The organism is Lysinibacillus sp. NPDC093210, from assembly GCF_044753985.1.
GTDB lineage: Bacteria > Bacillota > Bacilli > Bacillales_A > Planococcaceae > Lysinibacillus.
This window is the reverse complement of the sequence record NZ_JBIVOE010000003.1, coordinates 401957-458778: the sequence shown is the minus strand read 5'-3', so window position 1 is coordinate 458778 and position 56822 is coordinate 401957. Positions and strand designations below refer to the sequence as shown.

General features: G+C 36.9%; 57 protein-coding genes. 46 read left to right on the top strand and 11 right to left on the bottom strand.

The annotated features are described in order from the left end of the window. Positions 1 to 555: 555 nt before the first annotated feature. The gene (locus ACIP9C_RS11465; protein ID WP_401010658.1) at positions 556 to 1584 is read right to left on the bottom strand and encodes an AbrB family transcriptional regulator; all 1029 of its coding nucleotides are present in this window, start codon (positions 1582 to 1584) and stop codon (positions 556 to 558) included. A 501-nt stretch (positions 1585 to 2085) separates the two neighbouring features. On the opposite strand from ACIP9C_RS11465, the gene ACIP9C_RS11460 reads away from it, so the two are divergent. Continuing rightward, positions 2086 to 2322, top strand: coding sequence for a hypothetical protein (locus ACIP9C_RS11460; protein ID WP_401010656.1), 237 nt, complete (start codon positions 2086 to 2088; stop codon positions 2320 to 2322). Between the two features lie 221 nt (positions 2323 to 2543). Here the strand turns inward: ACIP9C_RS11460 and ACIP9C_RS11455 are convergent, their stop codons facing one another. The 5 genes from ACIP9C_RS11455 to ACIP9C_RS11435 all read right to left on the bottom strand — a co-directional run bounded on the left by ACIP9C_RS11455 (position 2544) and on the right by ACIP9C_RS11435 (position 5120). Beyond that, positions 2544 to 3680 (bottom strand): zinc-dependent alcohol dehydrogenase, encoded by a 1137-nt coding sequence (locus ACIP9C_RS11455; protein ID WP_401010654.1) that lies wholly within the window; start codon positions 3678 to 3680, stop codon positions 2544 to 2546. 22 nt (positions 3681 to 3702) lie between these two features. Then, on the bottom strand, positions 3703 to 4065 hold the full coding sequence (locus ACIP9C_RS11450) for a spore coat protein (protein ID WP_401010652.1): 363 nt from the start codon (positions 4063 to 4065) through the stop codon (positions 3703 to 3705). Between the two features lie 12 nt (positions 4066 to 4077). After that, the gene (locus ACIP9C_RS11445; protein WP_016993944.1) at positions 4078 to 4287 is read right to left on the bottom strand and encodes a hypothetical protein; all 210 of its coding nucleotides are present in this window, start codon (positions 4285 to 4287) and stop codon (positions 4078 to 4080) included. A gap of 451 nt (positions 4288 to 4738) precedes the next feature. Beyond that, positions 4739 to 4930, bottom strand: a complete 192-nt coding sequence (locus tag ACIP9C_RS11440; protein WP_401010649.1) for a hypothetical protein — start codon at positions 4928 to 4930, stop codon at positions 4739 to 4741. Positions 4931 to 4955: 25 nt separating this feature from the next. Continuing rightward, positions 4956 to 5120, bottom strand: coding sequence for a hypothetical protein (locus ACIP9C_RS11435; protein WP_401010647.1), 165 nt, complete (start codon positions 5118 to 5120; stop codon positions 4956 to 4958). Positions 5121 to 5313: 193 nt separating this feature from the next. Here ACIP9C_RS11435 and ACIP9C_RS11430 point away from each other — a divergent pair, with 193 nt between their 5' ends. The 15 genes from ACIP9C_RS11430 to ACIP9C_RS11360 all read left to right on the top strand — a co-directional run bounded on the left by ACIP9C_RS11430 (position 5314) and on the right by ACIP9C_RS11360 (position 16318). After that, on the top strand, positions 5314 to 6018 hold the full coding sequence (locus tag ACIP9C_RS11430; RefSeq protein WP_401010645.1) for a hypothetical protein: 705 nt from the start codon (positions 5314 to 5316) through the stop codon (positions 6016 to 6018). Between the two features lie 244 nt (positions 6019 to 6262). Beyond that, a complete protein-coding gene (locus tag ACIP9C_RS11425; RefSeq protein WP_401010643.1) occupies positions 6263 to 6652 on the top strand; it encodes a VOC family protein in 390 nt (129 codons plus the stop codon). A 169-nt stretch (positions 6653 to 6821) separates the two neighbouring features. Next, positions 6822 to 7460, top strand: a complete 639-nt coding sequence (locus ACIP9C_RS11420; RefSeq protein ID WP_401010641.1) for a DUF2306 domain-containing protein — start codon at positions 6822 to 6824, stop codon at positions 7458 to 7460. A gap of 487 nt (positions 7461 to 7947) precedes the next feature. Then, positions 7948 to 8646 (top strand): hypothetical protein, encoded by a 699-nt coding sequence (locus ACIP9C_RS11415; RefSeq protein WP_401010638.1) that lies wholly within the window; start codon positions 7948 to 7950, stop codon positions 8644 to 8646. A 47-nt stretch (positions 8647 to 8693) separates the two neighbouring features. Further along, positions 8694 to 9587, top strand: coding sequence for a S8 family peptidase (locus tag ACIP9C_RS11410; protein ID WP_401010636.1), 894 nt, complete (start codon positions 8694 to 8696; stop codon positions 9585 to 9587). A gap of 580 nt (positions 9588 to 10167) precedes the next feature. Next, complete coding sequence (locus ACIP9C_RS11405) at positions 10168 to 10821, top strand: SMI1/KNR4 family protein (RefSeq protein WP_401010634.1); 654 nt, start codon at positions 10168 to 10170, stop codon at positions 10819 to 10821. 32 nt (positions 10822 to 10853) lie between these two features. Beyond that, positions 10854 to 11342, top strand: coding sequence for a tetratricopeptide repeat protein (locus ACIP9C_RS11400; protein ID WP_401010632.1), 489 nt, complete (start codon positions 10854 to 10856; stop codon positions 11340 to 11342). 40 nt (positions 11343 to 11382) lie between these two features. After that, positions 11383 to 11592, top strand: a complete 210-nt coding sequence (locus ACIP9C_RS11395) for a hypothetical protein (protein WP_401010630.1) — start codon at positions 11383 to 11385, stop codon at positions 11590 to 11592. A 34-nt stretch (positions 11593 to 11626) separates the two neighbouring features. Further along, positions 11627 to 11965: a cupin domain-containing protein gene (locus tag ACIP9C_RS11390; RefSeq protein ID WP_401010628.1), complete on the top strand. Its 339-nt coding sequence runs from the start codon at positions 11627 to 11629 to the stop codon at positions 11963 to 11965. Positions 11966 to 12081: 116 nt separating this feature from the next. Further along, a complete protein-coding gene (locus ACIP9C_RS11385; protein WP_401010626.1) occupies positions 12082 to 12765 on the top strand; it encodes a VOC family protein in 684 nt (227 codons plus the stop codon). 86 nt (positions 12766 to 12851) lie between these two features. After that, positions 12852 to 13262 (top strand): GNAT family N-acetyltransferase, encoded by a 411-nt coding sequence (locus ACIP9C_RS11380; protein WP_401010624.1) that lies wholly within the window; start codon positions 12852 to 12854, stop codon positions 13260 to 13262. 174 nt (positions 13263 to 13436) lie between these two features. Further along, on the top strand, positions 13437 to 14198 hold the full coding sequence (locus ACIP9C_RS11375) for a formate/nitrite transporter family protein (protein WP_401010622.1): 762 nt from the start codon (positions 13437 to 13439) through the stop codon (positions 14196 to 14198). Between the two features lie 55 nt (positions 14199 to 14253). After that, the gene (locus ACIP9C_RS11370) at positions 14254 to 15264 is read left to right on the top strand and encodes a DUF1835 domain-containing protein (RefSeq protein ID WP_401010620.1); all 1011 of its coding nucleotides are present in this window, start codon (positions 14254 to 14256) and stop codon (positions 15262 to 15264) included. Positions 15265 to 15395: 131 nt separating this feature from the next. Further along, positions 15396 to 15824 carry a hypothetical protein gene (locus ACIP9C_RS11365; protein ID WP_401010618.1) on the top strand — a complete coding sequence of 143 codons (429 nt, stop codon included), beginning with the start codon at positions 15396 to 15398 and terminating at the stop codon, positions 15822 to 15824. A gap of 68 nt (positions 15825 to 15892) precedes the next feature. Further along, complete coding sequence (locus tag ACIP9C_RS11360) at positions 15893 to 16318, top strand: GatB/YqeY domain-containing protein (RefSeq protein WP_401010616.1); 426 nt, start codon at positions 15893 to 15895, stop codon at positions 16316 to 16318. A gap of 104 nt (positions 16319 to 16422) precedes the next feature. On the opposite strand, the gene ACIP9C_RS11355 is transcribed toward ACIP9C_RS11360, so the two are convergent. Both ACIP9C_RS11355 and ACIP9C_RS11350 read right to left on the bottom strand, forming a co-directional pair. Beyond that, positions 16423 to 18120, bottom strand: coding sequence for a methyl-accepting chemotaxis protein (locus ACIP9C_RS11355; protein ID WP_401010614.1), 1698 nt, complete (start codon positions 18118 to 18120; stop codon positions 16423 to 16425). Continuing rightward, on the bottom strand, positions 18104 to 19747 hold the full coding sequence (locus ACIP9C_RS11350) for a pyridoxal phosphate-dependent decarboxylase family protein (protein ID WP_401010612.1): 1644 nt from the start codon (positions 19745 to 19747) through the stop codon (positions 18104 to 18106). Before ACIP9C_RS11350 ends, ACIP9C_RS11355 begins: the two co-directional genes overlap by 17 nt. 497 nt (positions 19748 to 20244) lie before the next feature. On the opposite strand from ACIP9C_RS11350, the gene ACIP9C_RS11345 reads away from it, so the two are divergent. Further along, positions 20245 to 21111, top strand: a complete 867-nt coding sequence (locus tag ACIP9C_RS11345; RefSeq protein ID WP_401010610.1) for a DUF5643 domain-containing protein — start codon at positions 20245 to 20247, stop codon at positions 21109 to 21111. Between the two features lie 100 nt (positions 21112 to 21211). Then, complete coding sequence (chrA, locus tag ACIP9C_RS11340; protein ID WP_401010608.1) at positions 21212 to 22372, top strand: chromate efflux transporter; 1161 nt, start codon at positions 21212 to 21214, stop codon at positions 22370 to 22372. 198 nt (positions 22373 to 22570) lie between these two features. Here the strand turns inward: chrA and ACIP9C_RS11335 are convergent, their stop codons facing one another. After that, positions 22571 to 24253 (bottom strand): sigma-54 interaction domain-containing protein, encoded by a 1683-nt coding sequence (locus tag ACIP9C_RS11335; RefSeq protein ID WP_401010606.1) that lies wholly within the window; start codon positions 24251 to 24253, stop codon positions 22571 to 22573. Positions 24254 to 24545: 292 nt separating this feature from the next. On the opposite strand from ACIP9C_RS11335, the gene hutU reads away from it, so the two are divergent. The 8 genes from hutU (at position 24546) to hutH (ending at position 35407) form a co-directional block, all read left to right on the top strand. Then, positions 24546 to 26261, top strand: coding sequence for a urocanate hydratase (gene hutU / locus ACIP9C_RS11330; protein ID WP_401010604.1), 1716 nt, complete (start codon positions 24546 to 24548; stop codon positions 26259 to 26261). Between the two features lie 78 nt (positions 26262 to 26339). After that, positions 26340 to 27692, top strand: coding sequence for a YjiH family protein (locus ACIP9C_RS11325; RefSeq protein WP_401010601.1), 1353 nt, complete (start codon positions 26340 to 26342; stop codon positions 27690 to 27692). 12 nt (positions 27693 to 27704) lie between these two features. Then, the gene (gene hutI / locus ACIP9C_RS11320) at positions 27705 to 28970 is read left to right on the top strand and encodes an imidazolonepropionase (protein ID WP_401010599.1); all 1266 of its coding nucleotides are present in this window, start codon (positions 27705 to 27707) and stop codon (positions 28968 to 28970) included. A gap of 15 nt (positions 28971 to 28985) precedes the next feature. Next, a complete protein-coding gene (locus ACIP9C_RS11315; protein ID WP_401010597.1) occupies positions 28986 to 30149 on the top strand; it encodes a M20/M25/M40 family metallo-hydrolase in 1164 nt (387 codons plus the stop codon). Between the two features lie 16 nt (positions 30150 to 30165). Next, the gene (locus ACIP9C_RS11310; protein ID WP_401010595.1) at positions 30166 to 31344 is read left to right on the top strand and encodes a M20 metallopeptidase family protein; all 1179 of its coding nucleotides are present in this window, start codon (positions 30166 to 30168) and stop codon (positions 31342 to 31344) included. Between the two features lie 12 nt (positions 31345 to 31356). Beyond that, on the top strand, positions 31357 to 32526 hold the full coding sequence (locus tag ACIP9C_RS11305; RefSeq protein ID WP_401010593.1) for a hypothetical protein: 1170 nt from the start codon (positions 31357 to 31359) through the stop codon (positions 32524 to 32526). 20 nt (positions 32527 to 32546) lie between these two features. Then, complete coding sequence (locus ACIP9C_RS11300; protein ID WP_401010591.1) at positions 32547 to 33863, top strand: Na+/H+ antiporter family protein; 1317 nt, start codon at positions 32547 to 32549, stop codon at positions 33861 to 33863. A 38-nt stretch (positions 33864 to 33901) separates the two neighbouring features. Further along, positions 33902 to 35407: a histidine ammonia-lyase gene (gene hutH / locus ACIP9C_RS11295; protein WP_401010589.1), complete on the top strand. Its 1506-nt coding sequence runs from the start codon at positions 33902 to 33904 to the stop codon at positions 35405 to 35407. A 428-nt stretch (positions 35408 to 35835) separates the two neighbouring features. On the opposite strand, the gene rpoN is transcribed toward hutH, so the two are convergent. Both rpoN and ACIP9C_RS11285 read right to left on the bottom strand, forming a co-directional pair. Continuing rightward, on the bottom strand, positions 35836 to 37101 hold the full coding sequence (rpoN, locus tag ACIP9C_RS11290; protein ID WP_401010587.1) for an RNA polymerase factor sigma-54: 1266 nt from the start codon (positions 37099 to 37101) through the stop codon (positions 35836 to 35838). A gap of 177 nt (positions 37102 to 37278) precedes the next feature. Next, the gene (locus tag ACIP9C_RS11285; RefSeq protein WP_401010585.1) at positions 37279 to 37929 is read right to left on the bottom strand and encodes a hypothetical protein; all 651 of its coding nucleotides are present in this window, start codon (positions 37927 to 37929) and stop codon (positions 37279 to 37281) included. Between the two features lie 481 nt (positions 37930 to 38410). Here ACIP9C_RS11285 and ACIP9C_RS11280 point away from each other — a divergent pair, with 481 nt between their 5' ends. The 20 genes from ACIP9C_RS11280 to ACIP9C_RS11185 all read left to right on the top strand — a co-directional run bounded on the left by ACIP9C_RS11280 (position 38411) and on the right by ACIP9C_RS11185 (position 56663). Next, positions 38411 to 38812 (top strand): YhfM domain-containing protein, encoded by a 402-nt coding sequence (locus tag ACIP9C_RS11280; RefSeq protein WP_401010583.1) that lies wholly within the window; start codon positions 38411 to 38413, stop codon positions 38810 to 38812. A gap of 309 nt (positions 38813 to 39121) precedes the next feature. Further along, complete coding sequence (hemW, locus tag ACIP9C_RS11275) at positions 39122 to 40267, top strand: radical SAM family heme chaperone HemW (RefSeq protein ID WP_401010581.1); 1146 nt, start codon at positions 39122 to 39124, stop codon at positions 40265 to 40267. An 89-nt stretch (positions 40268 to 40356) separates the two neighbouring features. Then, a complete protein-coding gene (gene hrcA / locus ACIP9C_RS11270) occupies positions 40357 to 41385 on the top strand; it encodes a heat-inducible transcriptional repressor HrcA (RefSeq protein ID WP_340823604.1) in 1029 nt (342 codons plus the stop codon). A 17-nt stretch (positions 41386 to 41402) separates the two neighbouring features. Next, positions 41403 to 41969: a nucleotide exchange factor GrpE gene (gene grpE, locus ACIP9C_RS11265; protein WP_401010578.1), complete on the top strand. Its 567-nt coding sequence runs from the start codon at positions 41403 to 41405 to the stop codon at positions 41967 to 41969. Positions 41970 to 42045: 76 nt separating this feature from the next. Next, positions 42046 to 43887: a molecular chaperone DnaK gene (gene dnaK / locus ACIP9C_RS11260; RefSeq protein ID WP_401010576.1), complete on the top strand. Its 1842-nt coding sequence runs from the start codon at positions 42046 to 42048 to the stop codon at positions 43885 to 43887. A 242-nt stretch (positions 43888 to 44129) separates the two neighbouring features. After that, positions 44130 to 45248 (top strand): molecular chaperone DnaJ, encoded by a 1119-nt coding sequence (gene dnaJ, locus ACIP9C_RS11255; protein ID WP_401010573.1) that lies wholly within the window; start codon positions 44130 to 44132, stop codon positions 45246 to 45248. A gap of 21 nt (positions 45249 to 45269) precedes the next feature. Then, on the top strand, positions 45270 to 46211 hold the full coding sequence (gene prmA / locus ACIP9C_RS11250; RefSeq protein WP_401010570.1) for a 50S ribosomal protein L11 methyltransferase: 942 nt from the start codon (positions 45270 to 45272) through the stop codon (positions 46209 to 46211). 78 nt (positions 46212 to 46289) lie between these two features. Further along, positions 46290 to 47027: a 16S rRNA (uracil(1498)-N(3))-methyltransferase gene (locus ACIP9C_RS11245; protein ID WP_401010568.1), complete on the top strand. Its 738-nt coding sequence runs from the start codon at positions 46290 to 46292 to the stop codon at positions 47025 to 47027. Between the two features lie 15 nt (positions 47028 to 47042). Continuing rightward, positions 47043 to 48377 carry a tRNA (N(6)-L-threonylcarbamoyladenosine(37)-C(2))-methylthiotransferase MtaB gene (mtaB, locus tag ACIP9C_RS11240; RefSeq protein WP_340823610.1) on the top strand — a complete coding sequence of 445 codons (1335 nt, stop codon included), beginning with the start codon at positions 47043 to 47045 and terminating at the stop codon, positions 48375 to 48377. Between the two features lie 196 nt (positions 48378 to 48573). Continuing rightward, entirely contained in the window at positions 48574 to 49245 is a 672-nt protein-coding gene (gene deoC, locus ACIP9C_RS11235; RefSeq protein ID WP_401010565.1) for a deoxyribose-phosphate aldolase, read from the top strand. A gap of 208 nt (positions 49246 to 49453) precedes the next feature. After that, positions 49454 to 49681 carry a spore coat associated protein CotJA gene (locus ACIP9C_RS11230; protein ID WP_401010563.1) on the top strand — a complete coding sequence of 76 codons (228 nt, stop codon included), beginning with the start codon at positions 49454 to 49456 and terminating at the stop codon, positions 49679 to 49681. Beyond that, entirely contained in the window at positions 49674 to 49937 is a 264-nt protein-coding gene (locus ACIP9C_RS11225) for a spore coat protein CotJB (protein WP_340823615.1), read from the top strand. Before ACIP9C_RS11230 ends, ACIP9C_RS11225 begins: the two co-directional genes overlap by 8 nt. A gap of 27 nt (positions 49938 to 49964) precedes the next feature. After that, positions 49965 to 50534: a manganese catalase family protein gene (locus tag ACIP9C_RS11220; RefSeq protein ID WP_340823617.1), complete on the top strand. Its 570-nt coding sequence runs from the start codon at positions 49965 to 49967 to the stop codon at positions 50532 to 50534. Between the two features lie 379 nt (positions 50535 to 50913). Then, positions 50914 to 51087: a 30S ribosomal protein S21 gene (gene rpsU / locus ACIP9C_RS11215; RefSeq protein ID WP_004227078.1), complete on the top strand. Its 174-nt coding sequence runs from the start codon at positions 50914 to 50916 to the stop codon at positions 51085 to 51087. Positions 51088 to 51420: 333 nt separating this feature from the next. Continuing rightward, on the top strand, positions 51421 to 52749 hold the full coding sequence (locus ACIP9C_RS11210; protein WP_401010559.1) for an NfeD family protein: 1329 nt from the start codon (positions 51421 to 51423) through the stop codon (positions 52747 to 52749). Between the two features lie 4 nt (positions 52750 to 52753). Next, a complete protein-coding gene (gene floA / locus ACIP9C_RS11205; RefSeq protein ID WP_401010557.1) occupies positions 52754 to 53758 on the top strand; it encodes a flotillin-like protein FloA in 1005 nt (334 codons plus the stop codon). 27 nt (positions 53759 to 53785) lie between these two features. Continuing rightward, positions 53786 to 54286, top strand: coding sequence for a hypothetical protein (locus ACIP9C_RS11200; protein WP_401010555.1), 501 nt, complete (start codon positions 53786 to 53788; stop codon positions 54284 to 54286). Between the two features lie 55 nt (positions 54287 to 54341). Beyond that, on the top strand, positions 54342 to 54602 hold the full coding sequence (locus ACIP9C_RS11195) for a hypothetical protein (RefSeq protein WP_401010553.1): 261 nt from the start codon (positions 54342 to 54344) through the stop codon (positions 54600 to 54602). Then, a complete protein-coding gene (locus tag ACIP9C_RS11190; RefSeq protein WP_401010551.1) occupies positions 54592 to 55704 on the top strand; it encodes a sporulation protein YqfD in 1113 nt (370 codons plus the stop codon). The genes ACIP9C_RS11195 and ACIP9C_RS11190 overlap by 11 nt, the downstream gene beginning before the upstream one ends. Positions 55705 to 55706: 2 nt before the next feature. After that, entirely contained in the window at positions 55707 to 56663 is a 957-nt protein-coding gene (locus ACIP9C_RS11185; RefSeq protein ID WP_401010549.1) for a PhoH family protein, read from the top strand. The last annotated feature ends 159 nt before the right edge of the window (positions 56664 to 56822 follow it).

Below are 56822 nucleotides of genomic sequence, written 5' to 3'. Positions count from 1 at the left end.
ACCGGTTATACAAGAATACGAATAGATACACCTGAATACAGCGTTTCTACAAGAAGCGTTCATGGCTGTACTGAAGATGGATGATTCGAAGTAACGTTGATTTAACAACGTTTATAGAGGTTGTAAACAAGTGATTTAATATCCTTTGGGTGGAGGATGCCACCGATTTGCCACCGTTATTAAATTGTGCCAGCAATTTATAAATCTTTTGCGATGGAATCAAAAATATCGGCAGCATCCCTTGCCATCTTTTTAGTTAAATGGACATAGCGGTCTTCAGTAGTTGCTGATCTGCTATGTCCTAATCTTTTTTGTACAGTTTTAACAGGCGTATCATCTTCGATTAAAGTCTTTCGCTAACGTGATAGTCGTTCAGAAATATGTAGTAGACCAAACTTAGAAAACTGGCTTGAATGGTGAAAAGGGAAATAGAACATGACTCTTTTAGAAGTAGCGTTACTAATAATAAATGCCGAAATATTGCAAGATTTATTCCATCAATTTAAATATAAGCAGCAAAAATAAAAACATAAAGGATTGGTTTTTAACTAGCCCTTATGTTTTCACTTTTTTCACAAACATTTTGACCACTGGCACAAGGAAAATTGAGATTACTAGTATTCGGAAGAGTTGGAAAGCTGTGACGATTGTCACATTGGCATGTACCGAAGCCGCAATAATCCCCATTTGATCAAGTCCCCCAGGAACAATACTTAAAAAGCCTGTCCTAAAGTCGAGACTGTAAAGGCTTTTCATCAAAAATGATAAACCATACGCTGCTGCTATATAAATGCCAGCTGATACAAATGCATAAAAAATATGCCTCTTTGATAAATGTAGATCTTCTTTTTTCAACAATAACCCGATGTGGATTCCAACCATCAATTGAGCAATATGTAGAAGGGATATAGGTATTCTAGGCACTTCTATGCCCACCATATTAATACCCATCAATAAAAATACTGGGCCAAGCATATAACCTGTTGGAATTTTAAGCTTTTGAGCAAGCCACCCTGCTAAGCCACAAACAATTAGTATACCGACTAGACCCCATGTATACATCCCATTGTTCATAGAGCTATTTCCACCAACATCTGTTAACATTAGCGGGACAAAGCCGACGATTAAAAGAACACGGAGGATTTGAAAGAACGTAATGACTACCATATCCATATCGCCTTGCTCCTCAGCAAAGGCCACAACCTGTGCCATACCACCCGGTACACAGCATGTCAATGCCGTTGCAAAATCCAAATCTGTACCTTTGGCTACTAAATAACTGACACCAAAAAATAATAATACAAATATCACATTTAAAACGACAATACTCCCTAAAAATTGCTTAATACCTTGTACTGCCTCTGGTGTAAAGGCAAAGCCAATAGAATAGCCTGCTACGATTAAGCCAAAATTACGGAAGGAAGAGTGCCATCTCAATTGTACGTTGGTTGACAATTGCACAATAAGTACTGCTGTAATCGCCCCTAATAACCAAGACATAGGTATATGTAATAGTTGAAAAACGACAGCACCTATTAGGCCAATGCATAATGTGATAAATATATGCTTACTCAAAACAAACATACTAGCAACCCCTTTTGACTAGATTACTATATTATGACGTTTCTTAACTTTTTTTTCTATTGCAGCGACTTTTGTGATGTAGTCTATTGGTAAAAAAGAATCTGTTATCAATGAAAATGATGTTTATTCCTCCACAATCATTCAAGTAAATACACCAACGCAACAACATGTATTAGAGCAAATTCCATCCACACTAACCTATCCCTGTTAATACAATAGCTCAACCTACGGGAATTATTGCAGAAAAATCTTTAGAGATAGTAGCTACTGCTTTAAAATCCACTAGTACAGGTATGAGTAGCAAATAGTTTTCCGTTGGCTTCTTTAATCATGGTAGGGCAAGTTTCTTCTTTATGATAGTTAAATTTAGGATATACTTAAAACTATTTGAAAATCTAGCTAATTAAATATAAATGGAAATACTTTACCCAAAGAAAGGTATTCGAGGTATTATTAAAACAACTGGGTAAAAATGTATAAAAAACTAAAGGGGCGATTGAATTGAATTTACAAAGTTACCAACTAGTGATAGAGCTCAATGTGGTTCGCTGGGGAGATACTGATTTAGGTCAAAAAGTTATGGAAGTGAGAGATTCCCAAAAAAAATATTCTAACGATATTGCAGAAATACAACAAATAGTTGATATTGGGAGAGTTACTGAAGAGTCACACCGCATACTTATTATCGTAAATATCAAAAGGGATTTAGATAATCCGGGTGATAAAATAATTCTATAAGTTCTGGTGAATTATTTAAAAAGTAAAGACCATTCCGTGATGGGTGGTCTTTAACAATACATTCTAATAGATAAGTTAATAAAGAAAATTACACATTTTTTTGGTGTTACACAAGATAAAATAGAAACCTTGATACAACAAGGATTAAAAATCCTTTAGAAACAACCATATAGAAAAAGGTATTTTCGCAATAGAGAGACAAAAGTACCTAAACACTATATTTAGGGTTTTAAAACCACCTTAATACAGTCTTCCTGTTTTGTATCAAATATTTTATAACCATGTTTTGCTTTTTCTAGAGGGAGGACATGTGTAATGATATCCCCTGCATTCACTTTACCATCAGCGATTAAGTTATAGACATGAGGCATTATATGAACAACTGGAGCTTGTCCAGTACGAATAGCTACATTACGCTGGAAAATATCTCCTAGTGGGAAGGCGTTGTATCGACCACCATATACACCGGTAATTTGGATAGTTCCTCCTTTACGTACAGCTTGACTGGCTGTAACAATGGCTCCCATAGCACCACTTTGAAGTTTTACGCCACTTGCAAGAAATTCGAGAGGCGTCATTTTTCCACTCATCCCGACACAATCAATGACAACGTCTGCACCGCCCTTGGTAATCTCTTTCAGATATTCACCACAATTTTCATGGTCTTCAAAATTAACTATTTCGACGTTATTTGTCTTTTTTGCATGTTTAAGACGATACCCGATGTAGTCAACTGCGATTACTCTTTCAGCTCCTTTCAACCAAGCAAATTTTTGTGCTAATAGACCAACAGGTCCACAGCCTAGAATAACAACAGTATCTCCTTTCTTTACACCGGCATTATCTACACTCCAAAAAGCAGTAGAGGCAGCATCGGCAAGGAGAACTAGACTTTCATCAGGAACTTCTGATTTCTCTGGAATTTTGAAAGGGATAAAATTTCCATATGGAACTCGCATATACTCTGCCTGTCCTCCCGGAAAACCGCCAGTTGTGTCTGAATAACCAAAGTAGGCACCCATTTCGCCATTATCGTTTGCATTGTCACACTGACTTTCCAAATCATGATTGCAATACCAGCATTCCCCGCATGCAATATTAAAAGGAATTACAACTCGGTCACCCTTTTTGACCTTTGTCACACCCTTGCCAACTTCTTCTACAATGCCCATCGGTTCATGGCCAATGACATAGTCCTGTCCAATATTTGGAATCATTCCATGGATTAAATGCAAATCTGATCCGCAAATGGCAGTAGTGGTTAAACGAACAATAATATCATCGGCTTTTTGTATTTTAGGGTCTTTTACTTCTTTAACTTCAACATTTTTTATACCTTGATAAGTGACAGCTTTCATTACAAAAATCCCTCTTTTTCGTTTATTTTTTCGGTGGGGTAGGGAACATTCCTTTTCGATTCATGCTTTTAGGGAATAAATCCAACTTTGCAATACTAATCGCATTTTCGGCAGATTTAATATCCAGTTCTTTTTGACCTTCTAGATCATAAGGTTTTAACCATTCTTTTTTTAACATCAGCTCAGAAATTTCAAAATATAAATCAATCATGACATCCAGCTGAGTTCTCATGATTTTCTGAAGAGCAGGAGAAGCAGTTTCTGTTAAGGCAATTGAAAGATTTCTAATACCCGTCTTTGTTGTTAGTAAAAACTCAAGAGCAATCCCCGAATCAGTTAGTTCAGGGATTCCAATTGAATTTATAGGATCTAAATAGTCTTCCATACAATTGACCTCCTAATATTCTAATTCCGATTTAGAGTAGAGCTTAACCATAGCAGTAAGTGCTGGGGTAGATAATTTTACATTTTTGTCCAATAATGCTCTTAAATCATCATCAAAGACCACCCCTTGACTCAGCTTCGATTTAAGTAAACTAGTTGTCATAAAGTTAATGACTTCATGAAATTCCATTGTTTCATGAAGTGCTAATTTTTTCTCAAACACGTAATTCACACCTCCAAAATTTTCTTTAAAAAGTCTACCCTGTAGCAAGTCTATTTATACAGATTTACTTTAGGCTTAGGAATATATTGTATTTCTAAAACTATATTGATAGATAGGAAAGCTCTTATTAAAGAGTGGTTTGATTGATAACTGTATTAAAAGCAAAAAGAACTCTTAAATAAAATTGAATATCCTTCATAAGTGAAGTATTTAAAAAGTAAAGACCATTCCGAATACGAATAGATACAACTGAATACAGTGTTCTACAAGAAGCGTTCATGGTTGTACTGAAGATGGATAATTCGAAGTAATGTTGATATAACAACGTTTAAGAGGTTGTAAACAATTGATTTTATATCCTTTGGGTGGAGGATGCTACCAATATTAAATAGTGCCAACAATTTATAAATCTCTTGCAATGGAATCAAAAGGAATTATATCGATAACGAGTTTAATTTTGATATTCCTGAAGTAATAAACAAATAACCAGGCACTCATTGTAAAGTGAGTACCTGGTCTTTAATGCATCGTAAGGTCTAAATTTTTTGCGAAGCGATTCAAGTTCATCTTTTTTTTCAAGCTGTATACTTTTTAAAAACATTTTAGGCTGTTCTTTAGCTGCTTTTAGCTTACCTTCTTTCATTATATTCCTATTCGAGCTTTAGAGATTATAACGAAGTTGATTTACTTTTCTTCTCATTAATTATAAGGTCTTCTTCATTTTGTGGGCGAGCGGTTTCAGTATGTCCGTCACGCTCATTAGGTTTTTTAATATTTGATTGTTTTGTTGGCTCGTCTGTTGCAAATTCTGTATCTTTCTTATCCCTTTTCATTTCAACACCTCCTAAAGATATTATTTAACTTATCTCAATAAAATATCCTTGTTTGTTTATTTCAACTTCAAACTTACAACTATCGCGGAGCTGGTTTTTTTATTTGCAATGAAAGAGCCATATCGAAGAGTTAACGATTCTTCACTTTAAAATTCCAATAAATGGTCGATATATAAACAAGAGGTGATGTAATATGAAACTTACGAATGAAGTAAATTCTTCTAATTTCATGAAGTTGTCAAATGGATCAGCAAGTAAGCCTAAATTGGTTCAGCAAAATCTTATAGTACATAAAGATACATTAACAATTGGACAACAAGCTCGTAATTTGTTTAAAGGGCAGCAAGCTAAAACAAGTCTTATCGAAAGTTTATTGAAACAACGTGAGAATATTCAAAAGATGAAAAGTGACCTGAGTGAACGTACGTTAGAAAGTGGCGGCGACTTATCATCTATTAAAGAACAACTAAAAGATTTTGAAAAGCAACTAGCTGATATTGATGCGCAAATAGCTGAACAGCAAACGGATGAGCAAAAGAAAACGACAAACCAAAATGAACAGGATTTGAAAAACGAAAAGCCATCTAACGCAATGGAAAATCTTTTAGAAAAATCTGTTTCACTAGAACAAATGAAAACACTAGAGTTGACAAAGAATTCATTAGGACGTGAGCAAAATCGCCTTTCCAGTGAATTAGAGATGGATGCAGACCGAGGTATTTTTATTGATAGTAAATATGAAAAACTTTCGGATGTAGAGGATCGAATTCAAACTGTTCAAGAACAAGTTGCTGAAGAAATCCAGAATACTGATGATAAAGAACTAAGTGAAGAAAATTCTTTAGCTTCTATGCATGAAAACGAAGAGCTTCAGGAATCAAAAACGGATAATCAATGATGAGCATGAATAAGCTTAATAAAGCTGTGCTGAAGTTGGACGAAGGATGTAACCTCTATAGTCTTAGCGTCAATTTAGAATTAAAATAGCCCAGGTTCTCAAGCAATTTTGAGCCTGGGTTTTTATTATTCAGTTTGTTTCGCAGTTATTTTTTTGAGTTTTAATTTTCAAACAAAAAAGGATAATATAAGTAAATGTAGAAATGGTTATCTTATAGTAAAAAATTGTAGGGAGGCAAGTTATTGTGAACATACCAATAAATAAAACACCGATTAAAAACCAAATTGGCGGTGTATTTGTTCCAGTACGTGATCTAGAAAAAGCAAGAGAATGGTACAGTAAAATACTCGGATTAGAAGGGGGAGAAATATGTTTTGGGCATTTATATACAGCACCAATGAAGGGGACGGCAGGTTTAATGTTAGATACAATGCCTAAGTGGAGAAATGAAACTGGGGATATTTCAACCTATCAAGCTCCTTTTATTCAGTTACTAACAAATGATATCCAAGCTTCTTATCAATTTATGAAAGAAAATGATGTTGAACTTGTGACGGAGATTGAGGACAATTTTTATTTTGTAATTAAAGATCCAGATGGGAATTTATTGATGATTTGTAAGGAAGTATCTTAAACAAGATGTAGTCAACTACAAGCTTACTGGCTGATATTTATAATTAAGGACCTCTTATGCAAATTTTTTTACCACTTATCATGAGAAAATAAATCCTCTATAATTTAATGTTACATTATGGACGGAGGAACGTATTTCGTAAATAAATTAAATTTTAGGGGACTATACAATGAATAAAAAAACTTGGCTTCTTATTAGTTGCTTAGCTATTAGTATAGCTTGTTATTCCATTGTTCAATATTTAATTTTGGATGCCCATCAAGCAGGGTTTGTTAGCTTAAAACTTATGTTTATAGAAACTTTAGATTCGCTTTGGTATACGATGCTGTATATCCATATTATATTTAGTGTACTGGCATTAGTTATTGGTCCATTTACATTATTCTCAAAGTTTAGAGAAAAAAATATAAAGCGGCATCGTATTTTAGGGAAAATCTATATGATTGGCATTTTATTTGGTAGTGTTACAGGTCTTTATTTAGCCATTTATGCTACGGGTGGATTTATATCGCAGTTCGGTTTTAGCGCACTATCTATATTATGGATGATCACTGGGTATCAAGCACTTGTTAAAATTAAAGAACAAAAAATTTATGATCATCAACAATGGATGATACGCAATTATTCATTGACTTTTGCTGCTGTAACATTGAGAATTTGGCTATTAGTCTTTACGGTATTATTCGGATTTGAAAATTTTATGATTAGCTATCCGATTATTTCATGGCTATGTTGGGTGCCGAATCTCATTATTGCACAATGGATTATTGGGCGGTCACTTCAAGAAAGAGGCGTTATAGTTAAATAAGTTAGGATTAAAACCACTTCATTTGGGTGGTTTTTTTATGGTCTTGTAGCAAAAATATAAAGGAAGAAGTTAATAGATAAAATTTTTACGTAATACTAAAATTATTATTAAAAAAATGTCTAAATTTTATAAAAAAATAAAGTCATTTTACTATTGATTGAGAAATGTTCTCAATGATAAATTGTTGTTAAACGCGAGGTAGTTTAGCTATAGCTATTTGATGTTGGTATTAAAAAGTTAAAAGATAGTACTTTACAAATTTGCACCACAAATGAAAATTCAGAATTTACTTTTCATTAATAGGGTGAACTAATAATATCTACAGAAATCGTAAGGCTTTGGATAAACATAGAATACGTCAAAATAGAATTAAGCCTGATAACATGTTATTTGGGAAGTGTTTAACAGACCTTTGGATAATAAATAATGTTCATATCGATTAGGTAAAACTATTTCGACTAAAAATAAAATTTTAGGAGGCATAAATATGAAAATGAAAAAATTAATTGTATTTTTGACTGTATTAGCATTATTTTTGAGTCAAGTACCTTTTTATGCAAAGGCATATTCAAATGGTGAAGATGAAAAAGAATATAAAGAGAGTTTAGAAAATATCATATCTGTTATAGAAGAATATATAGAAATTTCGTCTGATGGAATAACGATTTTAGACGAAGATAATATAGTTCGTAATTTAAATCAAGAAGATATTAATCTATTAAATGAACTTGCTAGAGAACAAGGAAACTATAATATTATAACTAAAGCTTCTTTAATGGAAGATTTAGATGTTCATTTCACTAATATAAATGAAAAGATTGAAAAAGGTGAATTAAAAGTTTTAGACAACGGTGCCATGATTGATTCGACGGATAAAAACTTTTATATTCAGGGAGGATCTACTTACGATGAAACTTATTGGTGGGGCAAGCGAAGATATATGAGTACTTCAGCTGCTAGGCAATGGGTTTATGATTTAAGAGATGCAGCAGCTGTATCAACTGGTCTCGCACTTGCGAGTGTCGTTTTTGGCAAACTTGGTGTAATACCTGCTACTATTAATGGTATTACTGCTTTATGGACTAACCAATTAGCTAATCGAGTAGAATATCATAATGGAAATACAAATAGAGGTATTAGAGCAGATTTATACTGGGTTTTAGTTTTTAATATCGAGCCTCAATAATAGTATTTATTAAATAATAATAAACAGCTATAAAGTAGGTGCTTTTATTGAAAAGATTTCTATCTAAATTAATTTGGATGCTTTTTATATTTGTTGGATTATCATTGACAATCTATACCGTATTTTCATCTAATTATGAAAATAATAGTGAAGGTGATACACCTTGGGAAATAAATTGGTTAGATTATAAAGAGCTTCATAAACTTTCGACAGGTCAATCACAAACAATCGCTATAATTGATAGCGGTATAAACCCACTATACAGTGGAAATCTAAAGTTTAAAAAATCGTTAGTCGATCAAAGGATTGAAGATACCAATGGTCATGGTACGATGATGTACTCAATAATTAAAGGGATTAATGGAGAGATAGAAGGTATAAGCCCTAATGCACAAATAATTGTCATTAAAGTGATGAATAAAGATGATTCGGTTACACCAACAATTATCAAGGATGCAATTGAATTGGCTATCCAAAAAAATGCTTCTATTATTAATTTAAGTATTGCTAGCAATTTTGAAGATAAAGATATTACGGGAACGATAAAATTAGCAGTTAAAAAAGGAATTACAGTAGTAGCTTCCTCTGGAGATTATGGAAATACTGAATTGATGTATCCAGCAATTTTGGATGAAGTTATTTCAGTTGGGGCAATTGATGTTTCTGGAAATGTACTTGATTTAACAAGCGGTTCCCAAAAAACGACGATTAACGCACCCGGTCACGAGATATCCACAATTGACACCAGTGAAATAATAACTAAAACGAGCGGCACATCGCAAGCAACCGCATTAATATCTGGCTATATTGCTCTGTTAAAAGATTATGCATTTTCGAAAAATAAAGAGTTGACCAATGCTAGTATTATTTCATTACTAGAGTCTATTAATAGTCAAGAGTTAACCTATCTACAAGCAATGAAGAAGATAGATTCTTTCTAAGGGAGGCTAGTTAATGTGAGATTAAGACCATATCATTATTTATGTATATTACCAGTCAGTATAAGCTGTATTGCATCATATTTATCTATATCTTCAAATACCAAAACTGTCATTAATTTTCTTGCGGCTTTGTTGGTAATTATTTGTATTCCTTTGAGCTATAAAGATTACAAAGAATGCAAAAAGTTAGACCATGAATCTAAATCTTGATAGGTAAGAAGGATACAGGAAATGATTATCATGGTTCCGTAAGAGGCGGAATGACAAGTGCTTCTAAATCTTGTTTTGATTAATGGGGTGATGATTTTTGGAAATGCGTGATTGGTATAGTATACCAATGATATTAAGTAGTTTTGTCATTTGGATCTTATCGATTTTCATACAAATTGCGCTAAAGCTCAATTTAATTTGGATTATTTTTAATCCAAATAACTTCTTTGCTATCGCGTATTTTAATGGCCAGCTGCACAAATAGTGAGAAGCTGGTCATTTTCTATTGCTGAAAAAATCTTAAAATTTGGAAATTTATACATATTGAAATTACATCTAGTGTATCCTTAAGAAAAGGGGGTTATTGAGCGTGGATTATCGTATGCTGGAGCATCGAATTGCCAATATAGTAGAACGAATGCATGCAATTGGTGGAGACGTATCGCAAGTAAAGATTGAGGCTGCTGCATCGTCACAACAAATTGCACAATGTGAAAACCAATTAGGATGCAAGCTGCCTAAAAGTTTTAAAAAAGTGCTATTAGAGTTTTCATCAGCATTATACTTGCGTTGGGTTTTTCCTGATGATTTTCAATTAGATGGTGAATTAGATGGAATTTTTAGTGGGATGCTTCACTGGGATTTAGGATTATTAAAAGAGATCAATGATAATAAAAATGCATGGATTACGAAAGTTTTTTCAGATCCAGAGAATGACTACGACAAAGTTTGGCATTATACATTAGCCTTTTATGAAGTTGGCAATGGAGACTATATTGCATTTGACCTCGTTGAAAACAGTTTGGATGCATGTGTGATTTATTTAAGTCATGATGATGGTGAAGGGCATGGCTATAAATTAGCAGACAACTTTATTGATTTTTTGGAGACATGGTCAAGAATAGCGTTTGTCGGAGGGGAAGATTGGCAGTGGGTAGCTTTCACAGCAAATGCTCAAAGTGGTCTTTTACCAGAAAGTCAATGTGCAAAGTCGTTCAGAAGTTTATTAAAGTTAACTATTTAATTTGTAATGCACTAGAAAAGGAGCTACTAACATTGTACAAAGAACAACTAGCAAGAGCCATTCAATTACGAACAGAAAATAAGAAGCGAGAATCCAATCAATTACTTTTACAAATGGTAGAGGAATATCCTGATGATGCATTCATTAACTACCAATGTGCTTGGAGCTTTGATGTGTTAGGACAAGAATTACAAGCTGTTCCTTACTATGAAAAGGCCATCAAACAGGGTTTATCTGGAACAGATTTAGAAGGAGCATTTTTGGGACTTGGCAGTACGTATAGAACATTAGGGCACTATGAAAAATCTGAAAAAGTTTTTTTAGAAGGGATACAATTTTTTCCAACTAATAATGCATTAAAAGTGTTTTATGCAATGACTTTATATAATCTAAAAAAACATAACGAAGCAATGGAGCTCTTACTACAATGCCTAGCAGAAACGACAACAGACGCTGAAATACTTAGTTATAAAAACGCGATTAATTTCTATGCAAATCAATTAGATAAAGTATGGAAATAGTTCCTTGATAATTGAATCTACTATAATGGAGGAGCAAAATATGACGAAGTTTTTTATGATGAACATATGTATAAAAACAGATAACTTAGAATGTGGAGAAACGAATGAAGAAAAAGTTTTTGAGAAAAAATCTGAGCTAAAAGAGTATTTGAAAAATGAAGGGTATTATAAGGAATCGAAGTATCAATATATCAAAATGCATGAAGAATCGATTTATATTGCTACAGTCGAAAAAATAAAAGTTAAATGATAGTATGTCACGAAAAATGAAGGAGTAGTTATAGTTGAAAATTAGTAAAGACCATGCAGAACATTATCATTGGGGAAATGCGTGTGATGGTTGGCATTTAGTTAAAAATAATGAATTGAGTGTTATTCATGAACGAATGCCTGCCAATACAGCGGAAGTTTGTCATTATCATCATCAAGCCCAACAATTCTTTTTTGTACTTTCAGGTACGGCAACAATGGAAATAGACGGAAAACGTATTATATTGCAGGCGAATGAAGGAATTGAAGTGCCCGCTCTGCAGTCGCATCAAATGCGTAATGATTCGCAGGAAGATGTAGAATTTTTGGTAATCTCTCAACCGAATAGTAGAGGGGATCGTATACCCGTATAGTGGTAGAAGTTTGCAAGCCGTAATTGGCTTCCAAATTGTTCATTCTTTTGCATGAGGTACATCCAGTATTTATTTAGTACAGTAAATGTATTAAATGCAAAAGGGATGTGTGGAGGATGAAGATATCAAAAATGAAGCTTTACGCGCATGATTTACATAAAATGAAGGCGTTTTACTGTGACATATTAGGATTTGAATTGTTAGAAGAAGCGGAGCATTTTTTTGAAATAGCTGCCGGGGAAAGCGTCATCCAATTCGAAACATTGGATGCTTCTGTAGCAAAGCAATATCATTTTGCGCTCAATATTCCAAGTAATTTGTTTCAGCAAGCGAAAAAATGGGCACAAGCTCGCGTAGACTTATTACGCTTAGATGAACAGGATGAAGTTTATTTTAAAACGTTAGATGCGAATTCATGCTATTTTTATGACCCAGAAGATAATGTAATAGAGTTTATCGCTAGACATGGGATAAATCCAAGTGTTAATACAGATGCATTTTCCATTAAACATGTATTAAATATTGCTGAAATAAATTTAACGACGGATGCGATTCATGCTGTGGCAGATCGATTAAAGGAGTATGGTATCACACCCTTAAAGGGAGAAGAAATTCGTACAGATGCGCTTACATTTATGGGGAATTACGAAGATGGTGTGCATTTATTAATCGGCCCTAGTGAACGAATTTGGTATTTCTCTACTAAAAAAGCAATTGTCAGTCCTATTAATATCATAGTCAATAACTATCTACACCTATACATAAGTGTTAAGGGCGATTTCGCTATATCGCAATTTTAAGAAAGCATCAATTATTTGCCATTATTATATTGAATAAATAAATTGTTCGTTGTATATTTATTCGAAATGAGATGGGGGAAATAGGGATGGTGTATACAATAAGTGAAACGAACCCTACGTTTGAAGAGTTTCAGGCATTACATCAAACTACCGGCTGGAATGCGCAGGGGCTATATTCGTGCGAACAATTATTTCAAGCCATTTGCAATAGCTGGTATAGTGTGTCAATTTATGATAAGCAAATATTAATCGGCTATGGCAGAATTATTTCCGATGGTATTTATCAAACGTTTATTTGCGATGTAATGGTGCATCCTGAGTATCAGCGAAATGGAATTGGTACAACGGTTATGGAAGCTCTATTAGCACAATGCAAAAAGGAAAATATTAAATGGATTCAATTATCTTGTGCTAAGGGCAAACAACCTTTTTATCAAAAACTTGGATTTACAGAACGGGATGTTGATGCTCCAGGAATGATGTTATTTCTTGAGTAACTTGTTGATATTTTCATAAAAAAGGAAGGATAGTTGAAGAATGCTATCCTTCTTTTTTATGATAACAAACAGTGTATAACACAAATGATATTCCAAAAATCTTCACATTAATAATATTGAGGAACTACGAAATACGATATGATAAATATAAGTATTGTTTATTTGGAGGTGAGCATGATGAAAGAAACAATTACTATCGTGTGCACGTCAGCTAACAATAAAATAACGATGATGAAGAAAAGACCCTTTAATTATTTATTGCAAGCGATTGCTGGTGGACTTTTTATTGGTTTTGGTATTTTGTTAATCGTTACAATTGGAGGATTATTTGATCCAGTGGGTGTACCAAGTATGAAAGTAGTACAGGGGTTAGCATTTGGTGTAGCACTTAGTATGGTCATAATGGCTGGTGCGAATTTATTTACTGGTGATAACTTCGTATTATCGGTAAGTACATTAGAGAAAAAATCTTCCCCACTTGAAATGGTTGGTATTTGGTTATTTAGCTACTTTGGTAATTTTTTTGGTTCATTACTTGGTGCACTGTTATTCTTCTATGCAGGGCTTGCTGTTGATGATATAGCTACTTATATCGAGAAAAGTGCAACGTCCAAGATGAATGCAAGCTTTGTCGAGCTGCTATGTCGTGGCATTTTATGTAATCTTCTTGTCTGCTTAGCTGTATGGTGTACTTATAAATTAAAAACAGAAATAGCAAAATTAGCGATGATTTTCTGTTGTATTTTCCCCTTTATTACATCGGGATTTGAGCACAGCATTGCCAATATGACACTTTTTAGCCTTGCGCTCTTTATTCCACACGGTGATCTTGTATCGCTTGGTGGTGCGGTGGCAAATTTAGTTCCTGTCACAATTGGTAATATTATTGGCGGTGCTGTAGTAGGTATTGTCTATTGGGTTAACGCGAGGGAATAAGCACGAAAGATGGGGTCGTAGAAAGGAGCAATGAATGTTGGAGGATGTTAGTCGTTTGAAAGAAGCAATAAAAAAGCTGAGTGAAGAGGAAGCAAAGTCAATGCTTTTCATATCTTTACTAAATGGCAATTCGAGTAAGGACATTCAACAAGGTATACTGCGCATGTCAGAAGATAAGGAAAAAGCAGTTAATGCACAAACGGTACATATCTTATTCGGAGATTCACCGGGTGGAAGTTTAAAAGCTGCATTCCGAGATACGGACTATCAAAAGACAGAGGAAATTATTGTTTTTCCCGATAATTTGTCCATTGGGCCAGTAAAAGGTATACATAAAGCATCGGGGATTGAACCACGACTTGAGTGGTTTCAGAAACGATACAAAATTGAAGATGATGGACTGGAGCATTATAGAAAACGTATGTTAGATGCTTTAGAAAACGTAAACAATATTTTACCACATCAGACTATCGTTATTTGGACATGTCAAAATGCGCACGAACAAACAGGATTACGACTTGTGTTAGCCATGCTTGAGGGCAAATTGAATGCAGTACGTGTAATTGATACGTTTACTGCTTTTCATGAAAAAAATATGTCCTCGCGCTTAGTGGAAGATAACTATCCAAGAACAACTGGTGAATTAAATGGAGAAACGCTTCTTAATTTTTACGAGCAGTTTGGTATGGAACCATTATCTAACGTCGAAAGACAAACTCTAAGTGATGAGGGTAGATATTTATTGTCTGACGATATCCATATCATACGAACATGGGCATATGATCAGCTATTAAACAGCAGTGATGAAAATCGAGATGATGACTTTATTATTGAATGCGCTAATCGTATGTATCATGAAGATGGCAAGGTGGAATATAAGAAGGCTGCACGATTAATTGGAGAAGTGATTGGACATATGCAACAATATACTGGAGACGAATGGATTGAATATCGTCTAAGAAGTTTAATCAAGCAAGGCGTTTTTTCGTATAGAGGTGATTTAAAGGCAATGCGATTTTATGAAGTGAAATTACATGATGAATTCTTGACAAATCAAATTTTTTGAAGTTTTGACTTCATTAAAAAGCATAGATAAAATAATGTAGAAGAGTTAGAATGACTCTCGCAAGTTAGTAGCACTTATCAGTGAATATAAAGATTGCATTAATAGATTAATTAAAAGAAAGGAAGTTAACAATGAATCCTGAAATCAATCAAAATGCGATTCTTCAAGCAATTTTGGAGCTTTCTACACAAGTACAGGGCGTGAAAACAGAGATTCTACAAAAAATTGAGGCGCTAGAAACAAGATTAGATACGGTTGAAACAAAACTAGAGGCGCTAGAAACAAGATTAGATACGGTTGAAACAAAACTAGAGGCAGTTGAAATAAGATTAGATTCAGTTGAAACAAAACTAGGGGCAGTTGAAACAAGATTAGATTCAGTTGAAACAAGACTAGAGAAGAAAATTGAATCAGTTGAGAAAAAATTACTAGAAAAAACCGACGCAGTTGAAAAAGATCTTAGTGAAAAAATAGAAGAAGTGGATGCAAAGATGGAAGTGTTAATACTTGAAATATTAGAAACAAAGGCCGATGTGGTAAAGTTGAAGAAAGCGAAATAAATTGTGTCGGTTGTCACTATGTGCAATAATCATAGACAATTCGTGACCATAACTGAGGAGTGAGCTTAATGTTAAAAACAGAAATATTTGAACAACTAAAAAAAGCAATGAAAGAAAAAGATGTCTTGGCAAAAGGTGTTTTAACACTTGTCAAATCAGCACTAGATTTAGCGGAGAAGGAAAAAGGGGAGCCCTTAACACAAGCAGAGGAGATTGCTATTATTAATCGTGAAGTCAAGCAAACGAATCAAGCTTTAGAAGGCGCGCAAAATGCTAATCGTGCGGATTTAATTGAAAAAGAGGAAGCAAAATTAGTGCTATTAAAATCATTTCTTCCTAAACAATTAACCGAAGCAGAAATTGCTGAAAAATTAGAAGCAGCAGGTGTTACGAAAGGCATGAATATGGGTGACGCAATGAAAATTGCAAAACCATTGTTAAATGGTCAAGCAGAAGGTGCTGTAATTTCTAAAGTTGTAAAAAGTTTAATTTAATATAGGAACAAAAAGGATAGCCACGCTAGCGTTGGCTATCCTTTGTTTATGTTCTACCACAGACTTCTTATGGAAGAATTCAGAATTGTTTCAGTGCCTGGCACTCAAAGATTGAATTTTTGGATGATGTTACGTAGTTGTTGAGCCATTTCAGCTAAATTATTTGAAGAAGCGGTAATTTCTTCGATACTTGCTGATTGTTCTTCGGAGGCAGCTGCGACATTTTGAATGTTTCCAGATGCTTGAACGGCTACAACACCAACCTGCTCAACAGAATTAGCGATATTGCTAACTCCTTCATTCATGTTCGTAATGATGCTGTTAACCTGGTTCATTTCTTGCGTAAGTTCTGTAATGTGTGAATAGATATCGCTAAAGGCTTCACCTGAAGCGTTAAAAGTAGTAGAACTTTCAGCAAGATTATTACTGCTAATCGCCATTGATTTCACTGCTTGAGCAGATTCTTCTTTGATTGTTTCAATACGTGTTCGAATACTATTTGTTGCTGTAAGTGATTGGTCTGCTAATTTACGTACTTCTTCAGCTACAACCGCAAAGCCTTTACCATGTTCACCAGCACGTGCTGCTTCAATAGATGCATTTAATGCAAGTAAATTGGTTTGGTCTGTAATTTCATTTATAAGTGAAACAATATCACCAATCTCATTTGTATAGGTGCTTAAGCGTTTTACAACATCTGCAGTATTATGAATCGCCTCAGATGTAATCGCCATTTTTTCTGTAGCACTTTGAATTGTGGTATTGCCCTTTTCGGCAATAGTGGAAGCGCTAAACGCCTTCGTTGTTACATCATTGACACTATCAACAACATCGGACATCTTCGTCGAAATCATTGTAATATGATTTTCCACCTCTTCAATGGATGAAGTTTGTTTTTCTGAGCCCGCAGCCACTTCCTGCATAGAAGATGTAATTTGTTGAATAGATGCGCTCGTTTGCTCGGAGCTGGCAGTTAATTCTTCTGACATGGCGGCTACTTGCTCTGCATTTTCCGCAATTTGCTGAATGAGCGTACGTAAATCAGCCGTCATATTTTGGATGCCATCTGAAAGTTGGGCGATTTCATTCGTGCCTTTGATTGGCAGTGATTCAACAACTAAATCGCCTTTGGCAACCTTATCAACATAACTTGTCATTTTTTTGATTGGTTTAATAATACTTTTACTAATGAAATAAGCGACAACGATACCAAATAGCACAAAGATAACTGTCATAATAATGCTAACCCAAATAATTTGAGTTTGTAGCTTAGATATAAATGAAGCATCCATATCTAAGCCAAAAAGTATATCAGTATTGTTAAATGGAATAAAAATCGACTTATGAATACCATATTCATCTTCATAAATTTCACTTACTTGAGTACGGCCAGTATCTAAAGCAGCATGCATTTTTGGATCGAAAACATAGTCTGCCTGGTAATTATCACTATTACTTAATGCAACAATATGCTCCTTACCATTGGCACGTGAAAGGATATAGGCATTTTCAATATCAAACTTTTTTGTTGTACCATTCAATTGTTTCAATATTTTTTCATATTGATTTTTAATGCCGTTATCGGCAGCTTTGACATTATTTTTATCGATGTCCTCGAAAATGTTACTAGAAATCACCTCTAACGATGTCTCAAATTGCTTGATAACAAAATTATCGATGATTTTAAAAGAAACTATAAATAACATGAAACTAAATATAATAGAAATAATAACAATTGGAATTGTTAAACTTGCAATATATTTATAGAGTAAAGAGCTCTTAAATTTACTTAATATACTCAACTTGTAAATCCTCCAATACTACAACTTTTTGTTGTAGGAAATGAACCATATCACTAATATGTTCTGTCTCTGTGTATGGTGAAATAGAAAAGAATTTAGCTGCTGCCACAGGAACTTGTTGTTTTGTATCGCTCGCGCTAACAGTGCAGACACGTGTTGTGTCACCGAAAAATACTTCATCGCGACCTTCACCTAAAATCTCAAAGAAAGAAGCATTTAAGCCATTAATGTATTCGATTTGATCTTGTGTGTAGTTTCCAGCTTGCTCAGATGCCCAATCAAAGCCTTTTGGATATAGTCTGTAGGCTGTTACTGGTCCGATATTTGCTTCATTCACTACTTGCAGCATTGGTAAGTTCTCAGCTAATTGTGTACGGAATGCTAAATTTACTCGGACATAGTTAGCTAATATTTGTTGATAACCTTCTTTACCAAAAGCTTGTAATGCAGCATAAATAGCAATTGAACTACCCATTCGAGAACATTCTAAAGTGTAACCAGTATGATATGAGCCATAGCCTCTATTGCCTACATATGGTGTATCAAAATCGTCAATATCTAACAGTTGTAAACTTTTTCCTTCTTTTATTAAGAAAAGGCTTGTTAAATAGGGTGTTTGACCAAGTTTTTGGAAATCGAAGCAAAGACTATCTGCAATTGCAAGGTGTTGCATACGTTGGTGAATTTGTTCTAAGCCTTGTAATACATCATCCTCGAATTGTAGTGAGTTTGCCTTAAAGTCATAATCATTGAAAAATGCGTAAAAACCGCCTAAAGCAGAGTCAGCATGGATATGTATTTGTTTTAGATTGTATTTTTGTTCAAGTGTTGTTGCAACTTCCTTAATTGCCTGCACATCATCAATAGCAAATTGATCTGTGGCACCTGTAGTCGCTACGATGTAAACTGGAATACCACCATTTTCGATTACTTCCGTCATGCGTTTTCTTAAATCTTCTATATCCATAGATTGGTCTTTTCCTGCTTTTACACGTACTAAGTGATTACTTCCAATACCAACTGCTTCAATTGATTTTAATAAGCTATAGTGGGCGTTTTCAGAAGCAAAGCAATATAAATTATTTGGGACACCTTCCTCTTTAGCGTGAGGGAATTGTTTAGCAATGGCAAGACGTAAACCGCTAAAAACAGCTCCTTGTCCACCCCATGTTGTATAACCGAAGCTTTCTGTGAAATCATAGCCAACTAATTTTGACATCATTGCGATAACTTTTACTTCACATTCTGCTGCTGCAGGTCCATATACATCCCACAGATTGTTGCCATTAAGTAAGGCATTTGTAAACTGTCCCAATACACCAGGGATACTAGCCATTGGTAAAACATTTGTGACAAAGTTGCGTGTATGATAAGGATGACCTTGCATTAATTGTGTTAAGTCTTGAACGACCTGATCCAGACCAACGCCTGATGTAGGAACTTGATTTTCTTGCATAAGATCTTTATAGAAAGTAGCAGAACGTTCTTGAATTGGTCCAAGCGTTGTTTTCTTCGGGTCTTTTAATTGATCTAATGAAGTTACAATTTGCTCTATTAGTGATAAAAAGTTTTCCCTTTGTAAGCTGTTGCCATCTTCACTTTGAAATAGTTGTTGAATTTTCTTCATTTTGCATCATCCTTTATTAGTTCATATTTCACCATTATTTAGATAATAATAGTACAATTTACTAAAGTCATAATAACATATTCTTATGGGAAATATATTCATATTTGACCAGGATATTAAATTTCTACTATTTTAAATTATTAGATAATAATTTCATTATATTTAAAGAATGATTTACTAACAGAAGTTTACGTTATTTTTTAACTTTTATTACTAGTTGGTGCAACGAAGGTCCTGTTAAAATAAATTATTAATATTTTATTAATATAATTAAATGTAAAATAGATACTTTTAGCTATGAAAAAATAACATAATAAATTACTGTTTTTCTTATGATACCTTTTGCCTATTTCATATAATCGGAGATTAATTTTAGACTATCTGAGAAACACCCTAATTTTTTGTATTGTGGGTTGTTGGTTATATAATGCATAACTCGTTATTACAATGAATAAAAGGAGATAACGTCTATAGATTTTGAATTGGGAGGTGTTTAATTGCCAGTTGAGCCACATGTACATGAAGTTAATTATCTTGAAAAAAGTGGGAAACGAAAAAGATGGGTGATGATTGTAGTAAGTGTTTTAGTAGTTGCTGGTGTAATGTTGGCAAGTGGTCGGTTCGTCTCCTCTATTTTTAATAAAAATGATAAGTCGGATTTTTCAGCCTATAAAACACTTGTAGGTAAAACAACTAAAAATGAATTTGGACAATTGACCTTAAATGAGGTGATGATTGATGATAATCAATTATTACTAAATGCAACATTTGAGCCAGCAAAAGGGATGAATTTCAACTATCAAGTATTTTTCTTTCCGCAAGTACTAGTAAATGGTCAAGATTATATGGTTCGAAATGGAGGCCAGACCATAGCACAGTCAGCATCAACCTATACAATCTATAGCAGCGTGAAGATGCGTGATTTACCGAAAGATGAAATACTGCAACTTAAAATTCTTTATAACGATTGGAATTGGGAAAAACCAATCGATGAGCCTTGGGCATTTGAAATCGAAGCTTCCCAAAAGCAATTGCAAGAGGATCGAAAAGTAATTGCTGTTAATAAAACTATTGAGCTGAATGACGGCCAAGAAATTAAAGTAGATAAGGTTGTTTCTACACCGATTTCTACTACGGTATATTTTGTAACTAAGGAAACATTGATTGAATCTATTGATTTTAAAATTTTAACTGAGTCAGGAAAAACATGGCGTCATGACTCTTCTTATACATTAAATGAAGCACATACAAAGTGGGGGATTCGCTTTGATGCACGATATTTATCAGATAAAACGTATAAGCTAATTCCTGTTACGACAGGGGGGATTGAACTTGGGCCAGCTATCAAAATTCGTGGGAAATGAATTTTACACTCTATCAATTAATTTTTACAATATCTTAATTTATAATGAACTATTCACCATGTAATATGATTGTATATAACATGGAAAGTAGTTGAACTGATTGCCAAAGCTGTTAGAGATTTTTCTTGCTTCCTTTAAGCTAGGCTGTACATCCTTTGGAGGTCCAACCGCCCATTTAGGTTTTTTTCAAAATGAATATGTGCAAAAGAGAAAATGGCTAACGGACAAAGAATATAGTAATTTAGTTGCGTTGAGTCAATTTCTCCCTGGTCCTGCATCAAGTCAGGTCGGAATGGGTATTGGTCTACTACGTGGTGGACTTTTAGGAAGTTTAGTTTCTTTTCTTGGGTTTACGTTGCCCTCTGTGTTGCTATTAATGCTATTTGCCTATTTTTACATGCATACAAGGATGGACATGGACTGGATTCATGGCTTGAAATTAGTTGCTGTTGCGATAGTTGCACAAGCAATTTGGGATATGTCAAAAAAATTAATTTCAAGCATTTTACACTTAATTCTAGCAATTTTGTCGCTTATAACGTGTCTATTATGGGGCAATCCATTTGCTCAAATAATTATCATTGCATTGGCTGGTTTAACGGGATTTCTTCTATTTAAGCAAACAAAAATAAATGCAGATTCTTCAAATAAAGCTGTACCAATTTCTAAAGCGACAGGTGGATTCTTACTGGCATTATATGTCATACTACTTATCGCTTTACCGATTGCTACTGCACTTTTAAAATACGAATGGCTTATGATATTGGAAAAGTGTTATCTAGCAGGGGCTTTAGTATTTGGTGGCGGGCATGTAGTGCTACCGTTACTAGAAACACAGTTTGTGCAAAGTGGTTTAATGAGTTCCGCTGACTTTATTGCAGGGTATGGTCTTGCTCAGGCAGTGCCAGGTCCACTATTTACGTTTGCATCCTATATTGGTATGGTCATTGCTGGAGTGCCAGGAGCAGCGGTAGCGACATTGGGTATTTTTCTACCAGCATTTCTTTTAATCGTTGGAGCAATGCCTTTTTGGATCTCCATAAGCAGACAAGCAGCATTGAAAGGCGCAATGACAGGTGCAAATGCTGCGGTTGTTGGTATTTTAGCTAGCACTTTTATCCATCCCATTGTAACGCAAACAATACAAAGTGGATTAGATTTACTTTTAGCAGTCATATTTTTATGGCTGTCCATTAAACGGGCATGGTCACCATATCTATTAGTATTGATGGGGATTATTGTTGGACTTATATGTTATTAAGCGCACCACTGGCAATTGGTGGCCATGTCACCTGACATTGTGGCGAATCTTCTATCGACCCCCGCCATCGGAGGGCGGTGCCAGGCACTCAAACAATTTAGTGTGCTCGTGGAAAGTACCCTCCGTAGCGGATAATATCGCCATAGCAAAAAGTGTTCGATTGCATGCATGCAATCGAACACTTTTTCTCTTTTTATTTTAAATAAGCTCTTCTTTTTGAATTGCAAGTTTTTTCATATGGTACTGCAAAGATTGTCGGGAAATATTTAATTGCTTCGCGGCAGCGGATATATTTCCATCACACTGTTGCAGCACTTTTCGGATGTACTGCTCTTCATTTGTGTGCATAAGTGCTTTAAAAGGGCGCTTTTTTGAAGGGGCTCCTTTTATTGATATTTTATTTTTTAAATATCGTGGCAACATATCTTCTGTCATATCGCTGTCAGAGCTTGCTTGTATTACGAGGTTTTCGATTAAATGCTCCAGTTCCCGTACATTGCCTGGCCAATCGTAGGCAACAAGTATCTCATATAGCTCAGGCTTAATGGTGATATTTGCCTTCATATATTTCAGCACATTTTTATGTAAAAAATGCTGGATAAAGAAAAGTATATCATCTGGTCTCTCACGCAGTGGGGGGATATAGATACTTGAATGAGCAATGCGATAAAATAGGTCAAGTCGCATTCGCTCGCCAACAGTTAGTAGCTCAGGGTCTTCATTAGATGCGCTAAATACAGTACATTCAATTGGGATAAGGGTATTACTACCAACACGTCGAACAGCACGTTCTTGTAAGACACGCATTAATTTTGGTTGAAGCTCCATTGGTAGTGAATTGATTTCGTCTAGAAAAAGTGTCCCATCTTTTGCATATTCAAAAAGACCTTCTTGATTTGTAGCACCTGTAAATGCCCCTTTAACCGAGCCGAAAAGCGTGCTCTCCAACAATGTAACAGGGATGGCGGCACAGTTTATCGCAACGAAGGGCTTTGTTACGCGAGGGCTTAAATTATGCATACTTTGAGCAAATAATTCTTTACCTGTACCAGTTTCACCCACAATTAACGTATCCGTATTATAATTTGCAATATTTTTTGCTTCAGATATTGTTTGAAGCAGTTCGTGACTGTTTCCTTTTATATCTTGGAATGTGTAAATCGTACCGTTATTACGTTTGACCTCTTCCGGTACCTCCATAGTTTCACGTTTGGAATCCAATGTTTGTTGTAATTGATTTCGTAAGCTTTTTTCCGTATGTGTAATTGAAAAAACACCGATTGTTTTATTATCCTTTTGAATCGGGAACGAACTGTAGCCTACAAATTTAGGTTCATTTTCTGAATAAGCATGAGCTCTGTATTTCGTATAAATTGGTTTCGCTGTTTTTAAAATATGATTATGCTCTGATAGTCTACGATCTTGATAGTTGTATGCATCCCACAGCTTCTTGCCAAGCATGTCCTCTTTTTTATGCTCCTCCATTTTAGCAAGTGCCTCATTGTAATAAATAATGTCCCCATCTTCATTGCTCACAATAATCCCTTCATCTAAATGCTCAATAATTTCCTCTAGGACAAAAACTTTATTTTGTAATGAATACTGGAAATCTACTAAGTTTTCTACTGAAACAATAAAAAATTGCTCTGGAAAATAAAAAGGCTCTATTGTAAAAGATAGAAGCTGTTCTTGTATTTGCAATTGTTGCGGTTGATGCAAGCTTGTTACATCAATGGCAGCCAAGAATTCTATTGGCATATCAGCTTGAATATTTAACGAGATACTTTCATTGAAATGCCACCATTTCACCTTGAAAGAGTTGTCTAGTGCAATGATATTCGCGCCTAAAAATGCTGTATAACGCTGCAATTCTTTAATCATACAAAAACCTACTTTCTCTCGTTATTTTGCATGCAAAAATTATCTGCTTTGTCCTTTATCGTATCATAATTATTTTCTGAATAGAAACAATATACAGAAAATTAAGAAGGTGCAAAAATTATCTGCAGTCACTTTCCATTTCATGACAATAGTAAAAGGCGAATGTTTATGTACATCATTCGAGAAATGCTTTGAATTTCACTTTTTATAAAATTTTTTTGTGTGGTTTTAAAAGTTGGCACGCTATTTGCATTATTAAAGTGTGTAGTCACAAAAAAAGGAGGAATTTTCAATGACAAAACCAGAAATTTTATATTCAGTAAAGGCTCAGCGAGGAAATACATTACGATGCAAAGGTTGGCGTCAAGAAGTTATTTTAAGAATGCTAGAAAACAATATGGAAAATGCTGAAAAACCTGAAGAACTCGTGATATACGGCGGGATTGGGAAAGCAGCTCGTAACTGGGAGTCCTATCATGCCATTGTAGATTCCTTAAAAAATTTAGAAGATGATGAGACACTTGTCGTGCAGTCTGGGATGCCAGTTGCTGTTTTTAAAACTCATAAATATGCACCAACTGTTGTTATGGCGACGACAAATATTATGAAGGCAGATTGGCCAACTTTTTATGATTTACAAGAAAAGAATTTAACAATGTATGCTAATTATACAGCGGCACCTTGGGAATATATCGGTACACAAGGTGTCATTCAAGGAACGTTTGAAACGCTTTCGGCAATTGCGCGATTGCATTATAACGATTCACTTGTTGGGAAAATTTTATTGACTGCTGGTGCAGGCGGGATGGGTGGCAACCAGACACGTGCGATGACAATGCATGGTGGTGTAGCTATTTTATGTGATTCCAATATCGACATTATTAATCGCCGTATTGAAAAGGGTTTTATTGATGTTGTTGTAGATTCATTAGAAGAGGCTATTGAACTAGCAAAAACGAAAGCCGCTGCTGGAGAAGCACTTGGCATAGCGGTAGTAGGTAATGCAGCAGATATTTTCGAAAAAACATTAGAACTTGGCTTCCTACCACATATTGCAACATCTATGACACCTGCACATGACCCGATTGCCTATTTACCAGCTGGCTACAGTGTCGAAGAGGCAGACGCGCTACGTGATCAAGATCGTCTAGCGTACTTAGAAAAAGCACGCCATACGATGATTCGCGAGCTGAAGGCATTAATAGCATTACTTGATAAAGGTGTACACTCGTTTGAATATGGCACAAGTATTCGTAAAGAATGTATTGATGCTGGATTTGATGAGAAAGAGGCGAAGCGTTTACCTGGATTTGTAGCAGAATATATTCGTCCATTATTCTGCGAGGGACGAGGACCATTCCGTTGGATTTGTATGTCAGGTGAAGCAGAGGATTTACGTAAAATAGACGATATGATTTTAGAGAAATTTAGTGATGATTTACTTGTTACGCGCTGGATAAAGCTAGCGAAGGAGCATATTCCGATAGAGGCATTACCTGCTCGTATTTGTTATATGGGCTTTGGACAGCGTAAAAAGTTCGCATTGGAAGTTAACGATATGATTCGTCGAGGGGAATTAAGTGGACCTGTTGCCTTCTCCCGCGATAATTTAGATTCTGGTTCCATAGTCAATCCAACGTTTGAATCTGAAAATATGAAGGATGGCGGAGATCTAATTTCTGACTGGCCCGTTTTAAACGGCTTATTAAATGCAGTTGGTATGTGTGATTTAATCGCTCTTCAAGCTAACTATTCAATGGGAGAGGCTGTTCATACGGGTGTAACGATGATTGCTGATGGAACAGAGGAATCAGATATGCGCTTAGAAGTAGCGATGACAGTAGATTCTGGTATAGGGGTTGTACGTCATGCACAAGCGGGCTATGAAACAGCAAAAGATGTAGCGAATGGTAAAGGTAAATTAACCGATGAAAGCATTCAAATCCCATTATGGTGGGAGCCAACTGCTACATTTGGTCCGAAAGATTTAGTAAAAGAAAAAGTGTAATGTATTTGTGGAAGAGAGGCTGGTGCAATAACTAATAAGATACGCTGGCCTCTTGTTCATTAAAAAGGAGGAATGTACATGAAAAAAGCAGATATGACACCTGTGGATTTTGATAATCTTTTAGTTGACGTAGCTCCTAATTATAAGAAATCAGCCATCTACAAATTTTTTGCTTTTAGCTTGTTAGGCATTTTCATGTTCTTTATCTCTATTACCTTAAATGGTAAGAAGACAATACCGCTCGATCATTTAGTAACCTTTATCCGGACGCAGTTTTCGTCAGTTATTGTTTACTATATTTTAGTCATTGTTGTTGCTGGCGCCGTTTACCCTTTTTATAAAAAAACGTGGAATCGATCGGTTGTCGAACTAGTCATTTCTACATTGAAAATAATGGGGGCTATTGCTTCCATTTTAGTTGTTTTCAAAATTGGTCCGAGCTGGCTGTTAGCTGCAGATATGGGACCCTATTGGTACAACTCACTACTTACGCCAATCGGTGTTTTAGTTCCAATTGGTGCCATATTTCTAGCTATGTTGGTCGGTTATGGCTTGCTGGAGTTTATCGGTATTTTAGTGCAGCCGATTATGCGACCAATTTGGAAAACGCCTGGTCGATCTGCTATTGATGCAGTTGCCTCTTTTGTAGGGAGCTATTCCATCGGTTTATTAATTACGAACCGCATTTATAAGGAAGGAAAGTATACAACAAAAGAAGCGGTCATTATAGCTACAGGATTTTCGACAGTTTCAGTTACCTTTATGATTGTTGTTGCAAAAACACTTGGTTTAATGGATATTTGGAATCTTTATTTTTGGGTGACCTTTCTCGTGACCTTTATAGTAACGGCCATTAGTGTTCGGATTTGGCCAATTCGTAATATGAGTACGGACTATTACAACCAGATGGATGGGGATGTGGAGAAAATTGTAAAGGAGAAGCGCTTACAAAGTGCATGGAGAGAGGCGTTACAGACGGCTGATAATGCACCGAATCTGTGGCAAAGTATGAAGGACAATGTGAAAGATGGCTTGGTGATGGCAATGGGGATACTACCAACAATCATGTCAATCGGCTTAATCGGTTTATGGCTTGTCAATAACACACCTATATTTGATTATGCAGCTTATTTGTTTGTACCTATTACTTATTTACTGCAAATAGCTGAGCCATTAATTGTGGCAAAAGCGGCCGTCATTAATTTAATCGATATGTTTTTACCTTCACTTGTAGCTGTTGATAGTGCTATAGAAACACGATTTATTGTTGGAACGTTATCGATATCTGCTATTCTCTTCTTCTCTGCATTAATACCTTGTATTCTATCAACGGAAATTCCCATTTCTTTAGGCAAAATGATTGCGGTATGGTTTGTACGAACAGTTTTAACGCTAATTATTGTTACGCCTATCGCCTATTTACTATTGTAAAGGAGTGGTCGTGTGTTAAAAAGACCGAATATGATTATAAAAAATGCAGCACAAATATTACCTTGTACAGGTGACAATATGCAAGATTTTCAGGTTTTAACCGATCAAGCAATTGTTATTGAAGGGCAAAAGATTATCGATATTTGTAGCCATCAAGAACTTGGACAACGTTATGTAGTAGATAACCATAACAGTATTGACGCAAGTGGCAAAGTAGTGGCTCCTGGCTATATTGATGCGCATACACATCTCGTGTTTCATGGTAGTCGAGTAGAGGAGTATGCTGCAAAACTCACTGGTAATATTGCAGATAATTTAAAAAAGCTTGCTATAACGACAGGACCCAATCGAACAATCGAACTTACGCGAGATACCTCTGAGGAAGAGCTTTTTAAACAAGCAAAAAAACGAATAATGACGATGCTCAAATATGGGACAACAACAGTAGAGAGTAAAAGTGGCTACGGTTTAACACCAGAAAGTGAGCTGAAAATTTTACGTGTAGGTCGACGTTTAAACAACCAGACAGCCATTGATGTGGTTAATACATTTTTAGGTGCGCATGGGATTCCAGATCATTTAACTAAGGAACAGTATGTGAATGAAATTATTGAAGTTATGATTCCCCAAGTCGCTCAACATAATTTAGCAGAGTTTTGTGATGTTTGGTGTGATGAAGGCTATTTTACTGACCTTGAATCCGAACGTATTTTACAAGCGGGCTTAGCACATGGATTATTACCAAAAATTCATGCGGATGCCTATTCGTATATCGGTGGATCAGATTTAGCTGCACGTATGAAAATGATTTCTATTGACCATCTCAATTACACACCTGAGTCCGTAATGGTACAACTAGCGAAAGCTGGAGTAGTAGGTGTATTAATGCCTGCATTAGATTTTGCCGTTGCCCATAACAAACCGTTTGATGCTCGGAAAATGCTGGATAATGGTATGCAAATAGCGCTAGCAACAGATATGTGCCCTGCTTGTTATACAACTTCTATGTCCTTTGTTATTAATTTAGCATGTAGACTTTATCAATTTTCAGTAGAGGAAGCCATTAAGGCGGCGACAAAAATGGCTGCAAAGGCTCTAAATCTTACAGATAGAGGGACGTTAGAAATTGGCAAAATGGCAGATATTCAAATATGGGATGTCCCAAATTATAAGCATGTGGCATATGAACTTGGGACGAATATTGTTGATACGGTTATCAAAAGAGGGCAAGTCGTCATCAGTGAAGGGTCATGGGCAATGGAAAGTACATTCAGTTAGAAGGGAGAACTAGTAATGACAATTGAATTTGCATCGAAAGCGGCGTCACATGTAGATGAGGATAAGTTAGTGCAATTGTTTTTAGAAATGGCTCAAATAAATGGTCCAAGTAGCAAGGAAAGTCTAGTAGCGGCGTACTTAAAGGAAGAGTTACCGAAGCTAGGCTTTCAATTAACATTTGATGAAGCACATGAACAATTTAATGGTGAAGTTGGAAATCTAATTGCTTGGCATCCAGGAACAGATGATACCATTCCACCTTTATTCTTTTCTACGCATATGGACACGGTGTTACCAACGGAATTCCTCAAGCCTATCATCAAGGATGGGATTATTTATTCAGATGGTACGACGATTTTAGGGGCGGATGATCGAGCTGCGCTGGCTTCTTATATCGAAGCGATGCGTGCCATTAATGAAAGCGCTGTTCCACATGGACCGATTGAATTCATTTTAACTGTAAATGAACAAGCAGGTTTAGTAGGTGCAAAATATATGGATTATAACAAGGTTAAAAGTAAAAAGGGTTATATATTTGATAGTAGCGGGGATGTTGGCCAAATCATTTTACAAGGTCCATACAGTAGCAGAATTTGGTTCACTGTTAAAGGTAATGCCGCTCATATAGCGTTAAATGCGGATGCAGGAAATAATGCATTTGTCATTGCCTCCGAAGGGTTGTTATCAATGGAGCTTGGAGAAATTGATAGTGAAACGTTAGCTAATGTAGGAATTATAAATGGTGGAGAGCTTACGTCGATAATACCAGGTTCAGTCACTCTTGGTGGCGAAGTAAGAAGTATTTCGAAGGAGAAGCTGGATGCACAATTGAAACAGATGAGACTGGCGATGGAAAGAGCAGCACAGAAATATCAAGGCACTGTTGAGGTTCGCATTGAAGAAAAGTATCTTGGATTTAATATTTCTGAGGAAGATGATCTCGTTAAAACTGTAAAAAAAGCGGCTGATAATATTTGTGTTTCATCCTACTTAACGAAAACATTGGGTGGCGCAGATACGAATGTATTAAATGAACATGGATTGACGTGTATTACGCTCGGAAATGGATTTCAGAATATTCACTCTTTTAGAGAGAATATTAGTATAGAAAACTTAGTCAATACTGGTAGGTTAACAGCGGCATTAATTGAGCAGTGGTATGAGCGCCATAAAAATTAAAGGAGGAGAGTATTAAATGTCAAGCACTTTAAATGTAGCGAAAGAGATAGAACAGGTGGTACCGCAAATTTTACAGTGGAGAAGATATTTACATGAAAATCCGGAACTGTCGTATGAGGAATATGCAACCGCGGATTTCGTTTACAAGCAGTTAATCTCTTTTGGAAATTTAATCGTGACGAGACCGACGAAGACTAGTGTATTAGCTGTTTTAAAAGGACATTTACCTGGGGATTGTCTAGCTTTTAGAGCTGATATGGATGCCTTACCAATTCAAGAAGAAACGGATTTACCGTTCGCTTCTAAAGTAGCTGGTGTCATGCACGCTTGTGGACATGATGGACATACCGCTATGTTGTTAGGCGCTGCAAAAATTTTATCGACGTTGCAGCATGTCATTAAAGGCGAAATTCGTTTTATCTTTCAACATGCAGAAGAACTCTTTCCTGGTGGCGCAAAAGAAATGGTGGCAGCTGGTGTGGTTGACGGTGTAGACCGGATTATCGGGTTGCATTTATTTTCTATGCTTCCAACAGGCAAAATTGCCATTTGTGCAGGACCTTTTACAGCCAATTCAGATACATTTGACTTAGAAATAATCGGAAAGGGAGGGCACTCTTCTCAGCCTCAAGATTCTATTAATCCGATTTTAATAGGGTCGCAAATTACAAATGTATTACATCAAATTGTAGCGCAGAAAGTTGATGCAAAAGAGCGAGCAGTACTTGCGGTTACGGAGTTTTATGCAGGTAGTGCTAAAAATATTATTCCAGAGCGCGTAGCAATGGGTGGCAGTGTGCGTACATTCTCGCAGCAAGTGAGAGAGGTGATTGCACAACAAATAGAACAGCAAGTGAAACACGTTGTTGCGGCACATGGTGCAGATTATAAATTGTCATATAACGATGGTTACTCGTCTGTTGTTAATGATGTGCAAACAACGGCATTAGTGGAAGAAATAATCCGACAACATTTTGAACCAGATACGGTTTTACACATTGAGCCATTTATGGGTGGAGAAGATTTCTCAGCTTTTTTAACAAAAGTGCCTGGGGTATTTATTGGAATCGGTGCGGCTTTTGACGATGAAACATTTAATTATCCGCACCATCACCCTAAATTTGCAGTGAATGAAGATGCATTAGCCATTGGTTTACAACTTTTCGTTCATACAGCTTTAACACTGAATAGTTAAAGGGGAGATACGATGGTCCAAGAACCTGTAATTGCAGCGATGATTATTTTAGGGCTTGTTGCGCTAGGAGAAATCATTTCCGTTAGTAGTAAAGCGAGAGTGCCCATGCTTTTTGTAGCCATGATGGGCTATTTGGTATTACTTTGGCTTGGAATATTTCCGAAAGATTTGCTTGAAAATTCGACATTTTTAACAGTGGGCGCACTATTAGGAACGGCTCCGATTTTAGTTCATATGGGCACTTTAATTCCGTTACGTATGATTCGCTCGCAATGGCGGGCAGTATTAATTGCCATAATGGGCATGTGCTTTGCTTCGCTTTTTATTTTAACGATTGTGACACTATTTTTTGATTATCAAACAGCGGTTGCAGGAACAGGACCTTTAAATGGGGGCATTATTGCGGTGTTAATTACGTCAGAGGGCATAAAAGAATTAGGGTTTGTCAGTTTACTCACAATCCCTGCATTAATTATGGCTTTACAGTCGTTAATTGGTATTCCGCTAGCTAATTTATTGTTACGCAAACATGCGACTGCGATTAACGAGCAAATGACAAGCGGTGCCTTTGTTGCCTCGGGTGGTGCAACGTTTAATCAAGAACATGATGACAAATTATTAGTACCTAAAAAATATCAAACGCCATTAGTCCTTCTATTTATGTTGTTTATTGGTGGTGCTATTGCGGTTGGATTAGCCAAATATACAGGCATTCCGTATAGCTTATGGGCGTTGGCAATCGGCATTATTGGACGCTTAGTGAAATTTTATCCAGAACGTGTTATGGAAAAGTCTAATAGTTTTACAGTTGGGATGGCGGGCATTATCTTCATCATTATTGGGATGATGAATGACATTACATTTGAGATGTTTATGGATAAGTTGCCTGCTGTCTTAACGATTCTTTTCGTAGGAGTACTTGGCATTCTATTAGGGGGATTATTAGGATCAAAATTATTAAAAGTCAATCCATTTCTAGGGATTCCAGTTGCATTAACATCTACATTTGGTTTCCCCGGTGATTACATTGTATGTGAGGAAGTAAGTAGGAGTATTGGCAAAACGGAAGAGGAACAGCAACGGATCTTCAATGAAATAATTACGCCAATGCTAGTAGGAGGATTTACAACTGTAACTTTGGGAAGTGTTATTATTGCAAGTATTTTGATTAAAACAATATAAAACAGACAGTGGGGATGTAGATGTTAGATAATCCTGTTTTAATCTCAGTCATTGTGTTATCCATTTTAAGTTTATGTGGTATACACGTGTTATTTGCTTTATTAATCGCGGCAATTGTCGCAGGGCTTGTTGCTGATTTATCGCTTACTGAAACCATTTCTATTTTTATTGGTGGTATGGGCGGACAGTCTGAAACGGCATTAAGTTATATATTGTTAGGCATTTTTGCGGCTTTAATTGCCCATTCAGGCTTAGCAAACATTTTGATTCAAAAATTACTATCGCTTGAAAAACCGAATAAATACATTTTAATTTTTGCATTGGCAATTATTGCGTGTTTATCAGGTACACTGATTCCCGTACATATTGCCTTTATTCCAATATTAATACCGCCACTTTTATTTTTCTTTAATCAATTAAAAATGGATCGTCGTGCATTGGCATCTGCCCTAACTTTTGGCTTGAAAATGCCCTATTTATGGATTCCTGTTGGTTATGGATTAATATTCCAAGGGATTATCGCCAATGAAATGACAGCGAATGGCATGGCAATTGTGCAAAGTCAATTACCGAAAGCGATGGCCATTCCCGCCATTGGCATGTTCGTTGGATTAGCGATTGCTGTCTTTTTTTCTTATCGAAAGCCTCGAGTATATCAACAGCTTGAAGAAGATATCAAAGATTATGAGCAAGCAAAGAAAGAAAATAAAAAGGCTACTTTGGATGCTAAAGGATGGATAGCAATCGTCGCAATTTTTGTGGCACTTGGCATTCAATTATCATTAAGCTCACTTGTTTTAGGCGCGCTATCAGGCATTATCATTATGTTTGTTGGCCGTGTCGTCTTTATTAAAGATAGTGAAGAAGTGGTCCAAAATGGCGTCAAACTTATGGGGGTTATTGCCTTTATTATGCTAATTGCCTCAGGCTATGCAACGATTTTAAAAGAAACAAATGCCATTACGGAGCTTGTGGAAGCAATGACTGGTATGACAGGGCAAAGTAAACTTATTACGGCTATCCTCTTATTATTTATCGGTTTACTTGTAACGATGGGGATTGGAACATCTTTTGGGACGATTCCAATTTTAGCTGTAGTGTTCGTGCCGTTGTGCGCGACAGTCGGGTTTAGTGCGCTTGCAACCGCTGCGCTTATTGGAACAGCAGGTGCTTTAGGGGATGCGGGTTCTCCAGCATCTGATAGTACATTAGGTCCGACATCAGGATTAAATGCAGATGGACAACATAATCATATTTGGGATACGTGTGTACCGACATTCCTACATTATAATATCCCTTTATTTATATTTGGCATTGTCGCAGCAATGGTTTTATAGAAGGAAGATACGTAACAATTAAAGGGGTGGAGTTTTAAATGGAAGTTATTCAGTTGGACGGTCATACATTAACGACAACACAAATTGACCAAATAGCGAAGGGGTATGCCCAAGTTGCCATTGCACCGAGAGCTTTAGAAAGAGTGCTAGCAAGTCGTGCGAGAATTGAAAAAAGATTAACGGATGGACATACTATTTATGGAGTAAATACAGGATTCGGGAAACTAAGTGATGTCCAAATTGCCGAAAAGGATAATGAATTATTGCAATTGAATTTGTTACGCGCCGACGCGGTTGGCGTTGGGGTGCCATTGGATACGGCCATTGTACGTTCGATGATGGTTTTACGTGCCAATGCTTTAGCAAAAGGATACTCGGGCATTCGGCAAGAAACACTTCAATTATTAGTGGATTTGATCAATAACAAGGTTCATCCGATTGTGCCATCCCAAGGGTCTGTAGGAGCTAGTGGTGATTTAGCACCACTGTCTCATATTGCATTAGTGTTAATTGGTGAAGGCAAGGCAGAATTAAATGGACACGTTATGTCAGGACAGGAAGCATTGACAAAAGTAGGGTTAACAGCTGTCCGACTGCAAGCGAAAGAAGGACTTGCGTTGATCAATGGGACACAGGCGATGACAGGCATAGGGGTAATGACAATTAATGAAGCGGAACGTCTTGGCTATGTAGCAGATATGGCAGCCTGTTTAACAATGGAAGCGTTACAGGGTATTATTTCCGCATTTGATGCTGATTTATTGGCAGTGCGTCCTCATGCTGAAATTGCTATGGTTGGTGATCGAATTCGAAAGTGGCTAAATGGCAGTCAAAGGATAACGACGCAAGGTGCGGTTCGTATGCAAGATGCCTATTCGATACGTTGTGTGCCACAAGTTCACGGTGCATCTTGGCAATGTTTTGATTATGTCCAGCAGCGTCTACAGACGGAAATAAATGCGACGACAGATAACCCGATTGTGTTAGAAAATGGTGAGGTGTTATCTGGTGGACATTTCCACGGTCAGCCGATTGCACTTGCAATGGATTTTTTAAAGGTAGGAGTAGCCGAGTGGGCTAATATTTCTGAGCGAAGAACGGAACGTTTAGTAAACCCTCAATTAAGTGGGCTATCGCCATTTTTAGCAACTGATCCAGGCCTTGAATGTGGATTGATGGTTGTACAATATGTTGCGGCTTCACTCGTTTCAGAGAACAAAGTATTGGCGCATCCTTCAAGCGTCGATTCCATTCCTACCTCTGGGAATCAGGAGGATCATGTGAGTATGGGCACAACTGCGGCAAGGCAAGCGCGACAGATTGTGCATAATAGTGCACGTGTGCTTGCGATTGAATTAATTGCTGCTTCCCAAGCGATTTATTTGGAACGAGCAGAGCAGCAATTAGCACCAACAACACGTAAATATTTAGAAATAGTACGGTCGTTCTGTCCACCTTTAAGAGGAGATAAAGCGATTGGGGAAGAAACAGAGGCACTGGCAAACTATTTATTGAATAGTAATGATATTTTAGCAATTGGGTAAAAATTGTTTGAATTGTTTGGGTGACTGGCACTTAGGATTTAGCGGAGACACCTAAAGAATATAAATAGTTCAAATATAATTATATTAAATAGAACAATAACGCCAACAATTATTAATACGATTTGTGTAGCAATATCTAGAATGAAGATGATAGTTAGCAAAATTATCAGTGCCAAAAGTATTTCTAAATAACCTTTTTTTCTAATACTCATTATTGAAATTTTGTTCTTTTAAAAGCTTCTTATATTTGAAGGGAAATTCCTCAGTTAGAAGTTATTCGATATTTTCACAATTTTAAATGCTACCTTCGATAAGCCTCACCGAGAAATTATGCGTCATTGAAAAAAGGAGAGTAAGGGAACGTTTTTCGTTCTCGTACTCTCTCATTCGTTCCCAAAGACTTTGAATATACCGTTTAAAGTAGTCCATTATAATTCCTTTCGTTTGCTGGCTGCTTGTATGCCTAGTTCCTCGCGATACTTGCTAATAGTGCGTCTTGCAATATGAATTTGATAGGAGCTCGCTAATATTTCAGCAATCTTTTGATCGGATAATGGCTTTTGTTTATTTTCTGCTGTAATAATATTTTTAATCATTTCCAAAATGGACGTTTGAGAATGTTGCGCCTGCGTGTTGTCTATTTTTGAAGAAAATAAATCTTTCCACAAATAGGTTCCAACAGGCGTTTGAATCTGTTTATTGCGAATTGCTCGACTTACAGTGGATACATGCATATCAATTTGCGTTGCGACATCTTGTAAAGTAAGTGGTTTTAAAGAAGATAGACCTTGAACAAAAAATGCTTGCTGATACTCTAAAACTACGGACATTATTTGAATAATTGTTTGTCGCCGTTGCTGTAAGCTATGTATAAGCCAGTTATATTGCTTAAAATGTTGTTTTACATATTTTTGCTCAGAGTTAGGTAAAAAAGAAGCGATGTTTTTATAGCTATCATTGAGTTGAACTGTCGGCAGTGAGCCATCATTTAAGCTGAAATGTAATGTTCCGTCTTCCATAAAAACGATAATGTCAGGTGTTACATACAACGTATCATTCTCTTGGCTCATCGTACATGGTATGGGTGTTAGTTGTTGTAGCCGATTAATACAATCTGACAATTGTTCCTTTGAAAGCTGAAGCGATTTCTGTAGAGCTAGGAATTTCCGTTCAGCTAATAGCAGTAAACCGTTCTGGATAAGCTGTTGCAAATCGTGGTCTTTCTCTTCAATTTGCAACAAAAGACATTCTTGCAAATTACGTGCTCCTACTCCGGGAGGTCCAATTTGCTGTAATAATTGAATGGCACGATCATGCTGTTGTACAGAAAGGTTGCCAAGCTGTAAGGGCGAATATCCTTTGTTGTCTAAGTGTTTAATTACGGTTTGGGTAAGTCGTAAATCATCACCTACAAAAGTGAGAGTAGCTAATTGTAATAACTCTTCACGATAGTTTGGTTCTGCCATTTTTGTATAGAGTTCGTTTGGCATTGATGAAGATGAGTTATGGGGAGTACTATAAACTCTCTCCTGAAAGGTAGGTGATTGTAGGTCAATGAATGGATTTTCTAATTGTTGTTCATTAAGAAACTGCTCTAATTCATAGGCATTGTATTGTAGTAATTCAATAGACTGCTGTAATTGAGGTGTCATCATCACTTTCTGTTGCTGCTGTAACTTTAAACTAGGGTCCATTATGATTCCTCCTGTCTATCACTTTTTATTATCATATCATATAACTAAGTGAATTTTCAGAAAAATATCAACTATATACTAGTTTTTGCTATTTTTACTTGTAGACAAAGATTTTTATAGAAGATTAATTTACATAAAAAAGAACGGCATAATGCCGTCCTGTAAAATAATGCTCATTTAAAATAATGCACCGTTTTTGGAGATGCTTACCGTAAAATTAGTCGTAAATGGGATAACGACACCTTGGTAAGTGTAGTAGCCAGCAATACTATAGCCGAAATAAGTATATGGCTGACCTTGAGGCCAATGCGACACGCCCGCATGTGTTTGGCTCCAAGAACCCGCCCCCCAACCTTTAGCAGTTGTAATTGTCCCTGGACTTGTAAGTACCATTCCATCACGGTCACTATCGTATGCTGATTGTGGCGTAACTATTGCATTGATTCGTCCGATAATATGGCCAGTTGTATTTGTTACATTAAATGATTTTGTAATACTTGTGACAATTTTTCGTGCAAGACTACTTGAATGCGCATCATCTGACACGACAATTTTACTTGTCATCACTTCATTTAAAAATGTTTTGAATTGTGCTGGCTCAATCCATCCGTATTCTTCAAAATATTCATAGTTTGCAACAGTGACATTTAAAACTTCTTGTCCTATATACTGACTTTGTAAGTCCTGTAAATCATTCAAATATTGCTGGTAGTATTTTTCTTTTTGTACTTGTGATAAAGCAAGCTCAGCAGCGGACGTTGATATGCTAAACACATTAATTACACCAATAAAAGCAAGAGCAATCATACTACACATAAGAAGTTTCATGCTTTCATCCTCCTTTTGCTAGATGTATCCATATGCTGATATAAGGAAAAATTCACCTATTGAGTTGTGTATACGTTACTCACTTCGCAACAATATTAACAGGCTATATACACTTGGACTTGAAAATATTAAATTCTATATTGGTTTGATATCAGGATTTATTAGTTGGACAGAAGAGGGGGGAAATGAAAGTGCTATAGAACAAGGAGCATGGAGAATTGAAGATATGATGAGAATTTAGAAAGACAAAATAGTGATTAAATCATCATAAATTTTACAAGTTCCCCAGGTTTAAAGGTACTAATCTATTAAAACCCCTCCGGAAATGTCAGAATAGGTGAAATAATCTATTTATATTTTACGCTGTTCGATAAATTTGGTCAATTTTGATGTTATGAATAAAAAAGTAATACTTATAAATGTAAAAAAGGTTTGTTTCGTATAAAATTGATAGTAAAATAATGGGAATAAGGGAGTGTATATGAAAAAATTTATATTATGTGTTTTATCATTATGTATCCTGTCGGTCATTGTTATTGCATGTCAATCAAATGAAAGTGTAAATATTTCAAAGGTCAGTATCTCTAAATCAAGTGGGTTCGGTAAAGTGAATGCTGATTTTTTTACTGTATATAAAGATAAGGAAAGTCTCGATATATTTAACAATGCCATCGCAAGCGCTGTGAGGAGAGAAGGAATAGCGGATATGGTAGAACCTGAATTTGATTTGAAAGTCCGTTATACAGACGGAAATAAGCAGGGGTATCATCTATGGATAGGGGAAAAAGGACAGAAAAGCACCTTAATGAAGGTGAATGACACACACACTACTTATTCCATTTCAGAAGAAATAACTGAACAATTAATTGATTTACTTAAATAATATTTGTTAGAGACCTTTTGTCAAGTGGTCTTTACTTAAGCTTTGCTAAACATTTCAACTGTTGAAAAAATAAATTTTCGACACATTGTTCAACTGACTTTTCAATTAATTTTAACTTCTATTTATATTTCATTGTTGGGTTCTTTCCATATTAAAAATTGTTTTTATTAGTTGTGGTATTTAATTATCAACTAAATACCAACTAGTTTTTACAGTTCGTTCATGTATCTGGATGGATTCATGGCGTTCTCCATAACGTTTGTTTATAATGGGGAAATGGAAAAACTCAACGAGAAAGAAGGGATAGCTATGGCACGAGGTGTTTACATTCATATTCCTTTTTGTCATCAAATCTGCAACTATTGCGATTTCAACAAGTTTTACTTTAAAAATCAACCTGTAGATGAATATATAGAAACACTTGGCCAGGAGATGGCGCTTGCTACTGAAAAATATCCGCATAGTTTTAAACAAATTGAAACAATTTTTCTGGGAGGTGGCACACCTACTGCTCTATCTCCAGAACAACTGACAAGATTGCTCAAACTGATTCGCACGTATATTCCGATGGACAGTGTGACAGAATTTACATCAGAGGCGAATCCTGATGAGTTATCAGAGGCAAAGATGCATGCCTTGTTTGATGGGGGCGTCAATCGTTTAAGTATGGGAGTGCAATCGTTCAATCAAGAATTATTAAAAAAAATTGGCCGCACACATAGCAATGCACATGTCTATGACACAATTGCACTCGCAAAAAAGGTTGGTTTTAAAAATATAAGTATCGATTTAATGTACGGCTTGCCAGGTCAAACAATGGAGCAATGGAAGGATTCCCTTGAAAAAGCGTTTGCACTAGACCTACCGCATTTTTCAGCGTACTCCCTTATAGTGGAACCAAAAACGATTTTTTATAATCAGTATGCAAAAGGGAAGCTGAGCTTGCCGACAGAAGATTTAGAAGCGGATATGTACGAGGTGCTTATGCAAGAAATGCAATCACATGGTCTTTTGCAATATGAAATTAGCAATTTTGCTAAAACTGATTTTGCTTCTACCCATAATAAAATATATTGGGAAAATGATGAATATGCGGGTTTTGGTGCAGGTGCACATGGCTATATAAATGGTATACGTTATTCAAATCACGGCCCTTTAAAAAAATATATGGATGCTGTAAGTGCAGGGGATTTGCCGATTATGCAGGAGCATGTCGTGACGGAAACGGAACAGCGAGAAGAGCAAATGTTTTTAGGACTGCGTAAAACGGAAGGGATTGCACACGCTATATATGAAGAAAGATTTAAGGAGCCGATGATGAACCGCTATGGACAAGTTATTGATAAACTAGTTTCAGAAGGTCTTTTAAAGCATGATACAGTGGGCATTCGTCTTACGCGCAAGGGGCGTTTTGTCGGAAATGAAGTTTTTCAACAATTTTTACTAGAAGATTGAGCGATATCGTTGACAGAAAATGTGGGATTTGATAACTTATTAATAGTATTAGCACTCCTCTTAGTTGAGTGCTAACAGAGGTGATAATCATGCTAACAAATCGGCAATTACAGATATTGCAAGTAATCGTAGACGATTTTATTATGTCTGCACAGCCGGTAGGTTCTCGCCAAATCTCAAAAAAACATGAGATTACATTTAGTCCAGCCACTATTAGAAACGAAATGGCGGATTTAGAGGAATTAGGTTTTTTAGAAAAAACACATACTTCCTCTGGTCGAGTGCCTTCGGAAAAGGGGTATAGATTTTATGTAGATCATTTGTTGAATCCACAGGGCATTAATTCACGGGATATTCAGCAGATTCAATCGATATTCAATGAACGTCTAGTAGAAGTAGAGCACATTATCCGAAAGTCAGCCAATATTTTATCTGAGCTGACATCGTATACATCGATTCTTTTAGGACCAGATGTCCAAAGACATCGAGTAAAACGTTTTTCTATTGTGCCACTTTCAAGTGATGCTGCAGTAGCGATTATCGTAACGAATAACGGTCATGTTGAGAATCGCATGTTTAGTTTACCACCTAATTTTACCGCTGCTGAACTAGAAAAAATGGTTAACATCTTAAATGAGCGCTTAGTTGGTGTTTCATTAGATGAAATCCATAAAAAGTTGGAAATTGAAATACTCGCCATTTTACAACAACATGTGCGATCTGCGGATGATTTTATCCATTCGCTCGTTTCGGCTACAATGCAAAATTCGGAAAGTAAAATTTTCTACGGTGGCAAGACAAATATGTTCAACCAGCCGGAATTCCACGATTTAAATAAGGTCCGAATGATTCTGGACTTAATGGAAACGACTAGCCAAGTGCAGTCGCTCTTCCATCCGAACGAATCGGGTATTCATATTCGTATTGGCTCGGAAAATAAGCAGTTAGAAATGGAAAACTGTAGTGTCATAACAACGACTTATTCAATAGGTGAAGATCAACAAGGAGCCATTGCAATTATTGGTCCAACACGCATGGATTACAAGCGTGTGGTTGCTTTGCTTGAAGTAATGCGCTTGGATTTATCCCAAGCCTTTACGAAGAATCGTAGTGATTGATAATGAGGAGGATTTAAGTGACTGAAACAACTGAAAACAAAGACCTTGTACAAGAAAATGTACAAGCCGAAAACGAGTCAACTGTAGAACAAACTGAAACGCAAGAAGTAGAACTAACAGTGGAAGAGCAGTATGAAGCAAAGCTGGCAGAGTTGCAAGCGAAGCTAGATGATGAGGAAAATCGTCACCTACGTTTGCGTGCAGACTTTGATAATTTACGTCGTCGTTCACAGCTTGATCGTGAGGCTGCCGAAAAATATCGTGCACAAAACCTATTATCGGATTTACTGCCGGTATTAGATAATTTTGAACGTGCTTTGCAAATTGAACCAACTTCTGATGAAGCAACATCAATCGTAAAGGGCATCGAAATGGTCTACCGCTCACTATTGGAAGCAACTGAAAAAGAAGGCTTGCAAGTTATTAAAGCAGAAGGGGAGCAGTTTGATCCAAACGTCCATCAAGCTGTAATGCAAGAACAAGATAGTGAAAAGGAACAAGGTGTAGTATTACGTGAGTTGCAAAAAGGGTATATTTTAAAGGATCGCGTATTACGCCCAACGATGGTATCTGTAAACGAATAGTCAAAGTATCATTAAGAAAAAATATTTTAGTTAATTAACGCAGCTTTGCGTTTTAATAATAGGAGGAAATTTTACTATGAGCAAAATTATCGGTATTGACTTAGGAACAACAAACTCTTGTGTATCTGTACTTGAAGGCGGAGAACCAAAAGTTATCCCAAATCCAGAAGGAAACCGCACTACACCATCTGTAGTAGCATTCAAAAATGGTGAAAAACAAGTTGGTGAAGTAGCAAAACGCCAATCAGTGACAAATCCAAACACAATTATTTCAATCAAATCAAAAATGGGTACAGCTGAAAAAGTGAAAGTGGAAGATAAAGAATACACACCACAAGAAGTTTCAGCAATGATTCTTCAATACTTAAAAGGCTATGCGGAAGATTACTTAGGTGAAAAAGTAACAAAAGCAGTAATTACTGTACCTGCTTACTTTAACGATGCGCAACGTCAAGCGACAAAAGACGCTGGTAAAATCGCTGGTCTTGAAGTAGAGCGTATTATCAATGAACCAACAGCTGCTGCACTTGCTTATGGTTTAGACAAACAAGATGTAGACCAAAAAGTATTAGTATTTGACCTTGGTGGTGGTACATTCGACGTATCCATCCTTGAATTAGGTGACGGTGTATTCGAAGTATTAGCTACTGCTGGTGATAACAAACTTGGTGGTGACGATTTCGATGACGCGGTTATCGAATATTTAGTAGCTGAATTCAAAAAAGAAAATGGCATCGACCTTTCTAAAGATAAAATGGCTATGCAACGTCTGAAAGATGCTGCTGAAAAAGCGAAAAAAGATTTATCAGGTGTAACTTCTACACAAATTTCTTTACCATTCATTACAGCTGGTGAAGCAGGTCCATTACACTTAGAAATCTCTTTAACTCGTGCGAAATTCGATGAAATTACATTACCATTAGTAAACCGTACAGTAGGTCCAGTACGTCAAGCATTATCTGATGCAGGCCTATCAACTTCAGAAATTGACCAAGTTATTTTAGTTGGTGGATCTACTCGTATTCCAGCAGTACAAGAAGCAGTACGTAAAGAAACTGGTAAAGAGCCTCACCGTGGAGTTAACCCTGACGAAGTTGTAGCGATGGGTGCTGCAGTTCAAGGTGGCGTATTAACTGGTGATGTGAAAGACGTAGTTCTTCTTGACGTAACACCTCTTTCTTTAGGTATTGAAACTATGGGTGGCGTGTTCACAAAATTAATCGATCGTAACACGACAATTCCAACATCTAAATCACAAGTATTCTCAACTGCAGCTGATAACCAACCAGCAGTAGATATTCACGTATTGCAAGGTGAACGTTCTATGGCAGCGGATAACAAAACATTAGGTCGCTTCCAATTAGCGGATATTCCACCAGCACCACGTGGTATTCCACAAATCGAAGTTACATTTGATATCGACAAAAATGGTATCGTTTCTGTTAAAGCGAAAGATTTAGGTACAAATAAAGAACAAACAATTGTTATTCAATCTGATTCTGGTTTATCAGACGATGAAATTGAACGCATGGTAAAAGACGCTGAAGCGAATGCAGAAGCGGATGCAAAACGTAAAGAAGAAGCTGATCTTCGCAATGAAGCTGATCAATTAGTATTCCAAGTTGATAAAACAATTGCTGACTTAGGTGAGCAAATTACAGAAGATGAGAAGAAATCTGTAGAGGATGCTCGTGATGAGCTTAAAAAAGCGCTTGAAGCTGGCGAATTAGAAGGTATTAAATCAGCGAAAGAAAAATTAGAAGGCGTATTACAGCCTCTAGTAATGAAAGTATATGAACAAGCTGCAGCTGCAGCACAAGCGGCTCAAGGTGGCGAAGCAGGTCCAGATGCTGGAGCTGATAAAAAAGACGACAGTATCGTAGACGCTGACTTCGAAGAAGTAAAAGACGATAAATAAGAAATTCTCAACAGCACAGTAAAGTGAAGAAGCCAAAGACCGCTTGCGGCTTTGGCTTTTCTCTTTCTATATAATTGTTTAACGATGTTCTAGTAGATGAACCCGAAGTGTCAGCGACATGTCAATTCGGCAATAGCGCATAGAGGCATTGATAGAAAAGTGAAAATTATGGCGAAAATAGAGGCAGTTTTTAAGACTGCATGTTACAATAGATTTTATGCAAAAAGAGCGGAGTGTGAATCATGGAGAAACGCGATTATTACGAGGTGCTTGGTTTAACGAAATCGGCTTCTAAAGATGACATTAAAAAGGCATACCGTAAATTATCAAAACAATACCATCCTGATCTAAATAAAGAGCCAGGTGCGGATGAAAAATTCAAAGAAATTGCTGAAGCTTATGAAGTATTAAGTGACGATCAGAAAAAAGCCCGCTATGACCAATTTGGACATGAAGATCCAAATGCTGGCTTTGGTGGTGGTTTCGGAGGCGGTGGCTTTGGCGGCTTCGAGGATATTTTCAGTTCATTCTTTGGTGGTGGTGGACGTCGACAAGACCCGAATGCGCCACGTAAAGGTGACGATCTGCAATACCGCATGAATATTAAATTTGAGGAAGCAATTTTTGGGAAAGAAACAGAAATTGAAATTCCTAAAGACGAAACATGTGATACATGCCATGGCTCGGGTGCAAAACCAGGTACAACTCCTGAAACATGTTCGACATGTAAAGGTGCAGGACAAATTAATCAGGCTGTCGATACACCATTTGGCCGTATGATGAATCGTCGTACTTGTACGACTTGTCACGGAACAGGTAAAATTATTAAAGAAAAATGTTCAACTTGTCGCGGTGAAGGTAAAGTTCAAAAACGTAAAAAAATTAAAGTGTCAATTCCTGCAGGTGTTGATGATGGTCAACAAATTCGTGTAACAGGTCAAGGTGAACCAGGTATTAACGGTGGTCCAGCTGGTGACTTATACATTATGTTCCGCGTTCAAGGGCACAATGAATTCGAGCGCGATGGCGATGATATTTACTATGAATTAAAATTAACATTCCCACAAGCAGCATTAGGCGATGAAATTGAAGTACCGACTGTACATGGTAAAGTGAAATTACGTATTCCAGCGGGTACACAATCAGGTGCACAATTCCGCTTGAAAGATAAAGGTGTAAAAAATGTGCATGGTTATGGAACAGGTAACCAATATGTAACAGTTAGAGTAATTACACCAGAAAAGCTAACGGAAAAACAAAAACAATTACTACGTGAATTTGCAGAAATTAGTGGCGATATTCCAGAAGAACAAGGAAGCTCACTATTTGATAAAATCAAGAAAAAATTCCAAGGTGAATAATTAGAGGAGCTGAAGAGCTACGTGAAGTGGTCAGAATTATCCATTCATACAAAAAATGAAGCGGTGGAAGCAATTTCAAATATTTTGCATGAAGCAGGGGCTAGCGGTGTTGTTATTGAGGATTCAGCTGAATATGCGAAGCCACGCGAAGATCAGTATGGTGAAATTTACGCGCTAAATGAAGAAGATTTCCCAAAAGAGGGTGTTATCGTTAAAGCTTACTTATCAGAGTCTAGCTTTTTAAATGAAACAGTCGAAGAAATCAAGGCGGCGATTACGAATTTAACGAATTTCAACATTGATATCGGAGAAAATGTTGTTTCTATTGTAGAAGTGAACGAGGAAGATTGGGCGACAGCGTGGAAGCAATACTATCATCCTGTTAAAATTTCGGAACGTTTTACAATTGTACCAACATGGGAAGACTATACACCAGTTTCAACGGATGAATTAATCATTGAGTTAGATCCTGGTATGGCATTTGGTACAGGAACACACCCAACAACGGTTATGTGCTTACAAGGTCTCGAGAAAGTCGTGAAAGAGGGCGACACGGTTGTTGACATAGGCACAGGCTCTGGGGTTCTTTCGATTGGTGCAGCAATGCTTGGTGCAAAAAGTGTGCATGCGCTTGATTTGGATGAAGTAGCTGTACGTTCTGCCAAAGAAAATGTTGCGTTAAACAAAGTAAGCGATAAAGTTGAAGTTTTCCATGGTAACTTATTAGATACTGTGAAAGAGCCAGCTGATGTTGTAGTCGCGAACATTTTAGCAGAGATAATTATGTCCTTTACTGACGATGCATTTACAATTGTCAAACCAGGTGGATTATATGTCACTTCAGGCATCATTGGGGCGAAACGAGATGATGTGAAAGCAGCTCTTGAAGCTTCAGGGTTTGTGATAGAAGAAGTATTATTAATGGAAGATTGGGTAGCGATTATCGCTCGTCGACCACAATAAATTGACCAAGGAAGCGCCAAATCGTGAGCCGAGTGCTTACGGTTTGGCGTTTTCTCTAGTAAGAAAGGAGTGTGAGCTATGCAACGTTATTTCATTGACACAACCATTGATTCAGCCCGCATTTCAGGCGAAGATGCGCGCCATATTATGCGTGTTATGCGTATGAAAGAAGGTGCGGAAATCATCGTCGTGGCACAAGACACAGCTTATATTTGCACAATTGCTGCATTTGAAGAAGATGTTGTCGTTGTGAAAGCGACGGGACGCACAATCCCATCTCCAGAGCTCCCAATTCGTGTAACAGTTGCTTGTGGGTTGCCTAAAGGAGATAAACTTGAACTCATTACACAAAAAGCAACAGAGCTTGGTATGTATGCCTTATTACCATTTGAAGCGGAGCGATCTATTGTAAAATGGGATGTTAAAAAAGGTGCGAAAAAGCAGGAGCGCTTGCAAAAAATTGCAAAAGAGGCAGCGGAGCAATCACATCGCACGCACATTCCAGAAATATACGAACCAATAAAATTTTCGCAGCTTGTATCGCATATGGGCGATTTTGACGCTGTCTTCATTGCAGATGAAGAGGATGCAAAGTCAGAAAAACGCACAAGGTTTGCGGATAAGCTAAAAAACGTGTATGATAAGGAGTCGAAATCAATCCTTATTATCTTCGGTCCAGAAGGTGGAATTGCGCGCAAAGAATCAGATACACTGAAGCAAGCTGGCGCACAAACGATGTCTCTTGGTCCAAGAATTTTACGTGCAGAAACAGCGCCACTTTATGCGCTATCTGCAATATCATATGAATTTGAATGAAAGAGGTGTTTAGCCTTGTCAAAAGTGGCTTTTCACACACTTGGCTGTAAAGTAAATCACTATGAAACAGAGGCTATTTGGCAACTGTTTAAAGAAGACGGTTATGACCGTACGGAATTTGATCATCAAGCAGACGTTTATGTTATTAATACATGTACAGTAACAAATACGGGAGATAAAAAATCACGTCAAGTTATTCGTCGAGCTGTGCGTCAAAATCCAGATGCTGTTATTTGTGTTACAGGCTGTTATGCTCAAACGTCGCCAGCTGAAATTATGGCGATTCCTGGTGTTGATATTGTAGTAGGGACACAGGATCGTACAAAATTACTTGGCTATATCGAGCAATATCGTAACGAGCGTCAACCAATTAATGCTGTACGCAACATTATGAAAAACCGTGTATATGAAGAATTAGATGTGCCGGCATTTACAGACCGAACACGTGCATCATTAAAAATCCAAGAAGGCTGTAATAACTTCTGTACGTTTTGTATTATTCCTTGGGCGCGTGGTTTAATGCGCTCGCGTGATCCACAGGAAGTACTAAACCAAGCGCAACAATTAGTTGATGCTGGTTACCTTGAAATAGTACTAACAGGTATTCATACTGGTGGCTATGGACAAGACTTAAAAGATTATAACCTTGCCCAGTTGTTACGTGATTTAGAGGCGAATGTAAAAGGTTTAAAACGTTTACGTATTTCTTCTATTGAAGCTAGCCAACTAACAGATGAGGTGATAGATGTTTTACGCGAGTCAAACATTGTTGTTAATCATCTACACATTCCGATTCAATCAGGTTCGGATACAGTATTAAAACGTATGCGTCGTAAATACACGATGGAATTTTTCGGAGAACGCTTAACAAAATTACATGAAGCATTACCGAACTTAGCTGTTACTTCTGACGTTATCGTTGGCTTCCCAGGTGAGACAGAGGAAGAATTTATGGAAACGTATAACTTTATTCGTGACCATAAATTTTCAGAATTACATGTGTTCCCATTCTCTCCTCGTACAGGTACACCAGCAGCTCGTATGGAAGACCAAATCGATGAAGACATTAAAAATGAGCGCGTTCACCGCCTAATCGCTTTAAATGACCAACTTGCTAAGGAATATGCTTCTCGTTTTGAAAATGAAGTGTTAGAAGTAATACCAGAAGAATTTGTTCACGATGGTAGTGAGGAAGAGGGCTTATTAACGGGTTATACAGACAACTATTTAAAAGTAGTTTTTGAAGGCCCTGAAAACCTTATTGGCCAACTTGTAAAGGTAAAAATTACGCAAGCAGGCTACCCTCATTCTAAAGGGCAATTCGTACGCTTACTCGAAACTGTAAAATAATTGTTAAAGGATTGTCTATCTATTGGAGATGGACAATCCTTTTTTATTGATAATATTAACCATGATCGGGCATGATAAAAATTATTACAAGTTAAAGACCATAGGGTAATGACTTAAGAAATTAGACGGAAACGTAAAAACATGTTATTATTCCAGAGAGGTACGGACAACTTATGTTAGAAGGAGCGCTTGTTAAATGAAAACAAATTATGCAAGTATGATTGATCACACATTATTAAAGGCTGAGGCTACAAAAGAACAAATTGAAAAGTTATGTGCAGAGGCTAAAGAATTTAGTTTTGCATCTGTTTGCGTCAACCCAACTTGGGTGAAATATTGCAGCGAGCTATTACAAAACTCAGACGTGTTAGTTTGTACGGTTATTGGCTTCCCATTAGGCGCTAATACACCAGCTGTAAAAGCATTTGAGGCAAAAGATGCGATTGCAAATGGTGCTCAAGAAGTGGATATGGTCATCAATATTGGCGCTTTAAAAGCTCAAAACTTCGAACAAGTACAAGCGGATATTTCAGCAGTAGTAGAAGCGGCAAAAGGTAGTGCACTTGTTAAAGTAATTATCGAAACTTGCCTATTAACTGAGGAAGAAAAAGTGAAAGCATGTGAACTTTCAGTAGCAGCTGGCGCAGATTACGTGAAAACGTCAACGGGCTTCTCTACTGGTGGAGCTACAGCAGAGGACATCGCTTTAATGCGCAAAACAGTAGGACCAGAGCTAGGTGTAAAAGCTTCTGGTGGTGTTCGTAGCTTGGAAGATATGCAAAAAATGGTTGAAGCAGGTGCCACACGAATTGGTGCAAGCTCGGGTGTAGCCATTATGAAGGGCTTAATTGCAGATTCTAATTACTAATTCCCACGAATAATTTATTATTGCTCAATAAGAAAAATAGTGTACTGGATATTTTCTAGTATGCTATTTTTTTGTTTTATAACTAATAAATCGACTGTAAGCAACAACTACATAGTAAACGCTGTTATGCTAATTTTTTCATCAGAATAATTATTTTTCCGACCTCATATACTCGAATGATGTAATTGCCTTTAGAAGGGAGGATTTTATGTTTACGCAATATAAGTATTGGCGACCTTTTATCAGTCCTTTTGATCCTTGTAAACCGATTGAGGTCAAGAGCTTTGCAACACCTCCACAATTGTATATAGGCTTTCAACCACCTGGTCTACCACAATTTCAGACAGCGAGGGAAGCGTTAAAGTTTGGTACACTATGGCCCGATTTTTTTAGTCCCTATCCAAATCCAGAGAGAGGTGGGATGAAAGGTGAGTAAACAAATGCCACCAGAATTTTATCAGCTTCTTGAGGAAATTCAAGCTATTGATTTTGTTATAGTTGAATTAAACCTTTATTTAGATACTCATCCACATGATTATGCTGCAATTACACAATTTAATGAGAATACCGAAAAAAGTATGCGATTAAAAATAGATTTTGAACAAAAATTTGGTCCGCTTATGAATTTTGGAAGAAGCTATTCGAATTATCCGTTTAATTGGATCGATACGCCATGGCCTTGGCAAGTATAAATACATTTGGACTAGGGGGAAAGGTGTTTGTGGTATTATGAAAAAAAGCTCCAATATCCAGTAAAAGTTAGTACTTGTAACCCGATGCTCGCAAAGTATTTAGTAGAACAATATGGTGGTGCTGATGGAGAGCTAGCTGCTGCACTTCGCTATATGAACCAACGTTATACAATACCAGATAAAGTAGTAGGCCTGTTAACAGATATAGCAACGGAAGAGTTTTCTCATCTCGAAATGATTGCAACAATGATTTATAAGTTAACAAAAGATGCAACCCCTCAGCAAATTAAAGAAGCAGGACTTGCTGATCACTATGTTAACCATGATAAAGCGCTGTTTTATCAAAATGCATCGGGCGTACCATTTACCGCATCCTATATACAGGCAAAAGGGGATCCAATTGCTGATTTATACGAGGATATTGCGGCGGAAGAAAAAGCACGTGCCACATACCAATGGATTATTGACTTATCGGATGACCCAGATTTAAATGATAGTTTGATTTTTTTGAGAGAACGAGAAATTATCCATTCGCAACGCTTTAGAGAGGCTGTAGAAATTTTAATAGAGGATGGCAATACAAAGAAAATATTTTAACTAATAAACGGCTTAATAAATCGTTTAACGAAGTTTGACCTATTTTAGTTCGAACTGTATGAAAGTTTTTGTGCTGATGGAGAGATATCGCTGAGTCCCTCTCTAACGAAATTACGAAAAATTTTTTGGTAATATATCTGATTAGGCTAGATAATCCTGCACTCAGATTTACTTTTTATTCACAATAACTATTCTTATCGTGATCTGAAGAACCGTTTAAAATACGATTAAAATGGATTTTAAAAATTCTCTTCGCGATTTCGAATACTTTCTATTGACCGTTATAAGACAATACGGTATAATTTTTTAGTACACAACAGTTGGTTATTAGCCTAATTGTATTGTGTATTGACGTGTGTTCGGAGGGAGGGAAAGAGAGATGTCAAAAACTGTCGTTCGCAAAAACGAATCGCTTGAAGATGCTCTTCGCCGCTTCAAACGTACTGTATCAAAAAGTGGTACAATTCAAGAAGTTAGAAAGCGCGAGTTCTACGAAAAACCTAGCGTTAAACGTAAAAAGAAATCAGAAGCTGCACGTAAACGTAAGTGGTAATTTAATTTCCCATTAAAAATCCCTACGTTCAAAACACGCAATTGTATGATTCACTGAGCAGACAATGATATACCTGGAATTAGTTGCAATTGCGATAAATTCCAGGTATTTTGCATGATGCTCTTTTTGCGGTACATATTCGAAAAAGCCGAATGAAATCACTACAGATTTCATTCGGCTTTTTTATTTACAAAGAAAAACAACTTTGATAATCGACTGAAGGGAAAAAACACCTATCATATTGTATAATAAAAATAAATTAGATTTTGTGAAACTTTTTACAAGGTCAGTCGTATATAGAGTAGAGAAGCATGTTAGAAGGGAGGGAAAAAGATGCGGAAAAGGAGAATCCTTAGCTATATCATCGTCATCTGGATGACTGTTTTGGTAGCGTTTCCATTGACTTCAGCATTTGCAAGTAGCAAGGTTTACCACGTACCGATTCATGATGAAGTTGAACGTGGACTTCACGCATTTTTAGAACGAGCTTTTAAAGAGGCAGAAGAAAACTATGCAGAAGCGATTGTACTGGATATACATACGCCAGGCGGTTTTGTCAATGCAGCAGGTGATATCGCCATGCTTATGGATGCCACTACGATACACACTATTGCTTTTATTAACAAAGATGCCCATTCAGCCGGTGCTTTTTTAGCCTTACATGCAGATGAAATTTATATGGTCCCTAATGGAACAATTGGAGCAGCAGCAGTAATTGATTCTGCCGGCAACGCAGCAGATAGTAAGGCTCATAGCGCGTGGTTAGCTCAAATGAAGGCAGCTGCCGAAACATCCGGACGTGACCCGAAATATGCATTGGCAATGGCAGATTCGACAATTGAATTGCCAGAATTTCGAGCTGGAGGCGAGAATTTATTAACATTATCGGCTTCAGAGGCTGAAAAGGTAGGATATTCTGAAGGTACTGTTGCTAATTTTCAAGAACTTTTGGCGAAGACAGGTTTAAAGGGCAGTGATATTGTATCAATTGAGCCAACCTTTGCAGAGAAAATTGCTCGTTTTATTACGAACCCACTTATCGTACCGATTTTATTGTCTGTTGCGAGTTTAGGGCTTGTGATGGAGCTATATTCGCCTGGGTTCGGTGTGCCAGGTATAATGGGGTTATCAGCCCTGGGATTATTTTTCTTCGGACATATGGTGGCAGGCTTTGCAGGCTATGAAACATTGTTAATTTTCATTGCAGGCTTAGCACTAGTCATTGCAGAATTTTTTGTCCCCGGAGGCATTGTTGGTATTTTAGGTGGCGTGCTTATATTACTTAGCTTGCTGCTGGCAGGTGCAAACATGATGCAAATGGTCATGGCGATTTTTATTGCGCTTGTAGTAGCCATAATAGGAATGGTGATCCTGATGAAATTTTTCGGTAAAAAAATGCATGTTTTAAACAAGTTAGTGCTAATGGATGCTACTACAACGGAAGAGGGCTATGTGTCTAACGTTAATCGCACTGAGTTGTTAGGAAAAGTGGGAATTACGCTAACACCACTTCGCCCAGCAGGCACAATTCGATTTGTAAGTGAACGAATTGACGTTGTGTCAGAAGGTGGCTATGTTGATGTAGGTAAGGATGTAGAAGTAATTAAAGTAGAAGGCTCACGCATTGTCGTGAGACAAACAGAAAAAGAGATGGAGGAATAACAACATGGGATTTGATTTAGCTTTAATAGGCCCAATAGTCGGGCTTGTCCTATTATTTATTGTCGTCGCTGTATTCTTTACTTTTGTACCAGTGGCGTTGTGGATTTCCGCACTTGCTGCAGGTGTCCGCGTTAGTATTTTCACATTAATCGGGATGCGCTTACGTCGTGTAATTCCATCACGTATCGTCAATCCGTTAATCAAAGCACATAAGGCAGGCTTACCAGTGACGATTAACCAATTAGAAAGTCACTATTTAGCAGGTGGTAATGTAGACCGAGTCGTAAATGCGCTGATTGCTGCTCACCGTGCTAATATTGAACTAACGTTTGAACGTTGTGCTGCAATTGACCTTGCAGGGCGTGATGTGTTAGAAGCGGTACAAATGTCGGTTAACCCAAAAGTAATTGAAACACCATTTATTGCAGGTGTTGCAATGAACGGGATTGAAGTTAAAGCGAAGGCACGTATAACAGTTCGTGCAAACATCGAACGTTTAGTTGGTGGTGCAGGTGAGGAAACGGTTATTGCTCGTGTAGGTGAAGGTATCGTTTCGACAATCGGTAGTGCTTCAAGCCATACAACAGTCCTTGAAAATCCAGATATGATTTCACAAACAGTATTATCTAAAGGCTTAGACTCTGGGACAGCATTCGAAATCTTATCCATTGATATTGCGGATGTGGATATCGGTAAAAATATTGGTGCAGAATTACAAATTGAACAAGCGCAAGCAGATAAAAACATTGCTCAAGCGAAAGCAGAAGAACGTCGTGCAATGGCTGTAGCAAATGAGCAAGAAATGATTGCCCGCGTTCAAGAAATGAAGGCGAAAGTAGTAGAAGCAGAAGCAGAAGTACCACAAGCGATGGCAGAAGCTTTACGTTCTGGTAACCTTGGTATTATGGACTATATGAATTACCGTAATATACAAGCAGATACGGCTATGCGTGACTCTATTTCAAAAGTAAGTACAGATAAATCAGACCCAAATGAACCGAAAGCATAATTAACGGAAAGGAGCGAGTGCTAACAAATGGAACAACTTATTTTATTTGCAATTATTGCCATAGTCAGCTCTCTTTTCGGAAAAGCTAAAAATAAAAAAGAACAAAAACCAATGCCCCCTTTCAATAAAACTGCTCAATCACAACCTTCCGCTCAAATGGAAGTAGATGAGCCTAAGCATCGTCGTCCAATTGCTAGAAAGCAAAGCTTTGAAGACTTTGCCCGTGGATTTATAGGGGAACTAAAAGCGGAAATTACGTCAGAAGACGACACAGAAAAACGTGTGGAACCAGTGCGAGAAAAAGTGAAGGAACATATGCCTAGCTATGTTGCACCACCGCTTATTCCAGCTGAGCAATCGAGTCGTAAAACCGATCGTCCTAGTCTTGGGCGTATGGCTGCAGGGAAAAAAGATATCTCAGTTGCACCCACAAATAATGGATTTCAGCTACCGAATTCTCAAAAAGCATTGGTGCAAGCAGTGGTGATGGCTGAAATTTTAGGCCCACCAAAAGCAAAACGAAAATAACTAGCATGTCCTCCTTTTTTGGCGCATATATTGCCGAAGAAGGAGGCATTTTTTTATGAAAAAATTATTTCAATTAACGCCACTACTTGAATTAACACAGTATGAAACATTAAAAATTATAGGCCCTTATCGCTTTTTACATGCTGACGCTACATCGTGCTCGTTTATTTATGCTGATTATCATATTATTGTGCGTGGAAAATCGGTTGCAATAAATGCAATAAAGGAAGAAATGCTCCATCTTTCAGTAGAGGATTTACAAGAATTACATGTAAAAATGACTAAAGATATGGGTGTGAGCAAGAATGTGGAATAATCGACCAATTATAATACGTATAAAGCGCCATGAAAATGTTCATCCTTTTATTCAAGCATTACATGCGCAGCAAGTACCTTTAAAGCGTGTTGTCTTTCGAGATCAAGAAGTTACATTTGAAACGAATATGGGCTATTTGCCAAAAATTCGCCGTATACGTAGTCGGTATCGGCTAAAAATGACTGTTCATTACGCAGATGAGCTTCAAGTTTTTCGCGCACAACTTTGGACACTACTTGGGCTGTTTGTCATGATTTTAATACCATTACTTTGTGCGCAAGTAATTTGGCGCGTTGATATTGAAGCGGCTACACCAGAGTTACAGCAACAAATCGAGAAAACGTTTCAAGAAACTTTTCAGCTAGAAACGCCGATGACTAAAAAAGTATTACCTTCGGATGCTGTAATTCGTCAGAGTCTATTAGAAAAACATCGAGATCTAGCGTGGGTGCATATCGAAAAACACGGTGGTCGTATTACGTTAAGACCACAGGAATCTCCAAAAACAACCGAATTGACAACCGAAAAACTTGCAACACATTTAGTAGCTACTAAAAGCGGTGTCATCACAAACTTTAACATTCAACATGGTGAACGGAAAATTTCTGTCAATGATACAGCTTATGAAGGTGACGTCCTCGTAAGTGGTGTAATTGACAGTGGTGACGATCATGTCTTTGTTGGGGCAAAGGGAGAAGTTTTTGCAGACTACTGGCTTGAATGCACATTTAAAATTCCAACAAAGCTAACAATTGAATCTATGCAACAAAAGCAGTGGCGTGTAGTAGTAAAGGGTATTCATAAAGAAGCGGTTGATTATGTACAAAAAAAAGACTTACCAAATTGGCTAGATCCTTATGTTTCGATTGTGGAGGAACAGCAAACAAAAACGGTGGAAATTAAATTAGATGAATCAAAAATAGATACTTTGTTAATGCCACTACTACATGAAAAAATGCTTCAATCACTCCCTGCAAAAACAGTTATTAAAAAAGAAAACCTTTTACAGGCGAAGTGGGGGAATGGTACAGTTGAAGGGAAAGTTCTATTTTTAGTCAACGAAAACATTGCAAGTCCAATACAAGGGCCACAAGGAGAATGATTATGTCAGAACATTTAACTGTATTACAAGTGGATAATCCAAATGAAGCGGTGATGCTGCTAGGTATTTCCGATGCTAATATGAAATTAATTGAAGAGGCTCTTCATGTCCATATCATTACACGCGGTGAGCAAATTCAGCTTGCAGGTGAAGAAGAGGCAAAAGAACAGGCAACATATCTTCTACACGCATTATTAAAAGTTATTCGCAAAGGAATTAATATTGATCAGCGTGATGTAGCAACGGCAATTGAAATGACACAAAAAGGGACAATTGAATATTTTGCAGAACTTTATGATGAAGAAATTGCACGCACGACAAAAGGGAAACCGATACGTGCAAAAACAATAGGTCAACGAGAATACATACAAGCGATTCGTCACAAAGACGTTGTTTTTGGTATTGGTCCAGCCGGTACCGGAAAAACGTATTTAGCGGTAGTAATGGCTACACAAGCACTTAAAAATGGGCATGTAAAGCGTATTATTTTAACACGTCCTGCAGTGGAAGCAGGAGAGTCTCTAGGCTTCCTTCCAGGTGATTTAAAGGAAAAGGTTGATCCATATTTACGACCGCTCTATGATGCGTTAAACGATATATATGGCACAGAACAAACACAACGTCTAATTGAACGAGGAACAATTGAAATCGCGCCTTTAGCCTATATGCGTGGACGTACATTAGATGATGCCTTTGTCATTTTAGATGAAGCACAAAATACAACACATATGCAAATGAAAATGTTTTTAACACGTCTTGGATTTGGTTCGAAAATGGTTATTACTGGCGACAAAACGCAAATCGACCTTCCTAAAAATACGGAGTCTGGATTAATTGTTGCTGAACGTACATTAAAATATGTCAATTCAATACATTTCCAAATTCTAGAACAAGGTGATGTAGTCCGCCATCCAGTCGTAGCAAAAATCATTAAAGCTTACGAAGATCAGCAACTTTAAAATAACCGCCTAAGGCGGTTATTTTAAAGTCTGTACCGAAAGCGAAGAGACAGGTACAACAGAAGAACGATATAGTGCTTAATTTTAAGCTTAGTCATCTTTACTAGAAACTAATACCTGTTGATTGGAGCGAAGGGCGGGCGACTCCTGCGGGAACAG

Bases quoted from the DNA above. Each gene is read 5' to 3' on its own strand.
- ACIP9C_RS11465 (WP_401010658.1), bottom strand. From the start codon at position 1,584: ATGTTTGTTTTGAGTAAGCATATATTTATCACATTATGCATTGGCCTA.
- ACIP9C_RS11455 (WP_401010654.1), bottom strand. From the start codon at position 3,680: ATGAAAGCTGTCACTTATCAAGGTATAAAAAATGTTGAAGTTAAAGAA.
- ACIP9C_RS11450 (WP_401010652.1), bottom strand. From the start codon at position 4,065: ATGGAAGACTATTTAGATCCTATAAATTCAATTGGAATCCCTGAACTA.
- ACIP9C_RS11440 (WP_401010649.1), bottom strand. From the start codon at position 4,930: ATGAAAGAAGGTAAGCTAAAAGCAGCTAAAGAACAGCCTAAAATGTTT.
- ACIP9C_RS11435 (WP_401010647.1), bottom strand. From the start codon at position 5,120: ATGAAAAGGGATAAGAAAGATACAGAATTTGCAACAGACGAGCCAACA.
- ACIP9C_RS11430 (WP_401010645.1), top strand. From the start codon at position 5,314: ATGAAACTTACGAATGAAGTAAATTCTTCTAATTTCATGAAGTTGTCA.
- ACIP9C_RS11420 (WP_401010641.1), top strand. From the start codon at position 6,822: ATGAATAAAAAAACTTGGCTTCTTATTAGTTGCTTAGCTATTAGTATA.
- ACIP9C_RS11415 (WP_401010638.1), top strand. From the start codon at position 7,948: ATGAAAATGAAAAAATTAATTGTATTTTTGACTGTATTAGCATTATTT.
- ACIP9C_RS11395 (WP_401010630.1), top strand. From the start codon at position 11,383: ATGACGAAGTTTTTTATGATGAACATATGTATAAAAACAGATAACTTA.
- ACIP9C_RS11385 (WP_401010626.1), top strand. From the start codon at position 12,082: ATGAAGATATCAAAAATGAAGCTTTACGCGCATGATTTACATAAAATG.
- ACIP9C_RS11380 (WP_401010624.1), top strand. From the start codon at position 12,852: ATGGTGTATACAATAAGTGAAACGAACCCTACGTTTGAAGAGTTTCAG.
- ACIP9C_RS11375 (WP_401010622.1), top strand. From the start codon at position 13,437: ATGATGAAAGAAACAATTACTATCGTGTGCACGTCAGCTAACAATAAA.
- ACIP9C_RS11365 (WP_401010618.1), top strand. From the start codon at position 15,396: ATGAATCCTGAAATCAATCAAAATGCGATTCTTCAAGCAATTTTGGAG.
- ACIP9C_RS11360 (WP_401010616.1), top strand. From the start codon at position 15,893: ATGTTAAAAACAGAAATATTTGAACAACTAAAAAAAGCAATGAAAGAA.
- ACIP9C_RS11350 (WP_401010612.1), bottom strand. From the start codon at position 19,747: ATGAAGAAAATTCAACAACTATTTCAAAGTGAAGATGGCAACAGCTTA.
- ACIP9C_RS11335 (WP_401010606.1), bottom strand. From the start codon at position 24,253: ATGATTAAAGAATTGCAGCGTTATACAGCATTTTTAGGCGCGAATATC.
- hutU (WP_401010604.1), top strand. From the start codon at position 24,546: ATGACAAAACCAGAAATTTTATATTCAGTAAAGGCTCAGCGAGGAAAT.
- ACIP9C_RS11325 (WP_401010601.1), top strand. From the start codon at position 26,340: ATGAAAAAAGCAGATATGACACCTGTGGATTTTGATAATCTTTTAGTT.
- ACIP9C_RS11315 (WP_401010597.1), top strand. From the start codon at position 28,986: ATGACAATTGAATTTGCATCGAAAGCGGCGTCACATGTAGATGAGGAT.
- ACIP9C_RS11310 (WP_401010595.1), top strand. From the start codon at position 30,166: ATGTCAAGCACTTTAAATGTAGCGAAAGAGATAGAACAGGTGGTACCG.
- ACIP9C_RS11305 (WP_401010593.1), top strand. From the start codon at position 31,357: ATGGTCCAAGAACCTGTAATTGCAGCGATGATTATTTTAGGGCTTGTT.
- ACIP9C_RS11300 (WP_401010591.1), top strand. From the start codon at position 32,547: ATGTTAGATAATCCTGTTTTAATCTCAGTCATTGTGTTATCCATTTTA.
- hutH (WP_401010589.1), top strand. From the start codon at position 33,902: ATGGAAGTTATTCAGTTGGACGGTCATACATTAACGACAACACAAATT.
- rpoN (WP_401010587.1), bottom strand. From the start codon at position 37,101: ATGGACCCTAGTTTAAAGTTACAGCAGCAACAGAAAGTGATGATGACA.
- ACIP9C_RS11285 (WP_401010585.1), bottom strand. From the start codon at position 37,929: ATGAAACTTCTTATGTGTAGTATGATTGCTCTTGCTTTTATTGGTGTA.
- ACIP9C_RS11280 (WP_401010583.1), top strand. From the start codon at position 38,411: ATGAAAAAATTTATATTATGTGTTTTATCATTATGTATCCTGTCGGTC.
- hemW (WP_401010581.1), top strand. From the start codon at position 39,122: ATGGCACGAGGTGTTTACATTCATATTCCTTTTTGTCATCAAATCTGC.
- hrcA (WP_340823604.1), top strand. From the start codon at position 40,357: ATGCTAACAAATCGGCAATTACAGATATTGCAAGTAATCGTAGACGAT.
- dnaK (WP_401010576.1), top strand. From the start codon at position 42,046: ATGAGCAAAATTATCGGTATTGACTTAGGAACAACAAACTCTTGTGTA.
- dnaJ (WP_401010573.1), top strand. From the start codon at position 44,130: ATGGAGAAACGCGATTATTACGAGGTGCTTGGTTTAACGAAATCGGCT.
- ACIP9C_RS11245 (WP_401010568.1), top strand. From the start codon at position 46,290: ATGCAACGTTATTTCATTGACACAACCATTGATTCAGCCCGCATTTCA.
- deoC (WP_401010565.1), top strand. From the start codon at position 48,574: ATGAAAACAAATTATGCAAGTATGATTGATCACACATTATTAAAGGCT.
- ACIP9C_RS11230 (WP_401010563.1), top strand. From the start codon at position 49,454: ATGTTTACGCAATATAAGTATTGGCGACCTTTTATCAGTCCTTTTGAT.
- rpsU (WP_004227078.1), top strand. From the start codon at position 50,914: ATGTCAAAAACTGTCGTTCGCAAAAACGAATCGCTTGAAGATGCTCTT.
- ACIP9C_RS11210 (WP_401010559.1), top strand. From the start codon at position 51,421: ATGCGGAAAAGGAGAATCCTTAGCTATATCATCGTCATCTGGATGACT.
- floA (WP_401010557.1), top strand. From the start codon at position 52,754: ATGGGATTTGATTTAGCTTTAATAGGCCCAATAGTCGGGCTTGTCCTA.
- ACIP9C_RS11200 (WP_401010555.1), top strand. From the start codon at position 53,786: ATGGAACAACTTATTTTATTTGCAATTATTGCCATAGTCAGCTCTCTT.
- ACIP9C_RS11195 (WP_401010553.1), top strand. From the start codon at position 54,342: ATGAAAAAATTATTTCAATTAACGCCACTACTTGAATTAACACAGTAT.
- ACIP9C_RS11190 (WP_401010551.1), top strand. From the start codon at position 54,592: ATGTGGAATAATCGACCAATTATAATACGTATAAAGCGCCATGAAAAT.
- ACIP9C_RS11185 (WP_401010549.1), top strand. From the start codon at position 55,707: ATGTCAGAACATTTAACTGTATTACAAGTGGATAATCCAAATGAAGCG.